Origin of the sequence: Pseudomonas sp. KB_15 (assembly GCF_052114525.1) — a bacterium.
In the GTDB taxonomy this organism is placed as follows: Bacteria; Pseudomonadota; Gammaproteobacteria; order Pseudomonadales; family Pseudomonadaceae; genus Aquipseudomonas.
The window spans coordinates 57,672-112,234 of the sequence record NZ_JBFREX010000001.1 but is presented as its reverse complement, the minus strand read 5'-3'; the positions used below and the strand labels follow the sequence as shown (position 1 = coordinate 112,234).

Annotated in this window: 56 protein-coding genes and 2 tRNA genes (2 of these 58 cut by a window edge); 28 read left to right on the top strand and 30 right to left on the bottom strand. The window is 59.4% G+C overall.

Annotated elements, in window-relative coordinates; genetic code table 11:
* From AB4Z35_RS00530 to rpoS, 8 genes are all read left to right on the top strand, one after another.
* Positions 1-911: the 3' portion of an S-(hydroxymethyl)glutathione dehydrogenase/class III alcohol dehydrogenase gene (locus AB4Z35_RS00530; protein WP_007996933.1), read on the top strand. It extends 202 nt beyond the left edge of the window; 911 of the gene's 1,113 nt are visible here — the last part of the coding sequence; the start codon falls outside the window, past its left edge; its stop codon occupies positions 909-911.
* Between the two features lie 8 nt (positions 912-919).
* The gene (fghA, locus tag AB4Z35_RS00525) at positions 920-1,765 is read left to right on the top strand and encodes an S-formylglutathione hydrolase (protein WP_442095662.1); all 846 of its coding nucleotides are present in this window, start codon (positions 920-922) and stop codon (positions 1,763-1,765) included.
* A gap of 43 nt (positions 1,766-1,808) precedes the next feature.
* Positions 1,809-2,282: a 2-C-methyl-D-erythritol 2,4-cyclodiphosphate synthase gene (gene ispF, locus AB4Z35_RS00520; RefSeq protein ID WP_442095661.1), complete on the top strand. Its 474-nt coding sequence runs from the start codon at positions 1,809-1,811 to the stop codon at positions 2,280-2,282.
* A complete protein-coding gene (gene truD / locus AB4Z35_RS00515; protein ID WP_442095660.1) occupies positions 2,279-3,337 on the top strand; it encodes a tRNA pseudouridine(13) synthase TruD in 1,059 nt (352 codons plus the stop codon). The genes ispF and truD overlap by 4 nt, the downstream gene beginning before the upstream one ends.
* Positions 3,325-4,074, top strand: a complete 750-nt coding sequence (surE, locus tag AB4Z35_RS00510; protein WP_007996928.1) for a 5'/3'-nucleotidase SurE — start codon at positions 3,325-3,327, stop codon at positions 4,072-4,074. The genes truD and surE overlap by 13 nt, the downstream gene beginning before the upstream one ends.
* Before the next feature lie 41 nt (positions 4,075-4,115).
* A complete protein-coding gene (locus tag AB4Z35_RS00505) occupies positions 4,116-4,751 on the top strand; it encodes a protein-L-isoaspartate(D-aspartate) O-methyltransferase (protein WP_177323574.1) in 636 nt (211 codons plus the stop codon).
* Between the two features lie 211 nt (positions 4,752-4,962).
* On the top strand, positions 4,963-5,820 hold the full coding sequence (locus AB4Z35_RS00500; RefSeq protein ID WP_442095659.1) for a peptidoglycan DD-metalloendopeptidase family protein: 858 nt from the start codon (positions 4,963-4,965) through the stop codon (positions 5,818-5,820).
* Positions 5,821-5,925: 105 nt separating this feature from the next.
* The gene (rpoS, locus tag AB4Z35_RS00495; RefSeq protein ID WP_108227903.1) at positions 5,926-6,933 is read left to right on the top strand and encodes an RNA polymerase sigma factor RpoS; all 1,008 of its coding nucleotides are present in this window, start codon (positions 5,926-5,928) and stop codon (positions 6,931-6,933) included.
* Positions 6,934-7,403: 470 nt separating this feature from the next.
* On the opposite strand, the gene fdxA is transcribed toward rpoS, so the two are convergent.
* Complete coding sequence (gene fdxA / locus AB4Z35_RS00490; RefSeq protein ID WP_108227902.1) at positions 7,404-7,727, bottom strand: ferredoxin FdxA; 324 nt, start codon at positions 7,725-7,727, stop codon at positions 7,404-7,406.
* A gap of 142 nt (positions 7,728-7,869) precedes the next feature.
* Positions 7,870-10,449 (bottom strand): DNA mismatch repair protein MutS, encoded by a 2,580-nt coding sequence (gene mutS / locus AB4Z35_RS00485; RefSeq protein WP_442095658.1) that lies wholly within the window; start codon positions 10,447-10,449, stop codon positions 7,870-7,872.
* A gap of 209 nt (positions 10,450-10,658) precedes the next feature.
* Here mutS and AB4Z35_RS00480 point away from each other — a divergent pair, with 209 nt between their 5' ends.
* The 5 genes from AB4Z35_RS00480 to recX all read left to right on the top strand — a co-directional run bounded on the left by AB4Z35_RS00480 (position 10,659) and on the right by recX (position 14,144).
* On the top strand, positions 10,659-11,393 hold the full coding sequence (locus AB4Z35_RS00480; protein ID WP_033052267.1) for a LexA family transcriptional regulator: 735 nt from the start codon (positions 10,659-10,661) through the stop codon (positions 11,391-11,393).
* Between the two features lie 173 nt (positions 11,394-11,566).
* Entirely contained in the window at positions 11,567-11,908 is a 342-nt protein-coding gene (locus tag AB4Z35_RS00475) for a phage holin family protein (RefSeq protein WP_108227900.1), read from the top strand.
* 117 nt (positions 11,909-12,025) lie between these two features.
* Positions 12,026-12,526 carry a CinA family protein gene (locus AB4Z35_RS00470; protein ID WP_007971146.1) on the top strand — a complete coding sequence of 167 codons (501 nt, stop codon included), beginning with the start codon at positions 12,026-12,028 and terminating at the stop codon, positions 12,524-12,526.
* 83 nt (positions 12,527-12,609) lie between these two features.
* The gene (gene recA / locus AB4Z35_RS00465) at positions 12,610-13,668 is read left to right on the top strand and encodes a recombinase RecA (protein ID WP_007996915.1); all 1,059 of its coding nucleotides are present in this window, start codon (positions 12,610-12,612) and stop codon (positions 13,666-13,668) included.
* An 8-nt stretch (positions 13,669-13,676) separates the two neighbouring features.
* Positions 13,677-14,144, top strand: coding sequence for a recombination regulator RecX (recX, locus tag AB4Z35_RS00460; RefSeq protein WP_007996914.1), 468 nt, complete (start codon positions 13,677-13,679; stop codon positions 14,142-14,144).
* A 45-nt stretch (positions 14,145-14,189) separates the two neighbouring features.
* Here the strand turns inward: recX and AB4Z35_RS00455 are convergent, their stop codons facing one another.
* Entirely contained in the window at positions 14,190-15,308 is a 1,119-nt protein-coding gene (locus AB4Z35_RS00455; protein WP_007996913.1) for a TIGR00730 family Rossman fold protein, read from the bottom strand.
* Between the two features lie 481 nt (positions 15,309-15,789).
* Here AB4Z35_RS00455 and AB4Z35_RS00450 point away from each other — a divergent pair, with 481 nt between their 5' ends.
* Positions 15,790-15,984, top strand: a complete 195-nt coding sequence (locus AB4Z35_RS00450; protein WP_007996911.1) for a hypothetical protein — start codon at positions 15,790-15,792, stop codon at positions 15,982-15,984.
* Here the strand turns inward: AB4Z35_RS00450 and AB4Z35_RS00445 are convergent, their stop codons facing one another.
* Positions 15,985-16,407: a quorum-sensing-regulated virulence factor family protein gene (locus AB4Z35_RS00445; protein ID WP_007990204.1), complete on the bottom strand. Its 423-nt coding sequence runs from the start codon at positions 16,405-16,407 to the stop codon at positions 15,985-15,987.
* Between the two features lie 188 nt (positions 16,408-16,595).
* Between AB4Z35_RS00445 and AB4Z35_RS00440 the strand changes: the two genes are divergently transcribed.
* The 3 genes from AB4Z35_RS00440 (at position 16,596) to AB4Z35_RS00430 (ending at position 18,660) form a co-directional block, all read left to right on the top strand.
* Positions 16,596-17,354, top strand: a complete 759-nt coding sequence (locus AB4Z35_RS00440; RefSeq protein WP_442095657.1) for a tRNA-uridine aminocarboxypropyltransferase — start codon at positions 16,596-16,598, stop codon at positions 17,352-17,354.
* Positions 17,355-17,571: 217 nt separating this feature from the next.
* Positions 17,572-18,222, top strand: a complete 651-nt coding sequence (erdR, locus tag AB4Z35_RS00435) for a response regulator transcription factor ErdR (protein ID WP_008054094.1) — start codon at positions 17,572-17,574, stop codon at positions 18,220-18,222.
* A gap of 75 nt (positions 18,223-18,297) precedes the next feature.
* On the top strand, positions 18,298-18,660 hold the full coding sequence (locus AB4Z35_RS00430; protein WP_007996906.1) for a diacylglycerol kinase: 363 nt from the start codon (positions 18,298-18,300) through the stop codon (positions 18,658-18,660).
* On the opposite strand, the gene AB4Z35_RS00425 is transcribed toward AB4Z35_RS00430, so the two are convergent.
* A complete protein-coding gene (locus AB4Z35_RS00425) occupies positions 18,657-19,583 on the bottom strand; it encodes a LysR family transcriptional regulator (protein WP_007996903.1) in 927 nt (308 codons plus the stop codon). The two genes, AB4Z35_RS00430 and AB4Z35_RS00425, sit on opposite strands and share 4 nt — an antisense overlap.
* Positions 19,584-19,730: 147 nt before the next feature.
* Between AB4Z35_RS00425 and fpr the strand changes: the two genes are divergently transcribed.
* A complete protein-coding gene (gene fpr / locus AB4Z35_RS00420) occupies positions 19,731-20,510 on the top strand; it encodes a ferredoxin-NADP reductase (protein ID WP_003443014.1) in 780 nt (259 codons plus the stop codon).
* A 175-nt stretch (positions 20,511-20,685) separates the two neighbouring features.
* Here fpr and tsaA read toward each other — a convergent pair whose 3' ends face one another.
* The 6 genes from tsaA to rimO form a co-directional block, all read right to left on the bottom strand.
* Complete coding sequence (gene tsaA, locus AB4Z35_RS00415; protein WP_442095656.1) at positions 20,686-21,384, bottom strand: tRNA (N6-threonylcarbamoyladenosine(37)-N6)-methyltransferase TrmO; 699 nt, start codon at positions 21,382-21,384, stop codon at positions 20,686-20,688.
* Between the two features lie 175 nt (positions 21,385-21,559).
* Positions 21,560-22,330 carry an SDR family oxidoreductase gene (locus AB4Z35_RS00410; protein WP_442095655.1) on the bottom strand — a complete coding sequence of 257 codons (771 nt, stop codon included), beginning with the start codon at positions 22,328-22,330 and terminating at the stop codon, positions 21,560-21,562.
* 286 nt (positions 22,331-22,616) lie between these two features.
* Positions 22,617-23,084, bottom strand: a complete 468-nt coding sequence (locus AB4Z35_RS00405; RefSeq protein WP_442095654.1) for a DUF1456 family protein — start codon at positions 23,082-23,084, stop codon at positions 22,617-22,619.
* A gap of 76 nt (positions 23,085-23,160) precedes the next feature.
* Positions 23,161-23,871: an rRNA pseudouridine synthase gene (locus AB4Z35_RS00400; protein ID WP_007992725.1), complete on the bottom strand. Its 711-nt coding sequence runs from the start codon at positions 23,869-23,871 to the stop codon at positions 23,161-23,163.
* A 122-nt stretch (positions 23,872-23,993) separates the two neighbouring features.
* Positions 23,994-24,467: an acetyltransferase gene (locus AB4Z35_RS00395; protein WP_442095653.1), complete on the bottom strand. Its 474-nt coding sequence runs from the start codon at positions 24,465-24,467 to the stop codon at positions 23,994-23,996.
* A 112-nt stretch (positions 24,468-24,579) separates the two neighbouring features.
* Complete coding sequence (gene rimO, locus AB4Z35_RS00390; RefSeq protein ID WP_442095652.1) at positions 24,580-25,917, bottom strand: 30S ribosomal protein S12 methylthiotransferase RimO; 1,338 nt, start codon at positions 25,915-25,917, stop codon at positions 24,580-24,582.
* Positions 25,918-26,210: 293 nt separating this feature from the next.
* Between rimO and AB4Z35_RS00385 the strand changes: the two genes are divergently transcribed.
* Complete coding sequence (locus AB4Z35_RS00385; RefSeq protein ID WP_442095651.1) at positions 26,211-28,112, top strand: potassium transporter Kup; 1,902 nt, start codon at positions 26,211-26,213, stop codon at positions 28,110-28,112.
* A 254-nt stretch (positions 28,113-28,366) separates the two neighbouring features.
* Here the strand turns inward: AB4Z35_RS00385 and AB4Z35_RS00380 are convergent, their stop codons facing one another.
* The 4 genes from AB4Z35_RS00380 to AB4Z35_RS00365 all read right to left on the bottom strand — a co-directional run bounded on the left by AB4Z35_RS00380 (position 28,367) and on the right by AB4Z35_RS00365 (position 32,969).
* Positions 28,367-29,662, bottom strand: a complete 1,296-nt coding sequence (locus tag AB4Z35_RS00380; protein ID WP_007996897.1) for a virulence factor family protein — start codon at positions 29,660-29,662, stop codon at positions 28,367-28,369.
* Positions 29,662-32,304 carry a bifunctional lysylphosphatidylglycerol flippase/synthetase MprF gene (mprF, locus tag AB4Z35_RS00375; protein WP_442095650.1) on the bottom strand — a complete coding sequence of 881 codons (2,643 nt, stop codon included), beginning with the start codon at positions 32,302-32,304 and terminating at the stop codon, positions 29,662-29,664. Before mprF ends, AB4Z35_RS00380 begins: the two co-directional genes overlap by 1 nt.
* Before the next feature lie 279 nt (positions 32,305-32,583).
* A tRNA-Met gene (locus AB4Z35_RS00370) sits at positions 32,584-32,660 on the bottom strand.
* A gap of 232 nt (positions 32,661-32,892) precedes the next feature.
* Positions 32,893-32,969 (bottom strand) — tRNA-Met (locus tag AB4Z35_RS00365).
* A 301-nt stretch (positions 32,970-33,270) separates the two neighbouring features.
* Here AB4Z35_RS00365 and dinB point away from each other — a divergent pair.
* Positions 33,271-34,332, top strand: coding sequence for a DNA polymerase IV (gene dinB, locus AB4Z35_RS00360; protein WP_442095649.1), 1,062 nt, complete (start codon positions 33,271-33,273; stop codon positions 34,330-34,332).
* Positions 34,333-34,451: 119 nt separating this feature from the next.
* Here dinB and AB4Z35_RS00355 read toward each other — a convergent pair whose 3' ends face one another.
* From AB4Z35_RS00355 to AB4Z35_RS00340, 4 genes are all read right to left on the bottom strand, one after another.
* Positions 34,452-35,405, bottom strand: coding sequence for a hypothetical protein (locus AB4Z35_RS00355; protein ID WP_442095648.1), 954 nt, complete (start codon positions 35,403-35,405; stop codon positions 34,452-34,454).
* Positions 35,406-35,424: 19 nt separating this feature from the next.
* Positions 35,425-37,140, bottom strand: coding sequence for a proline--tRNA ligase (locus AB4Z35_RS00350; protein ID WP_007996891.1), 1,716 nt, complete (start codon positions 37,138-37,140; stop codon positions 35,425-35,427).
* Between the two features lie 143 nt (positions 37,141-37,283).
* On the bottom strand, positions 37,284-38,843 hold the full coding sequence (locus AB4Z35_RS00345) for an AmpG family muropeptide MFS transporter (protein WP_442095647.1): 1,560 nt from the start codon (positions 38,841-38,843) through the stop codon (positions 37,284-37,286).
* A 44-nt stretch (positions 38,844-38,887) separates the two neighbouring features.
* Entirely contained in the window at positions 38,888-39,241 is a 354-nt protein-coding gene (locus tag AB4Z35_RS00340) for an MGMT family protein (protein WP_442095646.1), read from the bottom strand.
* A gap of 163 nt (positions 39,242-39,404) precedes the next feature.
* Between AB4Z35_RS00340 and AB4Z35_RS00335 the strand changes: the two genes are divergently transcribed.
* Positions 39,405-40,412 carry a DUF481 domain-containing protein gene (locus tag AB4Z35_RS00335; protein WP_442095645.1) on the top strand — a complete coding sequence of 336 codons (1,008 nt, stop codon included), beginning with the start codon at positions 39,405-39,407 and terminating at the stop codon, positions 40,410-40,412.
* Between the two features lie 148 nt (positions 40,413-40,560).
* Here the strand turns inward: AB4Z35_RS00335 and AB4Z35_RS00330 are convergent, their stop codons facing one another.
* Entirely contained in the window at positions 40,561-40,770 is a 210-nt protein-coding gene (locus AB4Z35_RS00330) for a cold-shock protein (RefSeq protein ID WP_002554837.1), read from the bottom strand.
* Positions 40,771-41,123: 353 nt separating this feature from the next.
* Here AB4Z35_RS00330 and dcd point away from each other — a divergent pair, with 353 nt between their 5' ends.
* Positions 41,124-41,690 (top strand): dCTP deaminase, encoded by a 567-nt coding sequence (dcd, locus tag AB4Z35_RS00325; RefSeq protein ID WP_007940589.1) that lies wholly within the window; start codon positions 41,124-41,126, stop codon positions 41,688-41,690.
* Positions 41,691-41,797: 107 nt separating this feature from the next.
* Positions 41,798-42,007: a hypothetical protein gene (locus AB4Z35_RS00320; RefSeq protein WP_442095644.1), complete on the top strand. Its 210-nt coding sequence runs from the start codon at positions 41,798-41,800 to the stop codon at positions 42,005-42,007.
* A gap of 145 nt (positions 42,008-42,152) precedes the next feature.
* On the opposite strand, the gene AB4Z35_RS00315 is transcribed toward AB4Z35_RS00320, so the two are convergent.
* The 6 genes from AB4Z35_RS00315 to AB4Z35_RS00290 all read right to left on the bottom strand — a co-directional run bounded on the left by AB4Z35_RS00315 (position 42,153) and on the right by AB4Z35_RS00290 (position 49,266).
* Complete coding sequence (locus AB4Z35_RS00315; protein ID WP_442095643.1) at positions 42,153-42,917, bottom strand: ABC transporter ATP-binding protein; 765 nt, start codon at positions 42,915-42,917, stop codon at positions 42,153-42,155.
* A gap of 13 nt (positions 42,918-42,930) precedes the next feature.
* Entirely contained in the window at positions 42,931-44,049 is a 1,119-nt protein-coding gene (locus tag AB4Z35_RS00310; protein ID WP_007996880.1) for a succinylglutamate desuccinylase/aspartoacylase family protein, read from the bottom strand.
* A 26-nt stretch (positions 44,050-44,075) separates the two neighbouring features.
* Complete coding sequence (locus AB4Z35_RS00305) at positions 44,076-44,786, bottom strand: ABC transporter permease (protein WP_046029299.1); 711 nt, start codon at positions 44,784-44,786, stop codon at positions 44,076-44,078.
* Positions 44,783-45,511, bottom strand: a complete 729-nt coding sequence (locus AB4Z35_RS00300) for an ABC transporter permease (RefSeq protein WP_007996876.1) — start codon at positions 45,509-45,511, stop codon at positions 44,783-44,785. The genes AB4Z35_RS00305 and AB4Z35_RS00300 overlap by 4 nt, the downstream gene beginning before the upstream one ends.
* Positions 45,512-45,567: 56 nt before the next feature.
* Positions 45,568-46,350 (bottom strand): transporter substrate-binding domain-containing protein, encoded by a 783-nt coding sequence (locus AB4Z35_RS00295; RefSeq protein ID WP_007996874.1) that lies wholly within the window; start codon positions 46,348-46,350, stop codon positions 45,568-45,570.
* A 465-nt stretch (positions 46,351-46,815) separates the two neighbouring features.
* Positions 46,816-49,266 (bottom strand): penicillin acylase family protein, encoded by a 2,451-nt coding sequence (locus AB4Z35_RS00290; protein WP_442095642.1) that lies wholly within the window; start codon positions 49,264-49,266, stop codon positions 46,816-46,818.
* Between the two features lie 194 nt (positions 49,267-49,460).
* On the opposite strand from AB4Z35_RS00290, the gene AB4Z35_RS00285 reads away from it, so the two are divergent.
* Positions 49,461-50,018, top strand: coding sequence for a cysteine hydrolase family protein (locus AB4Z35_RS00285; RefSeq protein ID WP_442095641.1), 558 nt, complete (start codon positions 49,461-49,463; stop codon positions 50,016-50,018).
* A gap of 238 nt (positions 50,019-50,256) precedes the next feature.
* On the opposite strand, the gene AB4Z35_RS00280 is transcribed toward AB4Z35_RS00285, so the two are convergent.
* From AB4Z35_RS00280 to AB4Z35_RS00265, 4 genes are all read right to left on the bottom strand, one after another.
* Positions 50,257-50,463, bottom strand: coding sequence for an SEC-C metal-binding domain-containing protein (locus AB4Z35_RS00280; protein ID WP_007955014.1), 207 nt, complete (start codon positions 50,461-50,463; stop codon positions 50,257-50,259).
* On the bottom strand, positions 50,460-50,954 hold the full coding sequence (locus AB4Z35_RS00275; protein ID WP_007996870.1) for an LEA type 2 family protein: 495 nt from the start codon (positions 50,952-50,954) through the stop codon (positions 50,460-50,462). Before AB4Z35_RS00275 ends, AB4Z35_RS00280 begins: the two co-directional genes overlap by 4 nt.
* A gap of 87 nt (positions 50,955-51,041) precedes the next feature.
* The gene (locus AB4Z35_RS00270) at positions 51,042-51,518 is read right to left on the bottom strand and encodes a YchJ family protein (RefSeq protein ID WP_442095640.1); all 477 of its coding nucleotides are present in this window, start codon (positions 51,516-51,518) and stop codon (positions 51,042-51,044) included.
* A gap of 4 nt (positions 51,519-51,522) precedes the next feature.
* On the bottom strand, positions 51,523-52,020 hold the full coding sequence (locus tag AB4Z35_RS00265; RefSeq protein ID WP_108227872.1) for a DUF6231 family protein: 498 nt from the start codon (positions 52,018-52,020) through the stop codon (positions 51,523-51,525).
* Positions 52,021-52,209: 189 nt separating this feature from the next.
* Between AB4Z35_RS00265 and AB4Z35_RS00260 the strand changes: the two genes are divergently transcribed.
* The 4 genes from AB4Z35_RS00260 to AB4Z35_RS00245 form a co-directional block, all read left to right on the top strand.
* Entirely contained in the window at positions 52,210-52,899 is a 690-nt protein-coding gene (locus AB4Z35_RS00260) for an OmpA family protein (protein WP_007996813.1), read from the top strand.
* A gap of 90 nt (positions 52,900-52,989) precedes the next feature.
* On the top strand, positions 52,990-53,700 hold the full coding sequence (locus AB4Z35_RS00255; protein ID WP_442095639.1) for an OmpA family protein: 711 nt from the start codon (positions 52,990-52,992) through the stop codon (positions 53,698-53,700).
* Positions 53,701-53,848: 148 nt separating this feature from the next.
* Positions 53,849-54,127 carry a DUF1145 domain-containing protein gene (locus AB4Z35_RS00250; RefSeq protein WP_007996809.1) on the top strand — a complete coding sequence of 93 codons (279 nt, stop codon included), beginning with the start codon at positions 53,849-53,851 and terminating at the stop codon, positions 54,125-54,127.
* A protein-coding gene (locus tag AB4Z35_RS00245; RefSeq protein ID WP_442095638.1) for a collagen-like protein crosses the window boundary here: on the top strand, positions 54,120-54,563 show its 5' portion. It continues 315 nt past the right edge of the window; the window shows 444 of its 759 coding nt (coding positions 1-444); its start codon is at positions 54,120-54,122; the stop codon falls past the right edge of the window. Before AB4Z35_RS00250 ends, AB4Z35_RS00245 begins: the two co-directional genes overlap by 8 nt.

The window sequence follows — 54,563 nt, the reverse complement described above, 5'->3', positions numbered from 1 at the left end:
TTGTTGAAGCGGTAGGCGAGGGCGTGACCTCTGTCGCGGTCGGCGACCATGTGATCCCGCTGTACACCCCGGAATGCCGTCAGTGCAAATTCTGCCTGTCTGGTAAAACCAACCTCTGCCAGGCGATTCGCGCGACCCAGGGCAAAGGTCTGATGCCGGACGGCACGACTCGTTTTTCCTACAAGGGTCAGCCGATTTTCCACTACATGGGCACTTCCACGTTTTCCGAGTACACCGTGCTTCCGGAAATCTCCGTGGCGAAAATCGACAAGCAAGCGCCACTGGAAAAAGTCTGCCTGCTGGGCTGTGGTGTCACCACCGGCATCGGCGCGGTGCTCAATACAGCCAAGGTGAAGCCGGGTGATACCGTGGCCATTTTCGGCCTCGGCGGCATTGGTTTGTCCGCTGTCATCGGCGCAGTGAAAGCCAAGGCTGCGCGGATCATCGCCATCGACATCAACCCGGCGAAATTCGAGATCGCCAAACAGCTGGGTGCAACCGACTGCGTGAACCCGAAAGACTTCGATCGCCCGATCCAGGAAGTCATCGTCGACATGACCGATGGCGGCGTCGATTTTTCCTTCGAGTGCATCGGCAACGTGCAACTGATGCGTGCGGCGCTGGAGTGCTGCCACAAGGGGTGGGGCGAGTCGGTCATCATCGGTGTTGCCGGTGCCGGCCAGGAGATCGCGACCCGTCCGTTCCAGTTGGTCACCGGCCGAGTCTGGCGTGGTTCGGCGTTCGGCGGCGTGCGTGGCCGTACCGAATTGCCGAGCTATGTGGAAATGGCCGAGACCGGCGAAATCCCTTTGGATACCTTCATCACCCACACCATGGGCCTGGAAGATATCAACAAGGCGTTTGACCTGATGCATGAAGGAAAAAGCATCCGTTCCGTCATTCATTTCTGAGGTCGGACATGAGCCTGGAAAACATCTCTTGCCAGAAAAGTTTTGGCGGCTGGCACAAGCGTTATCGCCATCGCTCGGAAGTGCTCGGCTGCGACATGGTGTTCGCCGTGTACCTGCCGCCGCAGGCGGAGCAGGGCGGCAAGCTGCCGGTGTTGTACTGGTTGTCCGGCCTGACCTGCACCGACGAGAACTTCATGCAAAAGGCCGGTGCCATGCGCATGGCCGCCGAGTTGGGGCTGATCATCGTCGCGCCGGACACCAGCCCTCGCGGTCCTGATGTGCCTGGCGATCCGGATGGCGCCTGGGACTTCGGCCTCGGCGCCGGGTTTTACCTGAATGCCACCCAGGAGCCGTGGTCGCGCCACTATCGGATGCATGACTATGTCGTGCAGGAATTGCCGGCATTGGTCGAAGCCCATTTCCCGGCCTCGGACAGACGCGGCATCAGCGGCCATTCCATGGGTGGCCACGGCGCGCTGGTCTGCGCTTTGCGCAATCCGGGGCGTTATCGGTCGGTATCGGCGTTCTCGCCAATCAACAATCCGATGGATTGCCCGTGGGGGCAGAAAGCCTTTTCCCGCTATCTGGGAGAAGACCGTTCGAAATGGCGCGAATGGGATGCCTGTGCGTTGATTGCCGAGGCTGATGAAAAGCTGCCGCTGTTGGTCGACCAGGGCGATCGCGACGATTTCCTCGCCAACCAGCTCAAGCCGGAAGCCTTGCAGCAGGCGGCCAAACTGGCCGGTCACCCGCTGAAGTTGCGCCTGCAGCCCGGCTATGACCACAGCTATTTCTTCATCGCCAGTTTCATCGATGAGCACTTGCGGCATCACGCGCATGCTCTGGTTGGCTAATGCAGGTAGAATCACGCCCTGACAAAAATCGGGGCGTTTTTTTATGCGTATTGGCCACGGCTATGATGTGCACCGTTTCGCTGAAGGCGATTTCATCACTCTGGGCGGTGTGCGCATTGCACACAGCTTCGGATTGCTCGCTCACTCTGACGGTGACGTCCTCTTGCACGCCTTGAGCGATGCCTTGCTCGGCGCCGCGGCGCTGGGCGACATCGGCAAGCATTTCCCGGATACCGACCCGCAATTCAAGGGCGCCGACAGCCGCGCGCTGTTGCGTCACGTCGTCGCACTGGTCCACGCCAAAGGCTGGAAAGTCGGCAACGTCGATAACACCATCGTCGCTCAGGCGCCGAAAATGGCCCCGCATGTCGAATCGATGCGCGCGCTGATTGCCGCGGATCTTCAAGTAGAGTTGGATCAAGTGAACGTGAAAGCTACCACCACCGAAAAGCTCGGCTTTGTCGGTCGCGAAGAAGGCATTGCCGTGCACTCCGTTGCCTTGTTGCTGCGCGCATGAACGAACTGCAATTGCTCGGCCCGCGGGCTTACGGTGAGACCCTCGGCACGGCGGTCCTGAAAGCGATCGCGGAAGATTTCCAGGTTGATGAAGTGCTCGACATCCCACTGAGTGGCGAAGGCGAACACCTGTGGATCTGGGTGGAAAAGCGCGGCCTGAATACTGAAGAAGCTGCGAGGCGGATTGCCAAGGCTGCGGGCGTGCCATTGCGCACTGTCAGTTATGCCGGGCTCAAGGACCGTCAGGCGTTGACTCGCCAGTGGTTCAGCGTGCAATTGCCGGGCAAGGCCGACCCTGATCTGTCAGCCGCGGAAAACGATACGCTGAAGATCCTCAAGACCGCCCGCCACAAGCGCAAACTGCAACGCGGTGCGCACTCGGCCAATGGTTTTACGTTGCGCCTGACTCAGTTCGCCGGCGACAAGTCTGCGCTTGAAGAGCGTCTGCAGCTGATCGCCAAGCAAGGCATCCCCAATTATTTCGGCGCTCAGCGTTTCGGCCATGACGGCGGTAACCTGGTCGATGCTCGCGCCTGGGCCGCGCGCAAGGCCTTGCCAGAGCAGCGCAACGTGCGCTCGCGACTGCTCTCCACGGCGCGCAGTTTTCTGTTCAATCAGGTGCTGGCCGCCCGTGTCGCCGATGGCACCTGGCAGCGTGCCCAGGTGGGTGATCTGCTGGCGTTCACCGACAGTCGCAGCTTTTTCCCGGCCGGTGAGGCTGAGTGCAGCGACCCGCGCCTGGCGATTCTCGATCTGCACCCGACCGGTCCGCAGTGGGGCGAAGGTGACTCGCCGGCCACGGGCGTTGTCCATGAACTGGAGCAGGCCATCGCCGCACGCGAAGCGGATTTGCGTGATTGGTTGATCAACGCCGGTATGAGCCACGAACGTCGCATCCTGCGGCTGCCCATTGGCGGGTTGACGTGGCATTATCCCGAGCCTGACATTCTGCAACTGGAATTCGTCCTGCCGGCCGGATGCTTCGCCACCGTATTGGTGCGTGAGCTTGTCGATCTGGTGCCGGTGGGGCAGACGGACAGCCCATGCGTATTCTGATTTCTAACGACGATGGGGTAACCGCACCCGGTCTCGCCGCGCTTTATGCTGCGCTGGCGGATTACACCGAATGCGTGGTTATCGCCCCGGACCAGGACAAAAGCGGCGCCAGCAGTTCGCTGACGCTCGACCGTCCGTTGCACCCGCAAACCCTGGCCAACGGCTTTATCAGCCTCAATGGCACGCCCACCGATTGCGTGCACCTGGGCCTCAATGGACTGCTGGAGCGCGAAGCGGACATGGTGGTTTCCGGGATCAACCTGGGCGCGAACCTGGGGGACGATGTCCTGTATTCCGGTACGGTGGCGGCGGCCCTTGAGGGGCGTTTCCTGAAACACCCCTCGTTTGCCTTTTCGCTGGTCTCACGCCAGGTAGAGAACCTTCCCACAGCTGCCTATTTCGCGCGCAAACTGGTCGAAGCCCACGCTGACCTGGATCTGCCACCGCGTACGGTACTGAACGTGAACATTCCCAATTTGCCGCTGGACCGTATCCGCGGTATCCAGTTGACTCGCCTGGGCCATCGCGCCCGTGCCGCGGCACCGATGAAAGTGGTGGATCCGCGGGGCAAGTCCGGTTACTGGATCGCGGCGGCCGGGGATGCCGAAGATGGTGGCCCGGGTACCGATTTCCATGCGGTGATGCAGGGGTATGTTTCGATCACGCCGTTGCAACTCGATCGCACGTTCAATGATGCCTTCAGAAGTCTGGACGGCTGGCTGGAGGGGCTGCGCTAATGACTCGCGAACAAGACGATATGCTGCGTCGCGGCATCGGCATGACCTCCCAGCGAACCCGGGAGCGGCTCATCCAGCGCCTGTACGAGGAAGGCATTTCCAACGCCAGGGTGCTGGAGGTCATTCGCCGGACCCCGCGCCACCTGTTCGTCGACGAAGCGCTGGCGCACCGTGCCTATGAAGACACCGCGCTGCCGATTGGTAATAACCAGACCATCTCCCAGCCTTATATGGTGGCGCGCATGAGCGAGCTGCTGCTGGAGGCCGGTCCCCTCGACAAGGTGCTGGAGATCGGCACCGGGTCGGGTTATCAGACGGCGGTGTTGTCGCAACTGGTCGAGCGTGTGTTCTCGGTCGAGCGCATCAAGGTTCTGCAGGATCGGGCAAAGGAACGTCTGGTCGAACTGAACCTGCGCAACGTGGTGTTCCGCTGGGGCGATGGCTGGGAAGGCTGGCCGGCACTGGCGCCGTACAACGGGATTATCGTCACTGCAGTGGCGACGGATGTGCCCCAGGCATTGCTTGATCAGTTGGCACCGGGAGGGCGAATGGTGATCCCGGTCGGGTCCGGCGAAGTCCAGCAATTGATGCTGATCATCCGCGAGGAACAAGGTTTTTCCAGGCATGTCCTGGGGGCTGTGCGCTTCGTGCCATTGCTCAACGGGCCACTGGCCTGAGCATTTGTTTCGGCGCGCTGAATTCTCTTCGATTGCCTTTGTCTTACAGCGGCATCGTTCGTTTGAACGGGATTCATCGTCAGACAGCAAACGTGTGCGCGACACCGATTCGCCGCATTAAAGGTAAAGCGTGCACGGCCCGTTATACTTGCGACAGTTCATGCCGGACTCCGGTATTTCACATTTTCAGCCACCACAAAGGGAGCGGCGGGTGAGTCTCACAGTCATAGCGCAGCGTATGGGTAAAACGAGCTTTCAGCGCCTGGTGACTGGCCTTGTCTTGAGCACCTTGCTGGTCGGTTGTTCCAGCAACAAATCCAGCGATGTACGTGTCGTGGACCGCAACAATGCCGCGGCCCAGCGTCCGGCCGTGACCACGGGACAATACGTCGTTCGTCCCAAGGACACCTTGTTCTCCATCGCCTTCCGTTACGGTTGGGACTACAAGGCCCTGGCGGCACGTAACAACATTGCTGCGCCTTACACCATCCATCCGGGTCAGACGATTCGCTTTGATGGTCGTAGCGATTCAACGTCGACGGCGGTGGTCAGTTCGTCCAGTTCAACGCCTTCGTCTTCGAGTAAAACCACGGTCATCCGTCGTTCGGCAAACGGTACGACCACCAGCACAACGACGGTTGTACCGTCCGTCGCGAACAAGCCTGCACCCGCTCCGTTGCCCCCTCCCGGGCCAGCCCCGACCGGCTGGGGATGGCCATCTGATGGCATTCTGATCGGGAAATTCTCTTCAAACGGTAGTTTGAATAAAGGAATTGATATCGCCGGAGATTTGGGACAGCCTGTTTTAGCTGCGTCTGATGGGACGGTGGTGTACGCCGGGAGTGGCTTAAGGGGCTACGGCGAATTAGTGATCATCAAGCACAGTGAAACCTACGTCAGTGCCTACGGACATAACCGCAGGCTGTTGGTTCGGGAGGGGCAGCAGGTCAAGGTCGGACAGACAATTGCCGAAATGGGGTCAACGGGTACAGACCGGGTGAAACTGCATTTTGAGATTCGCCGCCAAGGTAAACCTGTAGATCCGCTGCAATTCCTGCCACGTCGTTGATCGCTTACCAGCCTGTTCCGTTGCGTAGAGGGGACAGGCTCCAGCGTTGCCAGGGATCAAGGCGCCGCTTGGGCTTGAGGTCGAACTCACCAAAGGACTATAACAATGGCTCTCAGTAAAGAAGTGCCGGAGTTTGACATCGACGATGAGGTTCTCCTGATGGAGAGCAGCATCGATATGGATTCGATGTCGAATGATGAAGGGGCGGCTCCACCTTCCGTTCGTGCCAAATCCAAACACTCCACATCGTTGAAACAACACAAGTACATTGACTACACGCGGGCACTTGATGCCACGCAGCTGTATCTCAATGAAATTGGTTTCTCCCCCCTGCTGTCACCCGAAGAAGAAGTTCATTTTGCGCGCCTGTCGCAAAGTGGCGATCCGGCCGGGCGCAAGCGCATGATTGAAAGCAACCTGCGGCTGGTAGTGAAAATCGCCCGACGCTACGTCAATCGTGGGCTGTCGTTGCTGGACCTGATCGAAGAGGGCAACCTCGGCTTGATCCGGGCGGTGGAGAAGTTCGATCCGGAACGCGGTTTCCGCTTCTCGACCTACGCGACCTGGTGGATTCGCCAGACCATCGAACGCGCAATCATGAATCAGACCCGGACCATCCGGTTGCCGATCCATGTGGTCAAAGAGCTGAATGTGTACCTGCGGGCTGCGCGGGAGCTGACGCAAAAACTCGACCATGAACCCTCACCCGAAGAAATCGCCAACCTGCTGGAAAAGCCGGTAGGAGAGGTCAAGCGTATGCTCGGCCTTAACGAGCGGGTTTCTTCGGTCGACGTCTCGCTGGGTCCGGACTCGGATAAAACCCTGCTTGATACCCTGACTGACGACCGTCCAACCGATCCATGCGAACTGTTGCAGGACGACGACCTGTCCCAGAGCATCGATCAATGGCTCTCGGAACTGACCGACAAGCAACGCGAGGTGGTAGTACGCCGCTTCGGCCTGCGCGGTCATGAAAGCAGCACCCTTGAAGACGTAGGCCTGGAAATCGGCCTGACCCGGGAGCGGGTCAGACAGATTCAGGTGGAAGGCTTGAAGCGGTTGCGCGAGATCCTGGAAAAAAATGGTCTGTCGAGCGAGTCGCTGTTCCAGTAAGGCACTCACTGCGATGGCATAAAAAACCCCGACTGGCTCGGGGTTTTTTAATGCCTGGCCAGGAAGCCGAGTCCCCTCGGAATTTTGGTTCCGTACTGTAAGCCTGGGCTTACTCTTGCGTAAGTGTTCGTTATTTTTACACCCTGGCAGTCGTCCATGCTAAGCGCTTCGTGGCTTTATCTTTTTGATTTATATAACTATTTTTATTATTAATGGCGTGTGACAGTTGGAATTCGCGCCAAGGGGCGATTGATCCCGGAGGGGAAAACTCTAATATTCAGGTTGTGTCGACGGACAGGCACGTCCTTCAAGGATGAGGGATATGGATATCGCAGGACGCGATTCATCAGGACGATGAAAAGGAACACAGGGAATAGGGAAAAAATGTGGGCGGGTCAAACCGCCCCTTTTTTTGCCTGCAGAAAAGCAAAAAGGCCCTTGTGGGGCCTTTTTAGGGAACGCGGGGGTAATCAGCGTTCGAGGTGTTCGATCTTGCCTGTCTTGCCGTCCCATTCTGCGGAATCGGGCAAAGGGTCTTTACGTTCGGTGATGTTTGGCCAGATATCGGCCAGCTCTGCGTTCAGCTCGATGAAGTTCTCCATGCCGGCCGGAACCTCATCTTCGGAGAAGATTGCCACAGCAGGGCATTCAGGTTCGCACAGCGCGCAATCGATGCACTCATCCGGGTGGATCACCAGGAAATTCGGGCCTTCGTAAAAGCAGTCCACCGGACAGACTTCTACGCAGTCGGTGTACTTGCACTTGATGCAGTTGTCGGTGACGACGAAGGTCATTTCTAATTTTCTCCTCAGGCGCGGCTTGCTGCGCCCCTTCTCGTAGGGGTCGCCAGGTTCGGGAGCGATAGTCTGCTGGCCAGGCTATTAGCCAGCAGCATCCCAAACCGCGCGAGATTCTAACAGCTTGCAAGCCGCTGCGTTAGATCCGTGTCTTTAGTGTATAGAGCATTTCGAGAGCACGGCGCGGCGTCATGTCGTCCAGATCGAGCTTGGCCAGTTCATCCAGCACCGGATGCGGCAGGCTGGCAAACAGGTCGCTTTGCAGCGGCGCGGCCGGTTTACCTTTGGCCGGTGCAGGCGTCTCATGGGGCAGGGCAGTGTCCTCCAGGCGGCTCAAATGCTCGCGAGCACGCGTGATGACTTCGCTCGGCACGCCCGCCAGCTGCGCAACGGCCAGGCCATAACTCTGGCTGGCCGGCCCAGGCAGCACGTGGTGCAGGAACACGATGCGTTCATTGTGCTCGGTGGCATTGAGGTGCACGTTGGCCACCAGCGGCTGGGCTTCCGGCAGGACGGTCAGTTCAAAGTAATGGGTGGCGAACAGTGTGTAGGCGCGCAGATGCGCCAGGCGCTCGGCCGCCGCCCATGCCAGGGACAGACCGTCGAAGGTGCTGGTGCCGCGCCCGACTTCGTCCATCAGCACCAGGCTGCGCTCTGTGGCGTTGTGCAGGATGTTCGCGGTTTCGCTCATTTCCACCATGAAGGTCGAACGCCCGCCGGCCAGGTCATCGCTGGAGCCGATCCGGGTGAAGATGCGGTCGACCAGCGACAGTTCGCAACTGGCTGCCGGTACGAAGCTGCCGATGTGCGCCAGGAGCACGATCAAGGCGGTCTGACGCATGTAGGTGGATTTACCGCCCATGTTGGGACCGGTGATCACCAGCATGCGGGTGTTGTCGTCCAGGCTCAGGTCGTTGGCCACGAACGGCGTGGTCAGCACTTGTTCGACCACCGGGTGACGACCCTGGCTGATGCGCATGCACGGTTCGCTGACGAAGCGTGGGCAGTTCAGGTCGAGGTTCAGCGCACGTTCGGCCAGGTTGCTCAAGACGTCCAGCTCGGCCAGGGCGCCGGCTGTGTCCTGCAAGGGTGGCAGCTGGGCGATCAGGTCTTCGAGCAGTGCTTCGTACAGCATCTTCTCGCGGGCCAGGGCGCGGCTCTTGGCTGACAATGCCTTGTCTTCGAAGGCCTTGAGTTCCGGCGTAATGAAACGCTCGGCGCCTTTGAGCGTCTGACGGCGAACATAGTCGGCCGGTGCTGACTCCGCCTGCTTGCTTGGCAGCTCGATGAAGTAACCGTGGATGCGGTTGTAGCCGACCTTCAGGTGAGACAGGCCGGTGCGGGCCTTTTCCCGTGCCTCGAGGTCGATCAGGAATTGTCCGGCGTTTTCGCTGAGCGACTGCAGTTCGTCGAGTTCGCTGTCGTAACCGGTTTTCAGCACGCCGCCGTCACGAATGACCGCAGGCGGGTTGTCGATGATGGCTTTTTCCAGAAGTGCCGCCAGTTCCGGGTAGGTGCTGGTGATGGTGGCGAGTTGCTGGAGGTGCGGAGCTTCGAGCTCGGTCATTGCCACTTGCAGTTGCGGCAGTGCGCCGAGGGCATCACGCAAGCGGGCGAGGTCGCGTGGGCGGGCATTGCGCAGGCCGATCCGCGCAAGAATCCGCTCGATGTCGCCGATTTCCTTGAGCTGCGGTTGCAGTCTTTCGAAGCGATAGCCGTCGAGCAGGCAAGTGATCGAGGTCTGACGCGCCAACAGCACCGTCAAATCGCGCAACGGGCGATTCAGCCAGCGGGTCAGCAGGCGGCTGCCCATGGCGGTCTGGCAACGGTCCACCACCGATTGCAGGGTGTTGTCGCGGCCGCCGGCCAGGTTGGTGTCGAGCTCCAGGTTGCGACGGCTGGCGCCATCGAGCACTACAGTGTCGTCCAGGCGTTCATGGCGCAAGCTGCGCAAATGGGGCAGGGCGGTGCGCTGGGTTTCCTTGGCGTAGGCCAGCAGGCAACCCGCTGCGCCGATGGCCAGGGTCAGATTCTCACAGCCAAAGCCTTTGAGGTCCTGGGTCGAGAATTGCTGGCACAGGCTTTTGAGCGCCGAATCGCGTTCGAAATCCCACGGTGCACGGCGACGCACACCGCGGCGTTTTTCCGCCGGCAAATCCTTGGGCCAGTCATCCGGGATCAGCAGTTCCACCGGGTTGACCCGCTCCAGTTCCGCCAGCAGGTTTTCCCAACCCTTGATTTCCAGCACACTGAAGTTGCCACTGGTGATGTCCAGCACCGCCAGGCCGAACAGGCGCTCATCACCCAGAACAGCGGCGATCAGGTTGTCCCTGCGTTCATCGAGCAGCGCTTCGTCACTCACCGTTCCCGGCGTGATGATGCGCACGACCTGACGCTCCACAGGCCCTTTACTGGTAGCCGGATCGCCAACCTGCTCGCAGATCACCACCGATTCGCCCAGCTTCACCAGCTTTGCCAGGTAACCCTCGGCGGCATGGTAAGGAATCCCGCACATCGGAATCGCCTGGCCAGCCGACTGCCCGCGGGCGGTCAGGGTGATGTCCAGCAACTTGGCGGCCTTCTTTGCGTCTTCATAGAAGATCTCGTAGAAGTCGCCCATGCGGTAGAACATCAGCTGGTCCGGGTGCTGGTTTTTCAGGCGCCAGTACTGCTGCATCATCGGGGTGTGGGAGGACAGGTCGGAGACGGCTTTATTCATCGGATTGTCAGGAAGCTCGTTGAAAGAGGTGGGGCAAAAGCGGGGCAACGGCCGGGCTTTTCCGCGATGGGCGCAAGGTTACCATGGGCGGTCTACCCGACGCAGGCACCACGGCCGGGTGACACCTTTTACGATGCAAAAATCATGTTATGCACCGTTTATGCAAATCGGCATTGTCTTCTTCGAAAAGAGCAAGCACTATGCTGGCTATGCATAAACGCAACGTATCTACCGTATTAAGAGCATTGCTCGATCAGCACGGGATCTCCCCCACGGAGCTTCACCGTCGAACCGGCGTGCCTCAATCCACGCTCTCGCGCATTCTCAGCGGTAAGATCGTCGATCCTTCGGATAAACATATTTCGAAGATCGCCGAGTATTTCTCCGTGAGCACCGACCAGTTGCGTGGCCGCGCGGACGTCGCTTCTGCCGCCAATGCCGGGCGCGCTCCCGTGCATTCGGAACTCAAGGATATAAGTCTGTGGGACGACGATACCCCTGTCGATGACGACGAGGTGTCGGTTCCCTTTCTTCGCGAGGTTGAATTGGCTGCAGGATCGGGAAGATTCGTCATCGAAGAAAGCGAGCGCTCTAGCCTGCGCTTCGGCAAGCGAAGCCTGCGCCACAATGGCGTGCAGTTCGACCAGGCCAAATGCGTGACAGTGCGGGGCAACAGCATGTTGCCGGTACTGCGCGACGGTGCCACGGTCGGGGTCAATGCCGGCAAGTGTGGCATTGGCGATATCGTTGATGGCGACCTTTATGCAATCAATCACAACGGCCAATTGCGGGTGAAGCAGCTGTATCGCCTGCCGTCCGGGATTCGCTTGCGCAGTTTCAATCGTGACGAGCATCCGGACGAAGATTACACCTTTCAGGAGATCCAGGAGGAGCCGATTGTTATCCTCGGACATGTCTTCTGGTGGGGTATGTACGCCCGCTGACACCCCAGTGTTCATTTAAACCCGCTTCCCGAGCGGGTTTTTTTTCGTGTGCCGAAAGCATCGAACCGTCTTTTTGTATGCGTTAACGCATTGACTGAATATGCATAAATGCATAATCTTGCTGCCTGTCTATTCAAGAACGTGGCGTGACCGCTCACTCAAGGAGGCATGAAATGACCGCTGAGCAATATGCGTTGCTGGACATGCCTCTTTGGCTGGTCATCATCCTGCCAATACTCGGTGGCGTTACCGGTGAAATGTGGCGTGCCGATAAGGAGGGCGTTCGTGGCTGGTCCCTTATCCGGCGCCTGAGCTTGCGGTCTGGCTCCAGCATGATCTGCGGCGCCTCGGTCATCATGCTGCTGCACGCCGCCAATGTTTCCATTTGGGCGGCTTGTGCGGGAGGTTGTTTAGCGGCAATGGCCGGGACAGACGTCGTTTTAGGGTTGTATGAGCGTTGGGTGGCCAAGCGCATGGGGATCGATCATGTTCCGTCCGCTGATGTGGAAGATTGATTCCCCGGCAGGCCTTTTCCAGAGCCTCTGGTTCTTTACATTTTGATCGATCCTGTAACTTGCAAGTGCGGTCTGCTCGTGTACGGTTAACCCATCTCGCCCCATCAGGAGAAGACCGTGAAAGTAATCACCCAGCTCGCCGCTGACCTTGGCAGGCAATTGCAGATTCTCAATGCCCATGTTTCCACGGCCGAGTCCTGCACCGGAGGCGGGATCGCCGAGGCGATCACCCGTATTCCGGGCAGCTCGGCGTGGTTCGAGGCCGGTTACGTCACCTATTCCAATCTGCAGAAGAACCTGCAACTGGATGTTCCTGTGGAGTTGTTCACCACGGTGGGGGCGGTCAGTCGCGAGGTGGTCGAAGCGATGGCCAGGGGGGCGCAGGAGAAAAGTCGCGCGTATTTTTCCGTGGCGGTCAGTGGCGTAGCCGGGCCGGACGGTGGTTCGCCGAGCAAGCCAGTGGGGACGGTTTGGCTGGCCTGGGGCGTGGGCGAGCGAGTGTTCAGCGAGTTGCAACACTTCGCCGGTGACCGTGACGAGGTGCGCCGACAAACGGTGAAGGCCGCGCTAGAGGGGCTGTTGCGGTATGCCGCGGCAGAAATCTCAAATCAGGGGTAGGCGATCCGGAAACGCTGTGGAATAATACTGGCTACTTATACAGGTGTTGGCCGTCAGGCCTTATTGATTACGTGAGGACTTTAATGGACGACAACAAGAAGAAAGCCTTGGCTGCGGCCCTGGGTCAGATCGAACGTCAATTCGGCAAGGGTGCCGTAATGCGTATGGGCGATCAGGACCGTCAGGCGATCCCGGCCATCTCCACTGGCTCTCTGGGTCTGGATATCGCTCTCGGCATCGGCGGCCTGCCAAAAGGTCGTATTGTTGAAATCTACGGTCCTGAATCTTCCGGTAAAACCACACTGACACTGTCCGTGATCGCCCAGGCTCAAAAAGCCGGCGCGACCTGCGCATTCGTCGACGCCGAACACGCCCTCGACCCTGAGTACGCCGGCAAGCTGGGCGTCAACGTCGACGACCTGCTGGTTTCCCAGCCGGACACCGGCGAGCAGGCTCTGGAAATCACCGACATGCTGGTGCGTTCCAACGCGGTTGACGTGATCATCGTCGACTCCGTGGCTGCCCTGGTGCCAAAGGCTGAAATCGAAGGCGAAATGGGTGACATGCACGTGGGCCTGCAAGCCCGTCTGATGTCCCAGGCGCTGCGTAAAATCACCGGTAACATCAAGAACGCCAACTGCCTGGTGATCTTCATCAACCAGATCCGTATGAAAATCGGCGTGATGTTCGGCAGCCCGGAAACCACCACCGGTGGTAACGCACTGAAGTTCTACGCATCGGTTCGTCTGGACATCCGTCGTACTGGCGCGGTGAAGGAAGGTGATGAAGTCGTCGGTAGCGAAACCCGCGTCAAGGTTGTGAAGAACAAGGTGGCTTCGCCGTTCCGTCAGGCCGAGTTCCAGATTCTTTACGGCAAGGGCATCTACCTCAACGGTGAGATGATCGACCTGGGTGTTCTGCACGGTTTTGTTGAGAAGTCCGGTGCCTGGTATGCCTATGAAGGCACCAAGATCGGTCAGGGCAAGGCCAACTCGGCCAAGTTCCTGGCGGACAACCCGGAAGTCGCGGCAAAGCTGGAGAAGCAACTGCGTGACAAGCTCCTGTCCCCGGCATCCGTAGCAGACGCCAAAGCTTCTGCGGTCAAAGAGACCGAAGACGACCTGGCTGACGCCGATATCTGATCGAAGCGATGACCGCCGTACTCGATACACTCGTCGCGGTGCGGCGAACCGCAATGGACCTGCTCGCACGGCGCGAGCACGGTCGTGTCGAGCTGACGCGTAAACTGCGTCAGCGCGGCGCCCTCCCTGAAATGATCGAAACAGCACTCGACCGGTTGACGGAAGAGGGGTTGTTGTCCGAAACCCGTTACCTCGAAAGTTTCGTTTCCTACCGTGCCCGTTCCGGTTATGGCCCTTTACGCATTCGTGAAGAGTTGGGCCAGCGCGGCCTGCAGCGCACCGATATTGAACTCGCCCTGCGTGAGAGCGGTATTGACTGGCAGGAGCAACTGGTCGAGACCTGGCGGCGCAAGTTCTCCGGGCAATTGCCGGTAGACGCCCGGGAGAGAGCCAAGCAAGGCAGGTTCCTGGCGTATCGGGGATACTCCATGGAAATGATCAATCGCCTGTTCAGCGGTCGAGGGATGGACGATTGAACTGAAACGGCCCGCTATTTCGATAGCGGGCCGTTTTTTTATGCCTCACGTAACCTTTGACGGCTCCCGCGTGCGCTGTTGTACCTGGGGTTTTGATGGCGTCCAGTTTTCCGGCAGGTTGATGTAGTCCACAAGCTCGCGCAGACGGCCATGGTTGCGGGCGTTGAAGTTGAAGACCAGCCTCGCCAGATGGCTGAACTCGGCTTCGTCATGCTCTTCACCGCTGTAAGCGTGCTGATGGAAGTGATCGCTCAGACACAGGTCGGCGAAAGCTTCCTGCATGTATTCGAGTGCCTGGTCGTTGAGTGCGTGATTCATGCGAATGAGGAACTGATGCTTGAGCCAGCGACTGGAGTGGAAGTTGCTGTAGAACTGGTTGATGTGCTCTACCGCTTCTTCGACGTTGTAGACCAGTTTCACCAGCTTCATGTCGGTGGGCAGGATGTAGTGGTTTTCCTCCAGTTGCTGGTGAATGAAGTCCAGTGCGCCTTGCCAGAATTTGCCGCCCGGCGTGTCGAGCAGCACCACGGGCACCAATGGGCTTTTGCCGGTCTGGATCAGCGTCAGCACTTCCAGCGCCTCATCCAGCGTACCGAAGCCACCCGGGCACAGCACCAGGGCATCGGCTTCCTTGACGAAGAACAGCTTGCGAGTGAAGAAGAAGTGGAAGGGCAGCAGATTGGTCGTGCCATCGACAGTGGGGTTGGCATGCTGTTCGAAGGGCAGCGTGATGTTGAACCCAAGGCTGTGTGTCAGGCCGGCGCCCTCATGGGCGGCGGCCATGATACCGCCACCGGCGCCGGTAATGACCATCATGTCCGAGCGCGCCAGCGCGGCACCGAGCTCCCGGGCCATGCTGTAGAGCGGATGTTCCATGGAGGTGCGAGCCGAGCCGAACACGGTGACTTTGCGTCGCCCCTTGAATTGTTCGAGTACGCGGAAAGCCTGTTCCAGCTCACGCAGGGCTTGCAGGGTGATTTTGGCATTCCAGCGATTGTGGTCTTCCTGGGCCATGCGCAGCACGGTCAGGATCATGTCGCGGTAGATCGGGATGTTCGGGCTGTTGGGTGAAATCAGCTTGAGTTGTTCTTCGACCTTGTTGATGAGGTCATGGCCGCTTTCTTCAAAATGACGGCTCAGGAGGTCATTCGGTTGGTAAGGCATTCAACTTCTCCTTCTGCACAGAACCCTCGGCCCGACAACGTACATCGGTGCCACGACACTTCATGTGTCGCTGTCTGCCCAGGCCCATGCCTGGGCGATCTACTTGACCCGAAAGGTATCGGATCATCCAAACAGGCTCTGTTTTTCCCTTGGATGAAAGAAACAATCGCACAACACGACAAGCGACGGCCAGCCTCTTTCCAGCCCTGAAAAAGTGAACATGGATACCCTGAATCTAGACCTTCGCAGTAATTTTCGCTGACTTGATCATTGCGCCACAAAGTTTTTCCTGGCAACCGCTTATTGACGATTTGCAAGGTGCTTTCACCGCTCGTCTGAACGTACGTCGCATGTGCGGCACTCTGATTTACTAAGTTACAGGCGTCACACGACAACTTTGCGTCAACGGCAGGGCGCACGGTGCAAGCGGATTAAGGATTTATCGCTCAAACATGAGTGAAGTGCAGGGAGGCGGGAAACCATGGCCAGAGTCGTTCTGGAGATCGATACGCATCTGTATCGATTGCTGAAGTCATCGGCCGAGACCAATCATTTGAGTCTCGAAGAGGAGTGCTGCCGGCGTTTGCGTGGCGGCGAGCGTCGTTCGCATTACTTGCAGGCGCTGCTGGCAGAATTGCGCGCCGAAGATGAACAACGGCGCGCCAACTCCCGGTGATTACTTTTTCTTCTTGGCCGGTTGCAGGCAATCCGATTCCTGGAAGCTTGCGGAGCCGACCGGGCGGTTGGTCTTCACCTCGGTGAAGTCGTAACGCATGATCGCGCCCTTGGCCATCAGCTTGCGAAACCCTTCGTTTCTGCAGACAGAAGCTCCCAACTGGAAGTAGACCGCTTTCGGGTCTGCACGCATCTTGTCGGCGTGGCTGCTCTGCACGCTCAGATGGTTGATCAGCTGTTTACCTTCAACGGTGTAGCCTTGATCGAGTATGTCTTCGTTGATCGCTCGTGGAGTGCCGACGCTGCTCTGGGTAGCGACGTTTTGCAGCATTTTGTTCAGTTCCGTGTCTTTCAAGGACGCAGCCTGGGCGTTGAAGGACGACGCCAGCAAAATGGCCGCGGTAGGAACGATAAGGCGCAGCATGAAACTCTCCTGGTTCAGTGATGGGGGTTGGACCCGTCACGTGACTGTGCGTTCAGTGGCGGCGAATTATAGGGGAGGCGGGCTGGACGGTACAGGCTTGCGCCGGGCGGTCTGGTAAACTGCTGGCACTTTTTACCCTGTCGAGTGTTTTTCGTGTCGATTTCCGTTTCCTGTCGGCGTTGCCCGCGATGAGTCGTGCCTCCACGCGATTTGCAGTGAATGCTGTAGCCCGCTTGCGCGACCAGCGCGAGGAGGAGGGCATCAAGCCGATTCAGGCCCGAGGCTGGCGCGCCCCGCGTTGCCGTGACTGCCGGGTGATCGAGAGTCACTGCCTGTGCGCATGGCGTCCGCAGGTCGCTACCCGCTCCGGCGTGTGCCTGATCATGACCAACAAGGAAGTCTTCAAGCCAAGCAACACCGGTTGGCTGATCGCCGATGTGGTGCCTGACAACCATGCCTTCATCTGGTCCCGTACCGAGGTCGATCCGACGTTGCTGGCGCTGTTGTCCGACCCCCAATGGCAGCCTTACCTGGTGTTTCCGGGGGAGTACGTCGAGCCTGAGCGTGTGACAAACAGCGTGGATGTCGATGGCACGAAGCGCCCCTTGTTCATTCTGTTGGATGCGACCTGGACCGAAGCGCGGAAGATCTTTCGCAAGAGCCCCTATTTCGACCGATTGCCGATCCTCAGTTTATTGCCCGAAAAACTCTCCCGTTACCGATTGCGCCGATCAACCCGCAGCGAACATCTGTGTACGGCGGAGGTTGCCGCGCTGTGCCTCGACCTTGCGGGCGATGTAGCCGCAGCATCGGCGCTGGATGCCTATTTCGATGTGTTCAGCCAGCATTACCTCGACGCCAAACATCAGTTGGACATGAATGTTTCGACCCCGGCGCACGCCGAGTTGATGCCCTATGTTCAGTCGGCAAGCCCAGTGATGGACTGATTGTTGCCCATACTGCAATAAAGTGTACCGGCCACGCTGCTTGACCACCCCGGCTTCGCTGGGCATGCTTGGCGCCGATCAGGGTGCGGCCAGAGTTTGCAACGCGGTTTTTGCGTCGAGCGTGCCTTGTCAGTGCAGCTCCGTGGCCGTGCCTTGAGTTGCTTTGGCGAGGTCCGAATGCATCGGGCGCCCCATGAAAAACAGGATCATTTGAAAAATGGCCACATACGAAATCCTGATTGCCGATGACCACCCACTTTTTCGTAGTGCCTTGCATCAAGCGCTGACCCTGGGCCTTGGCCCGGATGTGCGCCTGGTGGAAGTGGCGAGCATCGCCGAACTGGAAGTCCGCCTGACGGAAAAGTCCGATTGGGATCTGGTACTGCTGGATCTGAACATGCCGGGGGCCTATGGTTTTTCCGGGCTGGTCCTGCTGCGCGGTCAGTACCCGCAGATTCCGGTGGTCATGGTCTCGGCCCAGGAAGAACCGACCATTATGGTCAAGTCACGTGAATTCGGCGCCAGTGGCTTCATTCCCAAGTCCAGCGACTTGAGTGTGATCCAGAAAGCCGTGCGTGCAGTCCTCGATGGTGACGTGTTCTGGCCGCCGCAGGCGTTCGAAGCGGTCAGCGTCTCCGATGAGGCCAAGGCGGCCAGCGAAGGCCTTGCCAGTCTGACGCCGCAGCAATTCCGGGTGCTGACCATGGTCTGCGAAGGTTTGCTGAACAAGCAGATCGCCTACGAATTGAGTGTTTCCGAGGCGACTATCAAGGCGCACGTCACCGCGATTTTCCGTAAGCTGAATGTGCGGACCCGGACCCAGGCCGCGCTGCTCTTGCAACAACTTGAGTCAATTTCCAGTCATTAAAGGCTGGCAACTTCACGCTTTTTTGACTTTGGTTGAACTAGCTTTCCCACTTCTTTTTTGTCAGTTGCCCACTCTATGTCACCTTTCAAAGGCCAGACCGGCCTGAAACGAATTCTCAATGCCTCCGGTTATTCGCTGGACGGCCTGCGCGCAGCCTTCACCGGAGAAGCCGCCTTTCGGCAATTGGTATTGCTCAACGTCATCCTGATTCCGTTGTCGTTCTTCCTGAATGTCAGCCGGGTCGAACGGGCGTTGTTGATCGCGGTATGCCTGTTGGCGCTAATTGTCGAGTTGCTCAACTCGGCAGTGGAAGCGGCCATCGACCGCATTTCCCTTGAACGGCACCCGTTGTCCAAGAATGCCAAGGACATGGGCAGTGCCGCCCAGTTCGTGGCATTGAGCATGATCGCCCTGGTGTGGGCGGTGATTCTGCTCTAAGCGATCGTCGGCAGCACGATCTCGTCGCTGCGCTGAACCCCGGCGGTGAAGGCGCGGCACAGATCGAGGAATTCGCGCATCGCCGATGTCTGATATTTCTGTTTATGCCAGATGAAATAAAACTGTCGCGCCAGATCCAGATCCGGCGTCTCGACAGGCACCAGACTGCCGCGACGGAATGCGTCGCGCAAAGCCAGTCTGGAAATGCAGCCAATCCCCAAACCTGATTCCACCGCGCGTTTGATCGCTTCGGTGTGCTCAAGCTCTAGCCGGATGTTTAAAGAAGTGCGGTGATGGCGCATGGCTTGATCGAAGGTCAACCGCGTGCCGGAGCCCTGCTCGCGCAAGATCCAGGCTTCGTGGCTCAACTCGTCCATGGTGGCCGTGCCGCGCTTGGCCAATGGGTGCTGAGGGGCGCAAAACACCACCAATTCGTCCTCGACCCAGCTTTGTACTTCGATGTCCGGGTGACTGCAGTCGCCTTCGATCAGACCCAGATCAATTTCATAGTGGGCCACTTGCTGCACGATATTGGCAGTGTTCTGTACGTGCAGCTTCACCTGGCTTTCCGGATGGCGCTGCATGAAGCCGCCGATCAGCAGGGTGGCCAGGTAATTGCCGATGGTCAGGGTCGCGCCCACGGCCAGTGAACCGAAACCGGACTTGCCGTTGAGCAGGTCTTCGATTTCCTTGGCCTGATCCAGCAGGGCGACAGCTTGCGGCAACAGTTGTTTACCGAGGGCGTTGAGGCTCAACCGTTTGCCGGCACGGTCGAACAGTTGGCAGCTGCACTGGCGCTCCAACTCGGTGATCGAGGTGCTCGCCGCCGATTGCGAGAGGTTGAGCAGGCCCGCAGCACGGGACACGCTTTCCTGCTGGGCGACGGCGACGAATACTTGAAGTTGACGGAGAGTAAATCGCATATCGATATAACCGATAACCCTTATCTTAATAATCCATTTAACAGATATTGTGTCTACCTTTAGAATGCGATGCAATTGCGCAGAGCTGGCTTTTTTGCAGAGCAGGCGCCGAACACGCGCAGACAAATCTCCAGGAGTCCCACGTACATGAGCAACATGAACCACGAGCGTGTCCTCAGTGTTCATCACTGGAACGACACTCTGTTCAGCTTCAAGTGCACCCGTGACCCGGGCCTGCGCTTCGAGAACGGTCAGTTCGTGATGATCGGCCTGCAACAGCCCAACGGCCGCCCGCTTATGCGTGCTTACTCGATTGCCAGCCCGAACTGGGAAGAGCATCTCGAGTTCTTCAGCATCAAGGTGCCTGATGGTCCGCTGACTTCGCAGTTGCAGCATCTGAAGGAAGGCGACGAGATCATCATCAGCAAGAAGCCTACGGGCACACTGGTGCTGGATGACTTGAAGCCTGGCAAACACTTGTACCTGCTCAGCACCGGTACCGGTCTGGCGCCGTTCATGAGCGTCATCCAGGATCCGGAAACCTACGAGCGTTTCGAAAAAGTGATCCTGTGCCACGGCGTGCGTTACGTCAACGAAGTCGCTTACCGCGAGTTCATCACCGAGCACTTGCCGCAGAACGAATTCTTCGGCGAAGCGCTGCGTGACAAATTGATCTACTACCCGACCGTGACCCGCGAGCCGTTCGAGAACGAAGGTCGCCTGACCGACCTGATGCGCAGCGGCAAGCTGTTCAGCGACATCGGTCTGCCACCGATCAACCCGCAGGACGACCGCGCCATGCTGTGCGGCAGCCCGAGCATGCTCGACGAGACCAGCGAAGTGCTGAACAGCTTCGGCCTGAAGGTTTCGCCGCGCATGCGCGAACCGGGTGATTACCTGATCGAGCGTGCATTCGTCGAGAAGTAAGCCGTATCAAACCTGTGGGAGCGAGCTTGCTCGCGATAGCGATGTAACTTTCAACGAAGATGTTGATTGATAGTCTGTCATCGCGAGCAAGCTCGCTCCCACATTGATTTTGCTTCGCTCATAAAAAGCCCGCGTTGCCTGTGAAGGCAGCGCGGGCTTTTTGTATTTTCGGCGTTCAGGTTTTCGCGGGAATGACTTCCAGGACGCGGATCAGCTCCGGTGTCGGGTAATGCCAACGCACATCCAGATCCCAGAACTGCGCACCGTATTCCCGCTCGGGTGCCGGTGTTTGGTAGGCCGGGCGTGGATCTTGTGCCAGGCATTGCTCGATCAGCTCAACCAAGGGCTCTTCAAGGCGCTGGGCATGCTTGTGAGCCTGTTGCAGCGCTGCATCCGCCCACTGCACCGGAATCAACAGCGGCGCGGCGCTGGCGATGCTGTTGGTGGCTGTATCGATGATGTCGGCGTAGGGCACGTAGGGTTTGATATCGAGAATCGGCGTGCCATCCAGCAGATCGATGCCCGAGATCCACAAGCGACCGGCTTCGACTTTGTCCAGTTTCACCACCGACTGCCCAATGCCATTGGGGCGGTGGGTGGCGCGGGTGGCGAACACGCCCATGGATTTGTTGCCGCCGAGGCGAGGAGGGCGGACCTTCAGGCGAGGCTTTTCCTCCAGGGCCTGGTGGAACAGGAACAGCAGCCACACGTGGCTGACCTGCTCCAGGCCCTGTACCGCGTCCCCTTGATCGAACGGTGCCACCAGTTCCAGCACCCCACGGGCGGCCGGAGCCAGTTGCGGCTGGCGCGGAATGGCGAACTTTTCCTTGAAGCAGGAGCGCACGAAGCCGATGGGGGAAACGCTGTAGGTCATGGTTTGAGGTCGAGGCGGGAAGAGGGTGGGCATGATAACCCGATCAACCATTGCTTAGGCGGTGCCTGTCATTCCGTCATCGCGGGCAAGCCCGCTCCCACAGGCTCACCTGTTCTGTGTCTACCACGCAACCCCTGTGGGAGCGAGCCTGCTCGCGATGGCCGCACCGCCGATTTCAGAGACTGAACCCACCATCCAGCGGAATGATATTCCCAGTCATATAGGCTCCCGCGGTACTCGCCAAACTGATCGCCAGCGCCGCCATCTCTTCCTCGCGGCCCCAGCGCTTCATTGGAATCAACGCCGTGTCCTGCGCCAGCGCCTGTTCATCATTGCCAATGTGCCGGGTCATCTTGCTCGGAAAACGCCCCGGGGCGATCACATTGACGTTGATGTGCTGGCTCACCAGTTCGCGCGCCAGAATCCTCGACAGTTGATGCAACGCAGCCTTGCTCGGCCCGTAGGCATACGCCTGTTCACCGAAGGATGAAATCCCGGCTACCGAACCAATGTTGATGATCCGCGCCGGATTCTGTGCCGAGCCGGCCTTGCGCAGCAGCGGCAGGAATTGCTGGATACAGTTGAACACCGACGTCACGTTGAGCTGCATGACTTTTTCCCAACCCTTCATCGGGTAGCTCTCCAGTGGAGCGCCCCAGGTGGTGCCGGCATTGTTCACCAGAATGTCCAGATGGGAGATCTGCTCGCCCAGGCGTGTGGCCAGTTGCAGGACGCCCTCTTCGGTGGCGAGGTTGGCTGCCATGGCGTGGCAGCGTCCAAGTGCTCCGAGTTCGTCAGCGGTTTGCTGGCAGGCCTCGGCGTCGCGGGCGCAGACGTACACGGTGGCACCCGCCTCGACGTAGGCCTTGGCGATCATCTTGCCGATACCACGGGTGCCGCCGGTCACCAGGGCGGTGCGACCTTGCAGGGAAAAGTACGGGTGCATGGCGAATCCTGAGAGCTGAGGTCTTTACACCCTAGCCGTCGGCCGCGGTCAGCGGAGCCACTATTTTCGAAGGGAATGAGGGGCCATTAGGCCTAATGCCGGTCAGTTAAACGGTAATGCGATCTGTAGCAGCTGCCGAGCCCGCGAGGCTGCGTTCGGCTGCATAGCAGTCGTGAGCCCAGCTGACGCGGCCTGCCTGACGTATCGCAATAACTGATTTTACGACTGCTTCGCAGCCGAACGCAGCCTCGCGGGCCCGGCAGCTGCTACAAAGGGTGTCGCTGCTTTACGCTCTCACTCGCAGAGTGAGGCCCTTGAGGAAATTGCGCAGCAGCTGGTCGCCGCACGGGCGGTAGTTGGTGTGGCCGAACTTGCGGAACAGTGCGCTCAGCTCAGGCTTGGACACCGGGAACTCGGCGGCCTTGAGGATCGCGTGCATGTCGTCTTCTTTCAGCTCGAACGCCACCCGCAGCTTTTTCAGGATGATGTTGTTGGTCACCGGCACTTCGATCGGCTGCGGCGGACGGCTTTCGTCCTTGCCGCGCTTGAAGATCACCAGGCCATCGAGGAAATGTGCCATGACTTCGTCCGGGCAGCGTACGAAGCCTTCTTCGTCTTCCTCTTTCTTGTCGAGGTACGTCACCAGGTCTGCCAGGGCCACGTCCTTGCCGCCGAGCTTGATGATCTCGATGACTTTCTTGTCGCTGATGTCGAGCATGTAGCGCACGCTGCGCAGTACGTCGTTATGGATCATGTGTGCAGTCCTGATAATTCAGCTATGGGCGCCGCCGAAAACAGCAGCGCCGAAAGGTGTGGTGGCGCGGGAAGCCTTAGAACTTCTCTTTGCCGGACAAGTAGCGCCATTGCCCCACGGGCACTTTGCCGATGGACACGCCGCCGATGCGGATGCGGCGGATGGCGACGACCTTCAGGCCGACGGCCTGGCACAGCTGGGCGATGATGCCCGGTTGCGGATTCTTCATGGCAAAGCGCAGGCGGTTTTCGTTCTGCCAGCTGGCCTTGACCGCCGGCAACTCCTTGCCCTTGTAGGTCAGGCCGTGGTTCAGGCGGTTCAGGCCGTGAGCCACCATCTCGCCTTCAACCTCGACCACATACTCTTGCTCGATCTTGCTGGAGTCGGCGGTGAGTTTGCGCAGGATTTTCCAGTCCTGGGTGAACACCAGCAGGCCGCTGGCGTTGGCCTGCAGGTCGGTGCTGGCGGTCAGGCGCAGGAAATGGCCACGCAACGGGCGCTTGCCGTAACGGTGTTCTTCGCTCAGGGTCTCGGCGCCGAGGGTGGCCATGGCGGTGTCTGCATCCATGCCGGCGGGCACATTGAGCAGCAGCGTCACCGGTTCCGGTGCGGTGGCCTTGGCTTCTGGATCAAGCTCGACTTTCTGGGTGTCGACCTTGAATTGCGGCTCGTCGATGACCACGCCGTCGACGGTGACCCAGCCGCCCTCGATGAACAGCTCAGCCTCCCGACGGGAACAGCCGACGAGTTCGATGAGGCGTTTGGAGAGACGAATCGGGTCAGTCATGTCAGGGCCGTAACAAAAAGGGGGTGGGCATTGTACCTGCCTGGCGCCGGTTAATCGCGGTTCCATTTACGCCGCGAGGCATTTTGTGGGAGCGGGCTTGCTCCCACAGTGGTTCTGTTGTGTCAGCCATTGCGTGTCAGTTGTTCTGGCTGGCGCAGGCGCATGTGCAGCAGCGGATATGGCTGGCCCATGCCATCGACTTCCGAACGACCGATCACCTCGAAGCCCTGCTTGAAGTAAAAGCCGAGGGCTTGCGGGTTTTGTTCGTTGACGTCCAGTTCGACGGCGTTCAGGTGTTCCAGGGCATAGCGCAACAATTTCTTGCCCAGGCCCTGGCCGCGATGGTCAGGGTCGATGAAGAGCATTTCGATCTTGCCTGCCGCGACGCCGGCGAACCCGGTGATGCGCTGGCTCGAATCCTTGGTGCAGATCAGCATCACTGCGTCGAGGTAGCGGGTCAGCACCAGGTTTTTCAGCAGTTCGATGTAGCTGTCTGGCAGAAAGTCGTGGGTGGCACGCACCGAGGCCTCCCAGACCCGGGTCAATTCTTCGAAGTCGCTGAGTTTCGGCGTGTGGATGACCGAATGCTGACGCATGCCCGTCTGCTCCTTCTGCAGTGGTTGACAGGAATCCTTTCAACCTCAAACGATAGCCGTAAAAAAGCCCCGCTTCTCGTCAAGAGAGCGGGGCTTTGCGTATTTTTTGCGTTTAGATCTGTTCAGCCCACAGATCGTATTCGTCGGCGTCGGTCACTTTGCACCAGGCCTTGTCGCCCGGCTTGAGGTTGCTGCCGTTGTCGATGAATACGTTGCCGTCGATTTCCGGGGCATCGAAGAAGCAGCGGCCCACTGCGCCTTGCTCGTCGACTTCATCGACCAGCACTTCGATCTCACGGCCGATGCGCATTTGCAGGCGCGCCGAGCTGATGGCCTGCTGGTGCGCCATGAAGCGCTCCCAACGGTCCTGCTTGACGTCGTCCGGGACGACTTCCAGGTCCAGGTCATTGGCCGGTGCGCCTTCTACCGGCGAGTACTGGAAGCAGCCAACGCGGTCGAGCTGGGCTTCGGTCAGCCAGTTCAGCAGGTACTGGAAATCTTCTTCGGTTTCGCCCGGGAAGCCGACAATGAAGGTCGAACGGATGATCAGGTCCGGGCAGATTTCGCGCCAGTTCTTGATCCGCGCCAGGGTCTTGTCTTCGAAGGCCGGGCGTTTCATCGACTTCAGCACTTTCGGGCTGGCGTGCTGGAACGGGATGTCCAGGTACGGCAGGATCTTGCCGGCGGCCATCAACGGGATCAGCTCGTCGACGTGCGGGTACGGGTAAACGTAGTGCAGGCGAACCCAGACGCCGAGGGTGCTCAGGGCTTCGCAGAGTTCGGTCATGCGGGTTTTCACCGGCGCGCCGTTCCAGAAACCGGTGCGGTATTTCACGTCGACACCATAGGCGCTGGTGTCCTGGGAGATCACCAACAGCTCTTTGACGCCGGACTTGACCAGGCGCTGGGCCTCGTCGAGCACGTCGCCCACCGGACGGCTGACCAGCTTGCCGCGCATCGACGGGATGATGCAGAAGCTGCAGCTGTGGTTGCAGCCTTCGGAAATCTTCAGGTAGGCGTAGTGGCGCGGGGTCAATTTGATGCCTTGCGGCGGCACCAGGTCGATCAGCGGGTTGTGGTCCTGGCGCGGCGGCACGACGTCGTGCACGGCGTTGACCACTTGCTCGTACTGCTGCGGACCGGTCACGGCCAGCACGCTCGGGTGTACGTTGCGAATGTTGCCTTCTTCGACGCCCATGCAGCCGGTCACGATGACCTTGCCGTTTTCCTTGATGGCTTCGCCGATCACTTCCAGGGACTCGGCCTTGGCCGAATCGATGAAGCCGCAAGTGTTGACTACCACGACGTCGGCGTCCTGGTAGGTGGACACCACGTCATAGCCTTCCATGCGCAGCTGGGTAAGGATGCGCTCGGAGTCGACCAGTGCTTTGGGGCAACCCAGGGATACGAAGCCAACCTTTGGATTGGCCGGCGCAGGAGTGGTGGACATGTCTAACCTCGGTGTTTTGTGACGCCGCTTGCCGGGCAGGGCAAAACCGACGGACGGGCGCTTGAACTGCGCCTCTGATCAAAAAGTGCGCAATTCTAGCGATGAGTCGCTCACTTGACCAGCTTTATGCAGGGAAATACGACGAGTGCTGCGCTATGCTTCGCGCCGTTACGCTTTACTGGGTTTTTACTGTCAACAAAACGTCTGTAACGTGAAGTAAAACAGCGCATGCTGCACGACAAAGCATAGTGCTTCTTTCAAAGAAGCCCGGGTCTGAGAAGTAGGAGTGGTGGATGGGTCAGGCAAGTAGTCAGGCTGCAGGTGCCGAGCATTCGGCGGTGAAGCCGATCGGCATGCTGGTCGCGGCAGTCGGGGTGGTTTATGGCGATATCGGCACCAGTCCGTTGTACACCCTCAAAGAAGTGTTTTCCGGAGGCTATGGCGTGCCGGTCAACCATGACGGGGTGCTGGGGATCCTGGCGCTGATCTTCTGGTCGCTGATCTGGGTCGTGTCGATCAAGTACATGATGTTTGTGCTGCGCGCCGACAACCAGGGCGAAGGCGGGATCATGGCCTTGACCGCACTGGCCCGGCGGGCGGCGGCGGGGCACGCCAAATTGCGCATGTTGCTGGTGGTCTGCGGACTGATCGGCGCGGCGTTGTTCTATGGCGACAGCATGATTACCCCGGCGATTTCCGTGCTGTCGGCGATTGAAGGCCTGGGGCTGGCCTTCGAAGGCATCGACCATTGGGTGGTGCCATTGTCACTGGTGGTGCTGGTCGCGCTGTTTCTGATTCAGAGTCACGGGACCGCGCGCATCGGCATTCTGTTCGGGCCGATCATGGTCACCTGGTTCCTTGTGCTGGGTGCATTGGGTGTCTATGGCATCAGCCAGCATCCGGAAGTTCTGCAAGCGATGAACCCGGTGTGGGGCGTACGCTTCTTCATGGTCCATCCGGGCATGGGCGTGTCGATTCTCGGCGCTGTGGTGCTGGCATTGACCGGTGCCGAGGCCCTTTACGCGGACATGGGTCACTTCGGTCGCAAGCCGATCGCTCGTGCCTGGTTTATTCTCGTGCTGCCGGCGCTGGTGCTGAACTATTTCGGTCAGGGTGCCTTGCTGCTGGGCGACCCGGAAGCGGCTCGTAACCCGTTCTACCTGCTGGCACCGAACTGGGCATTGATCCCGCTGGTCGGCCTGTCGACCCTGGCCACGGTGATTGCCTCGCAAGCGGTGATTTCCGGTGCGTTCTCCCTGACTCGTCAGGCCATCCAGCTCGGTTACATTCCGCGCATGCACATCCGGCACACCTCCAGCGCCGAACAGGGCCAGATCTACATCGGCGCGGTGAACTGGGCGCTGATGGTTGGCGTGGTGCTGTTGGTGCTGGGCTTCGAATCCTCCGGTGCCCTGGCCTCGGCCTACGGTGTGGCGGTGACCGGGACCATGCTGATGACCAGCATTCTGGTGTCCGCGGTGATTCTGTTGCTGTGGAAGTGGCCACCGGTCCTTGTGGTGCCGATCCTCTTGGGTTTCCTGCTGGTAGACGGTGTGTACTTCGCCGCCAACGTGCCGAAAATCATTCAGGGCGGTGCATTCCCGGTAATCGCCGGTTTCGCCTTGTTTGTGCTGATGACCACCTGGAAGCGCGGCAAGCAATTGCTGGTGGAGCGCATCGATGAAGGTGGGCTGCCACTGCCGATCTTCATCAGCAGCATCGCCGTGCAACCGCCGCATCGCGTGCAGGGCACGGCAGTGTTCCTCACCGCGCGACCGGACGCCGTGCCCCACGCGCTGTTGCACAACTTGTTGCATAACCAGGTACTGCACGAGCAAGTGGTGCTGCTGACGGTGGTCTACGAAGACATCCCGCGGGTGCCGCCATCACGACGGTTCGAGGTCGATGCCTACGGCGAAGGTTTCTTCCGGGTGATCCTGCATTTCGGCTTCATCGATGAGCCGGACGTGCCACAGGCGTTGAAGCTGTGTCATCTCGATGAGCTGAACTTCAGTCCGATGCGCACCACTTACTTCCTCAGTCGCGAGACGGTCATCGCCTCCAAGCTCGAAGGCATGTCGCGTTGGCGTGAGGCGCTGTTTGCGTTCATGTTGCAGAACGCCAATGGCAATTTGCGTTTCTTCAATCTGCCGCTGAACCGGGTGATTGAACTGGGTACTCAGGTGGAGATGTAAGCGACCCACAAAAAGCCCCCGTTGCCTTGCGGCAGCGGGGGCTTTTTTGTGGGCGGTCGCCGTTACTGGAGTCCATTGGATTTCCATGTGGGAGCGAGCCTGCTCGCGATTGCGATCTAGCAGGCGACTCCCGAGCTGAATGTCAGATCGTCATCGCGAGCAGGCTCGCTCCTACAGGGGATGTGTGGTGCACGCAAGAATGAAAAAGCCCCCGCTACCGTAAGGTAACGAGGGCTATTTTGCTGGCTGTCAGATCACTCTGTAGCAGCTGTTTCCTTCGGCTGGCGCTTCTCGATGATGTCCACCAGACGCTTGGCCAGCGCCGGGTAGTTCTCGTCGAAGTGGTGACCGCCGGGCAGTTTCATCGCTTCGCCTACCGCAGTCTTGTCGGTGCAGCCGCTTTCGTCGGTTTCCTCTTCACCGTAGATGCACACCACTTTGGCGGCTGGCAACCTGGCCATTTCCGGGCCGGTGGCGGCTTCCTTGCCGGCGTTACCGAGCCAGCCTTCGACTTCGATTTCAAAGCTGCCGGTACGGGCGAAGGCCAGCAGGATGATTGCGTCAACGCGATTCTGCTCCGACTCGGCCAGGCGGTTGTAGATCGCCGGCAGAACATCCGCGCCGAACGAGTAGCCGGTCAGGATGAAACGCTTGGTGCCCCATTTCTGCCGGTAGTGTTGCATCAGTTCAGCCAGGTCCAGCGCGCTTTGCTCCGGGCTCTTGTGCTGCCAGTAGTAGCGCAGGGTGTCGATGCCGACCACCGGGTAGCCGATCTTGGCCATCTCGCCCGCCACGTCGCGGTCGAGGTCGCGCCAGCCGCCGTCACCGGACAGGAACAGGGTCACAGTGTCCCTGGCCTGGCCCGCCGGCACTTCGACCACCGGGATCTGCAGGCCGCCAGCGGCTTTGTCGCCACCGACGAGGATCTTGCGCAGTTCGTTGTTCAACACTTGCGGCAGGTTGATGTCGTAGTCGCTGATGCTGGTTTCGGCATTGACCTGGTCGCGCACAAAACCGGCACTGGTGTCGTCCGGGTTGTCGTTCCAGGCTGCCAGCCAGTGGCCGTGGGCGGCGCTTTTCGGCAACAGGTGAGTGCAGCCACCCTTTTCCAGGGCCAGGTCGACCGAGACAGCGTAAGCCTTGTCATCCTTTTGCTCGGACAACCAGCGCCAGGCCAGCACGGCGCCCGGGCCGATGCCGCCGACCAGGGTCGCCGGGCCTTTGAGTTCTCGCAGACCTGATTGCAGGGCACGGCTTTGCAGCAGGCAGTCCTTGGGCAGGATCACCTGGACAATCTGCGCCGAGCCACTGCGGCTCAGGGTCATCAATTGCTTGTCGCTGAGTTTCTGGTCTTCGTTGACCGCCACCAGTACCTGGGCGCGTGGCGTGGTGCCGGGGATGACACGGGTCATCGCCGCACCATCGGCCGGGGTCAGCCATTCGAGGGTCGGTTCCGGTGCCGGGCGTTTCAGGTACCAGTACCCGCCACCGAGAATCAGGGCCACTATCACCAGTGTGCCCAATACATACCGCAAGGAGCGTTGAATCATCAGCGTTTCACCAATCCGGTCAAGCCGCCCGCGATCAGGGCAGCAGTGTCGGCCAGCGCAACCAGCGGATCGAGTCCGGCGGGCACGGCCATATAACGGGGTTCCCAATCAGGCTGGAACTTGTCTTTGAAGCGGCGCAAGCCCTGGAAGTTGTATAGCTGCTCACCACGGCGGAATACCATCGAGCCCAGGCGCTGGGTCAATGGCGCGCCGCGACGGGGTTGTAACCCCGACAACGGCACCATGCCCAGGCTGAAACGCGCGTACCCATGATTTTTATAATGTTGAATCAGGCCGACCATCATGAACTCCATGGTCAGCTTCGGGGCATCCGGGTGCGCGCGCATCAGGTCGAGGCTGGCCAGGTCATGACCGTAGGTCTCGAGCAAGTTGGCGAACGCCACCGGGCGCCCTTCGAAGCGAATCACCGCGATGCGGAAATACTTGAGGTAGTCATCGCTGAAGCGGCCCAGCGAAAAACCTTTCTCCCGGACATTCTTGCCGGTCAGCCAGGCATCGGAGATCACCTTGAGCTCATCCATCGGTGCGTGGCCCGGCTCAAAGATTTCCAGCGACAGGCCGTCACGGGTGCCACGGTTCCAGGTGTAGCGCAGGTCCTTCATCTCTTTGCCCTTGGCTTCGAGATCAAAACGCTTCAGGTCGACCCTGGCTTCTTCGCCGAGCTTGATCGCCGTCAGGCCGATGTCCATGTAGTACGGCAGGTTCTCTGCGCGCACTTGATAAAACACGGGACGGGCGTGGTGGATGTCGCACAGGTCGCGGAACTGCCAGATCATTTCCGCCCGTTGCTGGCCCGGGCCGATCGGGTCATACAGCGCCACCAGGCTGCGGCCGCGACGGGCGTACATCAGGAATGCTTCGTCATTGGGGTGAAACAGCAGCGCCTTGTCACCGGTCAGGGCCAGGCCGCCATCCGGTTGGGCCGATGCCATGAGGATCTTGCTGGCGCGTTCCAGTTCGTCGGGCGTCGGCAGGTGTATGACCGGGCGCGCAGTGCGCAGCAGCCAGGTCAGTGACACCACCACCAGCAGCACCGCGGCACCGAGCAGCGAGCGCAGGCCGCGAGGGGCGTCGGCGTCGAGGGTGAACTGCCACCAGAGTTGGTGGCTGTAGGGAACGTCCTGATAGGCGAACAGCAGCAGCCAGATCGACGCGCCGAGCACGCACAGGCTGGCGACCAGGTACAACGGCGAGAACGGCACTTCAGTCAGGCGGCTGGGGCGGTAGAACGAGCGGCGGAATACCCCGAGCAGGCTCGCCGTCAGCACCATCAGGCTGGCTTCTTCCCAGTCAAAACCCTTGAGCAGCGAGAGCAGGGCGCCGACCAGCAACAGAATGGTGGTCAGCATCCACGCGGCTGACAGCCGGCGACGCAGCCCCTGGGCCAGCAACAGGCACAGAACGCCGACCAGGCTGGCGCCAAAGTGCGAAGCATCGACCAGTCGATGGGGGATGAGAAAACCGATGTGCTCCAGGCGGGTATCGATTTCCGGGGTGGCGCCGGAGAACAGCAGGACAACGCCGGACAGGAATACCAGCACCGCCAGTATCGGAGCCGCCAGGCCTGAGGCCGCGCGCAATGTCTGGCGTGTCTGGAACAGACGCTGACCTTCGTTGATCAGCAGCAGCAGGCAGGCCACCAGCAACGGCAGGACCACGTAGATCAAGCGATAGAGCAGCAGGGCGGCCGCCAGTGGCGCGGCGCCAAGGGTGTCGGAAAACGCGGCCAGCAAAATCGCCTCGAACACCCCGACTCCGCCCGGCACATGGCTGAGCACGCCGGCGGCCAGAGCCAGCAGGTAAACCAATAGGAACGCACCGAAAGGCGGAGTTTCCGGCAGCAGCAGATAGAGCACGGTTGCGGCGGCGGCTACGTCCAGGGCGGTGATGATCAATTGCAGGAACGTCAGTCGAAGCCCGGGCAGGCGCAAGGTGCGGCGTCCGACCTTGACCAGCAGGTTGTCCGGGTAAGGCTGTTCCGGCAGTCGACGACGGTAGATGCCTAAGGCCAGCACCGAAAACAACACGAGCACGGCAGTCGCCACCACGCCCAGCAAGGTCTCGGAGAGCCCCAGCGCGGTGGACGCGGCAGACAGGTCGCTGAGCGTCGCCAGGGCGGCCAGTGGTGGCAGGGCGCAACCTAGCGAGAGGCTGGCGAACAGCGTCATGCGGGCGACTTCAGCCGCTCCCAGGCCATGACGGGCATAGAGGCGATAGCGGACCGAGCCGCCCGACAACATTGAAAGACCGATGGCATTGCCGATGGCAAAGGCCGTGAAACCGCCCAGTGCCAGCGTGCGCGGTGTCAGGCTCACTCCGGCATAGCGGCTGGCCGACCATTCGTAGCCGAGCAGAATGATGAAGCCCACCACGGTTGCGCCCAGTGCGCCCATCAAGGCAGGTTTCGGAACTTCGAGGATCGAGTCGTGCAGCGCGTAAAGGTCGAGTTCGCTCAACAGGTGGCGACAGGCAATCAGCGCGATCGCGAACAACAGCAGGGTGACCGCCAGGCCAATGGGTTGACGGTATTTGCTCAATCGATCAAGCAGACGCAGGCGCTCAGCCTTGATCGGTTGTGTCGCTGTGACAGTGTCTTGTGAATCAGACGAGTTGGCGCGCATCAATCACCTCTTGGATTGTGCGCGACAGGATGGGGGTATCCAGCCAAGTTACCAATCCCTGCAGAAAAAAATAATCACAAATATTAACGCCTATCACCCGGCAACAGGGACGGCGCGTTATCAGTCGTGAAGGCTTCAGCCTGCGATAGAGCATAGTCTGAACCCGGCGCATGGGAGACCCCCAAACGGCTTGCTACACAGTGACAGATCATTGTTGCGAAAGGACTTTTTCAACAGATACAAAAAAGGCCACTCTTTCGAGTAGCCTTTTTTGATGTTTGGTTGCGGGAGCCGGATTTGAACCGACGACCTTCGGGTTATGAGCCCGACGAGCTACCAGACTGCTCCATCCCGCGTCTGTGTGGCGGCATTCTATAGAGTAATGCCGGGGTGTCAACCGTTAATCCTGAAGCAGGTCAAATAAACGTTGAATCGCGGCAAACGGTCGCAGCGATGGTCTAAGTTTCGGAATCAGAACGATTTCCGCTTTCGGCGTCGCTGAGTGTCCAGGCCGTGTTCCTGCGTTCGGCGCTACAAAACGAGCGCCCACAAAAAAGGCCACTCTTTCGAGTAGCCTTTTTTGATGTTTGGTTGCGGGAGCCGGATTTGAACCGACGACCTTCGGGTTATGAGCCCGACGAGCTACCAGACTGCTCCATCCCGCGTCTGTGTGGCTGCATTCTATAGAGATACGCCGGGGTGTCAACCGTCAATTCCGATAAAACCTGTTTTGCTTCAATCGGTTAGCTTGCCGAGGGGCGGGTTGGTCAGCCTGTGAGGCAGGCGGGGCAAGGCCTGCGGCTCTATCGCGAATGTTTTTTCGATTGAAAAAATAAATTTACCAATGACATTTCCCACGAGTCGAAAAGAACATTCAGACTACTGGTGCTATATACAGGTGTCGGTGAGATACTGGATGTCCGTCACACCAATACGCCTTTTCCTTGCCATGAACACTGCTTTGCCATGACTCAGCGAAAGATCATCCACGTCGATTGTGACTGTTTCTACGCCGCCATTGAGATGCGCGACGACCCGCGCCTGGCCGGTAAGCCATTGGCGGTGGGCGGGTCGGCGGATCGGCGCGGGGTGATTGCCACGTGCAATTATGAGGCGCGAGCGTACGGGGTGCGTTCGGCGATGTCCTCCGGGCATGCCTTGAAACTGTGCCCGGACCTGACCATCGTCAAGCCACGCATGGATGCTTATAGAGAGGCGTCCAGGGAAATTCACACGATCTTTCGCGAATACACCGAGATCATTGAGCCGCTTTCGCTCGACGAGGCGTACCTCGATGTGTCGGACAGCGCACATTTCGGCGGCAGTGCAACGCGAATCGCTCAGGACATCCGGCGCCGGGTCTCCAACCAATTGCATATCACCGTGTCGGCGGGAGTGGCGCCAAACAAGTTTCTGGCCAAGATCGCCAGTGACTGGAAAAAGCCCAACGGCCTGTTTGTCATTACACCGGACCAGGTCGAGGACTTTGTCAGTGGCTTGCCGGTGAGCAAATTGCACGGGGTCGGCAAAGTCACCGCCGACAAGCTCGGCAAACTGGGTATCACCGATTGCCTGCAATTGCGCGAGTGGGACAAGTTGGCGTTGGTGCGAGAGTTCGGCAGCTTTGGCGAGCGACTCTGGAGCCTGGCCCGTGGGATTGATGATCGTGTGGTGCACAACGACAGTCGTCGTCAGTCGATCAGTGTCGAAAATACCTACGACGTGGATCTACCGGATCTGGTGAGTTGCCTGGATAAATTGCCCGAGTTGCTGGAAACCCTGGCCGGTCGCATGGCGCGAATCGACAGCAGTTATCGGCCTGGCAAGCCATTCGTCAAAGTGAAATTCCATGATTTTACCCAGACCACACTGGAGCAGGCCGGGGCAGGGCGGGATCTGGGGAGTTATCAGTTGATGTTGACCCAAGCCTTCAATCGCGGCGGTAAACCGGTGCGGTTGTTGGGCGTCGGCGTGCGGCTGGAAGACTTGCGGGGCGGGTTCGAGCAGATGGAGTTGTTTGAGCGGTAGTGGAAGATAGAGGTTTGGTGGTGAATGTCAGGCCGCCTTCGCGAGCAAGCCCGCTCCCGCATTAATCCAATGTGGGAGCGGGCTTGCTCCGGGCGGCGTTCCGACGAAGCTTTTAGCTTTCAGTTCAGCCCCGGATTCGCCACCAGTCGCTCGCCATTGCGGGCCAGCGACTTCAGAAACTCGGTCTGCAATTCGGGATCATTGCGCGTCAGTTCGATCAGGCTCTGTTCCAGTTCGCTGGCTTCTTCTTCAAGACCCAGCTCCGACAGGCGTTTGACCCGGTGGACCCACTGATTGACTTCGTCACCTTCGAGGTCGTCATAAATCAACCCATGGGCCTCATAGAGCTTGCTGCGCAAATTGCTGCTGATGGTCAGGGTGGAATCGTTGTGCACGTTCCCCTGGGCATCCTCAACACGGATCAGCAATCGGCTCAGATGATTGATGTCATGTTCGGCGAACGGGCTGTCCAACAGATTCAGGCGCAACACGCCGTTTTTGTCGGTGCTCAGTTCGAAGGTTTCCTTGCCGGCCTTGACCTCAACCGGGCGCTCGCTCCAGGGCAGGCTTGAGTACTCCGTGCGTTTGTCGCGCTGGACTTCACCAATACTGGCCAGGTTTTGCTGCGCACGGCCGTGGGACTGCACGTTCATGAACGGGTTGAGCCCGGCGAAACCGTAGCTCAGCCAGTCCTTGGTCACGCTGTCCGGCAGATTGCCGAGGGCGAACACGTTGACCACGTTGGCACCGATACCCGCCACCACGGCCACCGCGCCCAGCGGGATTTCGTAAATCTCCCGCCAGGGTTGGTACGGCGTATAGCGGTCGTAGTGACGCGTGACTTCGTACTCGGTGACTTCGAAAGTCTTCTGCTCGTGGATTTTCACCCGCCTTTGCGGCAGCTCAAGCACCTTGGGCTCACCGACATCGATTTGCAGGCTGTGATCGAGCAATTTACGCTCGATCCGTTCCTCTTGCTCGCTGCGTTGTGACATGTGGTTGGCACAGCCGCTGACCAGCAGGGTGCCGCACAAGGCGGCACCACCGAGGCCTAAGGTGTTTCGCTTGAACATGACGCCTCTATATCTGGTATCAGCGGCGGATGCGGGCCTGAAGGAACGACAGCACGTCGGCGACCGGCAGCGCTTGTGCGTCGGCCTCGGTACGGCTCTTGTATTCCAGATTGCCTTCGGCCAGGCCGCGATCGCTGACCACGATCCGGTGTGGAATGCCGATCAGCTCCATGTCCGCGAACTTGATGCCCGGACTGGTTTTCTTGTCGCGGTCATCGAGCAGCACTTCGAAGCCGGCAGCGGTGAGTTCCGCGTACAGCTTGTCGGTGGCTTCACGAACCTGTTCGGTTTCGTAGCGCAGCGGCACCAGGGCAATCTGGAAAGGCGCGAGGGTGTCGCTCCAGATGATTCCGTTTTCGTCGTTGTTCTGCTCGATGGCAGCCGCCACCACGCGAGACACACCGATGCCGTAGCAGCCCATTTCCAGGGTGACCGGCTTGCCGTTCTCGCCCAGCACTTCGCACTTCATCGCTTTGCTGTACTTGTTGCCCAGCTGGAAAATGTGCCCGACTTCGATGCCGCGCTTGATTTCCAGGGTGCCTTTGCCGTCCGGGCTCGGGTCGCCGGCCACGACGTTGCGCAGGTCGGCAACGGTCGGAACAGGCAGGTCGCGTTCCCAGTTCACGCCGAAGTAGTGTTTGTCGTCGATGTTGGCACCGATGCCGAAGTCGCTCATCAATTCGACCGAACGGTCGATAATGATCGGCAGCGGCAGGTTCAACGGGCCGAGGGAGCCGGCGCCGGCGCCAATGGCGTCGCGCAGTTCACTTTCCGAGGCCATGACCAGGGGGCTGGCAACGCCTGGCTGGTTGGCGGCCTTGATTTCGTTCAACTCATGGTCGCCACGGATGATCAGGGCAATCAGCTTGCCTTTCTCTTCTGCGTGCACCACGAGGGTCTTGATGGTTTTCTCGATCGGCAGATTGAAGCCTTCGACCAGTTGCGCAATGGTCTTGGCATTCGGGGTATCGACCAGACGCAGCTCTTCGGTCGGAGCGGCACGCGATGTTTCGCGCGGCACGGCTTCGGCTTTTTCGATGTTGGCGGCGTAGTCGGAGCCGTTGCTGAAAACGATATCGTCTTCGCCGGACTCGGCCAGTACGTGGAACTCGTGGGAACCGGCGCCGCCGATGGAGCCGTTGTCGGCTTCAACAGGACGGAACTTCAGGCCCAGACGGGTGAACACGTTGCAGTAGGCCTGGTGCATGCGGTCGTAGGTGACTTGCAGCGAAGGCTGGTCTGCGTGGAACGAGTAGGCGTCCTTCATGATGAATTCGCGGCCGCGCATCAAACCGAAGCGTGGGCGGATTTCATCACGGAATTTGGTCTGGATCTGGTACAGGTTGATCGGCAGCTGCTTGTAGCTGCTCAGTTCATTGCGCATCAGATCGGTGATGACTTCTTCGTGGGTCGGGCCGGCGCAGAAGTCGCGACCGTGGCGATCCTTGAAGCGCAGCAATTCAGGGCCGTACTCTTCCCAGCGCCCGGATTCCTGCCACAGCTCAGCCGGTTGCGTGCTCGGCATCAACACTTCGAGAGAGCCGGCGGCGTTCATTTCTTCACGAACGACGGCTTCGACTTTGCGCATTACCCGCAAGCCCATCGGCAGCCAGGTGTACAGGCCCGAGGCGAGTTTGCGGATCATGCCGGCGCGCAGCATCAGCTGGTGGCTGATCACGACCGCGTCGGAAGGCGTTTCTTTTTGTGTGGCGAGCAAAAATTGACTGGTGCGCATGGTTGGCCGTTATCGATTGCTGATGACGAGAAATGACGGAGCATTGTACGGGCGAGATCCGCTGGCGTACAGGCATGCGGTCGGTGGTGTGGCAGGAGGGCGCGATTCACACGGCCCTCCGCGATTTTTCCTGCGTTAAGAGCCTACGATTCTTCGGCGACCGGGGTCTGCACCGGTTCCGGTGTAGGTGTCGGACCTGCACGGCGGTTCTCCTGGAACCAGTGCAAGGCGATCAACAGCAGTGTAGGAACGCCCAGCAGGGCTGTGATCAGGAAGAAGTTGTGGTAACCGAACTTTTCCACCATGACCCCGGAGTAGCCGCCGATCAGGCGTGGCAGCAACAGCATGATCGAGCTGAGCAGGGCGTATTGGGTGGCGGAGAACTTGAGGTTGGTCAGGCTCGACAGGTAGGCCACGAAGGCCGAAGTCGCCAGGCCTGAACTGAAGTTGTCCAGGGAGATGGTCAGCACCAGCATGTTCAGGTTGGGGCCCATGTCGGCGAGCAGCAGGAACAGGATGTTGGTCGCAGCGGATGCCACGCCGCCGATGAACAGGATCGGCAGGATGCCGAAACGCACGATCAGCAGGCCGCCCATGCCGGCACCCACCAGGGTCATGATCAGGCCGAAAATCTTGCTGACGCTGGCGATCTGGTCTTTGGTGAAACCCTGGTCGATGTAGAACACGTTGGCCATCACGCCCATGACCGTATCGGACATCCGGTAGGTGGCGATCAGGCCGAGCAGCAGCAGCGCTTGCCAGCGGTATCGCAGGATGAAGTCGTTGACCGGTGTCAGCACTGGCGCCAGGCCGCGACGACCCATGGCCGAGAGGCACAGGGCGGTGAGGGTGGTGTAGAGAATCGCGCGCAGGAAGGCGCGGTCCTCCAGCAACAGGTCAAGCAGGCTCACGCCCTGGAACAGTACGCTGGCGAAGTCGGTGTTGTAGAACTGGGTGAACATGGCCGGCACGGACACCAGCAATATGATCAGCACGAACACCGAGGCCAGTTGATGCACGAAGCTGTAGCGCCCGGCCTGCAGTTGCGTGCGCAACGGCACGGGAGGTTCGCGCATGAACAGGGAGGTCAGCAGTGCCGGGACCATCAGCACTCCGAACAGGATGTAAGTGCCGGCCCAGGCCGAATGCTTGTAGTTGAAGCCGGTGGAGCCAAAGCCTTCGGCGAAGTACAGCGCGCCTGCAGTAGCCAGCAACGCAGCGACCCGGTAACCGGACATGTAGCTGGCGGCCAGTGCGGCCTGACGATTGTCTTCGGCGATTTCCAGTCGATAGGCGTCTACCGCAATATCTTGCGTCGCCGAGGCGAAAGCGACGACCACGGCGATGGCTATCAGCCAGGACAAATGCTTTTGCGGGTCGCAGAAGCCCATCCCGATCAGGCCAAGGATGACCAGTGCCTGAGACAATACGAGCCAGGATCGTCGTCGACCGAGTTTGCCGAGCAATGGCAGTCGCCATTGGTCGAGCAAGGGTGACCAGACCCATTTGAAGGCATACGCCAGGCCGATCAGGCTTGCATAGCCAATGGTTTCACGAGCGACGCCAGCTTCACGCAGCCAGACCGAAAGCGTCGAAAATACCAGCATGTAGGGCAGGCCGGCGGCGAAACCGAGCAGCAACAGCACGAGTGTCGAAGGGCTGGCATAAGCGGCGAGCGCGGCGCGCCAGGTTTTACGGGGCATGGGCTGGAGTCTGCCTCAAGAAATACGGAAACAAAGCGCGCACTCTAACCGCTGTGCTCTACCGGGCGCCAGCCATGGCGCTGAATATCAACACGATTATTCAGGATGCTGATTCCCTCCATGCGTAATCGTGCGCGCTGCTCATCACCCGAAGGGCTGCCCACCGGCAGGCTGATACGCCCGTTTGCTCCCAGAACACGGTGCCAGGGCAGCTTGCTGTCGCCCGGCAATTGGCTGAGCGTGCGGCCGACCCAGCGCGCGGCGCGACCCAGTCCGGCAAGCTCGGCCAGTTGGCCGTAGCTGACGACTTTGCCCTCGGGTATTTGTGCAAGTGTCAAATACAGCGCCGTGCGTCGGATTTGCGCTGCACTCTGGGGTTCATCGGTTGGATCGGTCACGTCCGTCAGTCCTGAAGAGGTTTGCTTTACCGTCTGTAGAGTAATTCCTGCACAGGCAGTTGAGAAATGAACTCAAGAGAAATAGTCGGGTCAGTCCTTGTCAGGGCCTTGTTCCTACGGATAATGCCGACTTTTTTCGCAAGCCTGAGCCCGTATTTTGCTTATGTTGTCCAGATCCCTGCTGTGTCTCGCCGTCCTTGGTACTTCCACTCCCTTGCTAGCCGATACCGTGTGGTTGAAGAACGGTGACAAGCTGAGTGGCAAGATCACGCTGTTCGATGGCGGCAAGCTGCTGATCCAGACCGAGTACGCCGGTGCGGTGACGATCGACTGGAAGCAGGTCAAGACCCTGGATAGCGATCAGGAGCTGCTGGTCAAGCAGGATGCCTACAGTGGCGAGAAAGCCAAGTCGCTGAAGGCGGCGGACGCTGGCAAGGTCACGCTGGCCAATGGCGAAGCACCGAAGACGGTCGAGCTGGCAAGCATTCAGCAGATTCTCAAGCCAAAACCGGTGGTCGAGGATCTGGTGTGGAAAGGCAACGTCGATATCGCACTGGATTATCAGCGGGCGGAAAACGACACCGATGACTACGACATCGATTTCAAGACCAGTGCGCGTCACGGTCGCTGGCGGCACACTGCTGAAGGTGAATACAACCGTGAGTTCCAGGACGACGTGGTGACCACGGACAACTGGCGGGCCGAGTACTCCATCGACCGATTCCTGACCGAGCAATGGTTCTGGCAGGGGCGCCTGGTCTACAAGCGCGACAAGGTCGAAGACCTTTCCCGGCAGCGCACCGTCGGTACCGGTCCCGGCTATCAGTTCTGGGATGACGAACTCGGGGCGTTCTCCCTGGGCTCGCTGGTCAACCGCACGGACTATGAATTCTCCGATGGCAGCAAGGACAATTTCTATGCCCTGGCCATGAAGTGGGATTACAACCGCTACCTGATCGGCAAGCGTGTCGAGTTCTTCACCAATGGTGAGGTCGGCAAGCCGCTGTCGGGTGTGGCCGACTACGCACTCGATGCCGAGATGGGGTTGCGCTACAAGGTGACTGACTGGGCTTCGCTGAACCTGAAGGCGGAGCGGGACATCATCAGTGGCGCCGACGACGCGGATCTGGACAAGACACGCTACACCGCCGGGTTTGGCGTGGCCTGGTAAGAACATCAAAAGATCGCCGCCTTCGGCAGCTCCTGCAAGGTAAACGCAGGAGCTGTCGAAGGCGGCGATCTTTTTTTGTGGGCAAAACACCCGCCCACAAAAAAGCCCCGCTGTTGAGGGCGGGGCTTTTTACTAAAGCAAGTACAAGTTAGATAACTTGAACTTCTTCAGCTTGCATGCCTTTCTGACCGCGGGTAGCGATGAAAGAAACCTGTTGGCCTTCTTTCAGGCTTTTGAAGCCGTCGGACTGGATAGCTTTGAAGTGAACGAACAGGTCGTCACCGGATTGTGGAGTGATGAAGCCGAAGCCTTTTTCATCGTTGAACCACTTAACGGTACCGGTTTGGCGATTAGACATGGTGTAACTCCTTGAACAAAGATAACTGCGACTCAGGAAGAACCCTGGCCGAGACTGAGTGCAAAGAGCAGGAAAAATTCTTGTAGATGGTTGGATCGAAATTCAACATATCGTGTAGAGATTCTCAGTGACACAAGCAGCACAGTGACGCCACCTTAACCCTTTTTCCGGGACGTGCCAATGCTTCTTGCGCAGGTTTCTCTGTTTTAAGGATCGGCGGTGTGACGGTTCGTCGCCAGCGCAGGTAATTCCTGCCTGTTCGGCGAGAATTGCACCGCGGACTTTGAACCCGGCGGCGCGCCCGGTAAGATGCCGGACAGAATTTTTCGACCCCGCTATTCAGGACACCCGCCATGAGCATCAAATCGGACAAGTGGATTCGCCGCATGGCGCAGGAACACGGCATGATCGAACCTTTCGTCGAGCGTCAGATGCGCGGCAGCGACGATAGCCGCGTGATCTCCTACGGCGTGTCGAGCTACGGCTACGATGTGCGTTGCACTAATCATTTCAAAGTGTTCACCAACATCAACTCGGCCATCGTCGACCCGAAAAACTTCGATGCCGGCAGCTTCGTCGACATCCACAGCGACGTGTGCATCATTCCACCGAACTCCTTCGCCCTGGCCAGCACCGTCGAATACTTCCGCATTCCGCGCAATGTATTGACCATTTGCCTGGGTAAAAGCACCTACGCGCGCTGCGGCATCATCGTCAACGTCACGCCGCTCGAGCCTGAGTGGGAAGGTCACGTGACCCTGGAGTTCTCCAACACCACCAATCTGCCGGCGAAAATCTACGCCAACGAAGGCGTGGCGCAGATGCTGTTCCTTGAGTCTGACGAAGAATGTGAAGTGTCCTACAAGGACCGTGGCGGCAAGTATCAGGGCCAGCGTGGCGTGACCCTGCCTCGTACCTGAGTCAACCGTCTGACAAATGCCGGGAATTACTGAGCGGGCGTACACTCTATGGGGTGTACTGTTCCGATCCGCGCAAGGCGGGTCGGGCCATCGCTCAGGAGTGCCGAATGAAGATCGATCCGCGAATCAGTGCCGAACTGGCAAGGCTTGAGCCCAATCAGGTTGGCGTTCTGGCCTGGTCCTTGTTGGCACATCCGCCCGTCAGCATGTCAGGAGGCATCCCCGGTCAGCCTGATCCCGATACCCCGAACGAAGAGCCGATGGAGCCTGGTGAACCCACTTTGCCGGATGAGCCACCGCCTGCGCCTGTTGTCTGATACTCCAGACGCGACCGATCAAATGTGTAGAAGCGAGCTTGTTCCGGGCGGCGATCCGACGAATACGGTCTGACATTCAACATGTGTGTTGTCTGACACACCGCGTTCGCGAGCAAGCCCGCTCCCACAGGTTTTTCTGTAGACGTTATTTCAGGTTGCCACTAAGGAACTGTTTCAACCGCTCGCTTTTCGGATTGCCCAGCACGTCTTCCGGCGCGCCTTCTTCCTCCACCAGGCCCTGGTGCAGAAACAGCACCTGGCTTGACACTTTGCGCGCAAAACTCATTTCGTGGGTCACCATGATCATGGTCCGGCCTTCTTCGGCCAGGCCCTGGATCACCTTGAGCACTTCACCCACCAGTTCCGGGTCCAGGGCCGAAGTCGGTTCGTCGAACAGCATGACTTCCGGCTCCATGGCCAGTGCGCGGGCAATCGCTACCCGTTGTTGCTGACCGCCGGACAGGAAGGCCGGGTATTGGTCCGCCACACGGGCGGCCAGCCCCACCTTGTCGAGGTAGCGCCGGGCGCGATCCTCGGCTTCTTTCCTGTCGCAGCCCAGCACCCGGCGCGGGGCCATGGTGATGTTTTCCAGCACCGTCATGTGGCTCCACAGGTTGAAGTGCTGGAACACCATGGCCAGGCGGGTGCGAATCCGCTGTAGTTCATTGGCGTCGGCCACGTGCATGCCGTGACGATCCTTGATCATGTGGATGTTCTGCCCGTCGAGGCTCATGGCGCCGTCGTTGGGTTGTTCCAGGAAGTTGATGCAACGCAGAAAGGTACTTTTACCCGAGCCGCTGGCGCCGATCAGGCTGATGACGTCGCCGGTCCTGGCCTTGAGCGAAACACCTTTGAGGACTTCATGGTCGCCATAGCTTTTATGCAGGCCTTCGATGGTCAATTTGTACATGGGGCGTACATCCTCAAGGCGAAAGTAGATAGCCGCTGCGATAGGCTTCGGTGCCCGCGACGTGGGCAATCACCATGCCGGCAGTGGCCATGCGGCGCAGCGAACGGGCGTACATCAACCCGGCGGCGGAGCAATGAACGGGGGTGACGCGATCGTTGACCGGATCAATTATCTCGGCGATCAGTTGCCCGGCTTCCAGGTACTGGCCCGGCAACGCGGTGAACACCAGTAGCCCGCCGACGGGCGTGGCCACCGGTTCTACACCGGCCAGCGGTGTCGCCGGATAGGGCAGGTCGGGCAGGGGCGCGGGTTCGCCGGCGATCGCGCCGAAATGGATCAGGTAATCGATCAGTGCCTGGCAATCGAGGCTGGCCAGCGGGTGGTTGACGTCGCCCTGTCCGCGCAGTTCGACGGTCACCGAAAAACTCCCCGGCGGAATGTCGAAGTGCTCGCCGAAGCGCTCTTTCAACTGCCACCAGAGCAGGGTGAAGCATTCGTCGAACGATTGGCCACCGGAATCGGTTGCCAGCAGGCTGGCCTCGGCGCCGATGTAGCGGCCCAGCGGTTCGACCTGCGGCCAGGCTTCAGGTGTTGTGTAGAGGTGTGTAACCGCTTCGAAATCGCAATGCAGGTCAAGCACCATGTCGGCGTCGCAGGCCAGCCGTTGCAAGGTCAGGCGCAGGGATTGCAATTGGGTGTCGGCGGTCTGCCGGGCCAGCGCATCGCGCAGGCTGCTGCGCACCAATTGCTGGTTGTGCTGCGGATCGTCACCGAGCTTGCCCTCGATCGCGTTGCCGACTTCTTCACTGAGGTCGACGAACCAGCGGTTGAAGTTCTGGCCGCTTTCCAGCTCGTAGCGGCCCAGCGGCACATCCATCAGTACCTGTTCCAGGCCTACCGGATTGGCGATGGGCACCAGCACGATTTCGCTGCGCAGGCGACCGGCGGCTTCCAGCTCCGCCAGGCGCTGCTTGAGGTGCCAGGCCACCAGCATGCCGGGCATTTCGTCGGCGTGCAGGGAGGCCTGGATGTAGATCTTGCCGTTGGCCGGTTGTGGGCCGAAGTGAAAACTGTGGATCTGTCGTGCGGTCCCCGGCAGCGGGGCCAGCAGGTCATGTTTCTGGTGGCGCATCTGTTGTTCCTGAAGCAGGTTGATACCTAGTGGGTCGGCCCGAGGAAGGCCAGCCATCGACGTTCGGCAAGGCGGAACAGGCCGACCAGCGCAAAAGTGACGGTCAGGTAGATCAGCGCGGCAATGCCGAACGACTGGAAGGTCAGGAAGGTCGCCGAGTTGGCGTCCCGCGCGACTTTCAGGATGTCCGGGATGGTCGCGGTGAAGGCCACGGTGGTCGAGTGCAGCATCAGAATCACTTCGTTGCTGTAGTACGGCAACGAGCGACGCAAGGCCGATGGCATGATCACGTAGGCATACAGCTTCCAGCCGGTCAGACCGTAAGCCTTGGCCGCTTCGACTTCACCGTGGTTCATGCTGCGAATTGCCCCGGCGAAGATCTCCGTGGTGTAGGCGCAGGTGTTCAGGGCGAAGGCCAGGATCGTGCAGTTCATTGCATCGCGAAAGAATGCGTCCAGTACTGGCTGGGCCCGAATGGCGGCCAGGCTGTAGATCCCTGTGTAACAGATCAATAACTGGATATAGAGCGGCGTGCCACGGAACAGGTAGGTATAGAACTGCACCGGCCAACGGATGTAGAAGTGCGGCGATACACGGGCGATGGACAGTGGGATCGACACGATAAAACCGAAGAAGATCGAAGCGCTGAGCAGCCACATGGTCATGGCCAGGCCGGTGATGTTGTTGCCGTCGCTATAGAGAAAGGGTTTCCAGTATTCCTGCAGGAGTTCGATCATCGTACAGCCTCCCGGGTCCCGGCGGAGTAACGACGTTCGAGCCAGCGCAGGATGACGTTGGATGCGCTGGTGATCACCAGGTAGATCAGCGCGGCAAGTACCAGGAAATAAAACAGCTGATAGCTGCTTTTACCGGCGTCCTGGGCAGCCTTGACCAGATCGGCCAGGCCAATGATCGACACCAGCGCGGTGGCCTTGAGCATCACCATCCAGTTGTTGCCGATACCCGGCAGGGCATAACGCATCATCTGTGGGAACACCACGATCCAGAAACGCTGGCCGCGCTTGAGGCCGTAGGCGGTGGCCGCTTCGACCTGCCCCCGCGGGACTGCGAGAATCGCGCCGCGGAAGGTTTCGGTGAAATACGCACCATAGATGAAGCCCAGGGTAATGACCCCGGCACTGAACGGGTTGATCTCGATGTATTCCCATTCCATGAAATCGGTAAATGATGTCAGCCAGGTTTGCAGGCTATAGAAAATCAGCAGCATCAGGACCAGGTCCGGAACGCCGCGAATGAGGGTGGTGTAGAGCTGGGCAGGCACGCGCATCAGTTTGGCTTTTGACAACTTGGCACTGGCGCCGAGCAGCCCGAGCAACACGGCCAGCAACAGCGACAACGCCGACAACTTGATCGTCATCCAGGTGCCTTGCATCAGCAGCGGACCGAAGCCCTTGAGGCTGAAGGCAGAGAGCCCAAGATTTTCCAGTAGGTTTTCGAACATAAATCAGCAACCTGATCGGATGAAAAAAGCGCCCATCGCGAGATGGGCGCCGGGCATTATTTGCCGCTGTACAGATTCAGATCGCCAAAGTGTTTCTTCTGAATGGTGGCGTAGGTGCCATCATCGTGTAACGCTTTGATACCTTTATCCAAAAGTGCTTTCAGCTCGGTGTTACCTTTCTTAATACCGACCGCTGTTTTGGCCGGCAGCAGTTCATTGTCGACCGGCTTGCTGACTTCGTAGTCGGCACCCTGTGGCGACTTCAGGAAGCCCAGTTCGGCTTGCAGCATGTCCTGGATCCCTGCATCGAGACGACCGGAAGTCAAGTCAGCGTAGACCTGATCCTGGTTGGCGTAGGCCTGGGTTTTTACGCCGGCCTTGTCCAGAATGGCTTTGGCATAGGCTTCCTGAATGGTGCCTTGTTCGTAGCCGACGGTTTTGCCCTTGAGGGACGCGACGTCTGCGGTCACGCCGGAACCTTTCTTGGACACGTAAGCGGTTGGGCCGGAAAACAGCTCGCTGGAGAAGTCGATGACTTTTTCACGGGCCGGGGTCACGGTCATCGACGAGATCACACCGTCGAATTTATTGGCTTTGAGGCCCGGAATCATGCCATCGAAGTCACTTTCGACCCACTTGCACTTGACCTTCAGCTCGGCGCAGATCGCGTTCCCCAGATCGATGTCGAAGCCTACCAGGCTGCCATCGGCCGCTTTTGACTCGAACGGTGCGTAGGAAGGGTCAACGCCGAAACGCAGTTCTTTGTACTCCTTCGCCATGGCGGAGCCAGCAGCCATGCACAACGCCAGTGCAGAAAGGGTCAGCAATGCTTTTTTCATTATTCAATCCCTAAGAACCAATATGAGCGCTTGTGGCGCAGAATTATTGTTACTGGAAAGCGTAAGACCTATTGAAAGTAGCAATTTCCGAACCAGAGTGCCGAACAAGCGTTTTAAAAGGTGCTTGGAGAATGGTCGGAGACAGATTTATGCACGAAAACGGGCGCAGGGAAATGGCCGCACTCATTCGGCTCAAAAAGAAAAAAATCCGGTATGAGAAGAGGTCCTGGCTGAGCAGATTTTACAGGGTCGTCAAACTATCGGCTTCGTCGACCGACTTGTCCTCGCGCCAGCGCAACATCCGCGGAATGAGGTTGGCGCGAGGTGAGAAGTTCTATCGGGATTTCGTGGGCGGATGAAATACCTCTGTGGGAGCGAGCTTGCTCGCGATAGCGGTATGTCAGTCATCCACAATGTTGACTGACATACCGCTATCGCGAGCAAGCTCGCTCCCACAGTGGAGGTTCATTTACCTGGAGTCAGCGTCAACCGTGCCTTGCCATAGGCGTTGTCGAAGTTCTGTGGCTGCATCGGCAGGCTCATGTACTGACCCTTGAGCCACGGTTCGATGCTGTTGAGGTAGTTCGGGCTGGCCGGGTTGCCGGACTGACCGGTGCCGTTTTGCGCCATCAGCGGTTCGGACTGGCCGAAGTCGACGATAAAGCGCATGGCTGGCGCCAGCGTGGTGTTGAAGTCCTGGCCCCAGGTGAAGGCAGCGGTGTTGAGCGTGGTGTGATCGCCACCGGCCGGCAGCGGACCGCGTACGGTCTGGCCGCTGGTGTTCTTCCATTCATAGCGATGCAGTTTGCCCCACTGCCAGGCTTTGTGATCACCGCCCAACTGGCTGTCGCCTGCGCTGATCGCTGCGGCAAGGCTGCGAGCGAGGATGGCCGGTTTGTCTTCTTTTTGCGCGGTGCGCACGTCATCCCAGAACGGGCTGTCCTCACGTCCCAGCAAGTGATCGGCCTGGGCCGCGTAGGACAACTTGCCGTCGGCGACAAAGGCCTTCCACGCCGGGCTGCTTTGCGGGCCCAGTTCATCGAGGAAGATCTGCCGGGTGCTTTCCTGCAGGAACAGTTCGTAGATTGCCGCATCGGCGGAGGTCGGGCTGAGCTTGCCGTCGAACGCCATCAAGCGGCTGTAGGCTTCGTGTGCCTTGGCGCGATCGGCCGCGGGCAAGGCGTCGATGGCTTGTTTGAGCGGCTGGGCCATGCCCGGCGCTTCGAACATTTTCTTCAGCTTGGCAGCGAAGGTAGTGGTCTGGTCGTATTGCATGGCGATCAGGCTGCGGCTGTCGTGTTTACCTGCGCCGGCCAGTTCGGCCAGGCGCTCGCCGCGCTCCGGAGCGGCCCAGGAATTGGACAACTGCATGCCGTAGCCATGGGGAATGACCCGCTGGTTGGCGGTGCCGAGCCAGCCTTGGGCCGGGTCCTGGTCGTACGGGTGCAGCATCGGGTCGGCATAACCGTCCCAATCGTAACGACCTTCCCAGCCCGGTGAGGGCAGCAGGCCTTCGCCTTCGCGGCGGTTCGGGTAACGACCGGTGACTTGCCAGCCGATGTGGCTCGCGTCGGCAAACACCAGGTTCAGTGCAATGGCGCGGATTTCGCGGCTGGCATCCGAGGCTTTCTCGACGCTCTGGGCGCGGGACAGGTCGAAGAACGCGTCCAGGGATTTGTCATCGGTGAAACTCGGCGTCTGCAAGGCCAGGCCGAAACCATTGGCCAGCGTGGTGCCCTGGGCGCTGTTGAGCAGCGGGCCATGGCGGGTTTCGTACACAGCTTCGCGAATCGGCCGCTGGCCTTTTACGAAGTAGGTTTCGTTACGCACGATCGCCGGTTGCCACTTCCCGGCGTTTTCGTAGGTGAGCCCGTTGCCCTGGCGTTTGATCTTCTCCAGGAACAGGTCCTGGTTGTCGCCCATCACGGACGTCATGCTCCACGCCACTTTGCCGTTGAAACCGCCAAGCACCATCGGCAGGCCCGCGATGGTCACGCCGGACGCCTGATACTTCGGCGCGCGAATCTGCACGTAACTGAACAACGAAGGCACGCCCAGCGGGCCGTGACTGTCACTGGCCAGCAGGCTCTTGCCGTTGCGGCTGCGTTGCGGGGCGATGGCCCAGTTGTTCGACGAGGTGGCGCCCAGCAGGTTCAGGTCCGACAGTTGCCCCGTGGATTTGCTGAGTTCAGCCAACCCCGGCACTTGCCCGTTGAGCTTGATGCCTTGCAGTTTTTCGCTTTCGGCGACCGGCAGTTTTTCGTCGGGAGCCGACGGCGTCAGCCATGCCAGTTTGTCGGTGGTGACGGTCTGGGCCAGTACCAGCGAGGAAATTTCTTCCGGCAGGTTGGTCGACTGGCTGAAGTTCAACAGGCAGAAAATCAGCGCCGAATCTTCCGGCTGCCAGTATTCAGGCTGGTAGCCGGTGGCCGCGAGGTCCGCCGGCAGCTTGTCGCGGTAGCGGAACAGGTAGGCGTTGACGCCCCGCGCATAGACTTCGAAGAAACGCTTGAGGCGCGGCGAAGAGGCCTTGTACAACTCGCCGGCACTTTTCTTCAGGTTGACCGCCCGCATGTAGCGGTCGGCATCCAGCAAGTCTGCACCGTGCATCTCGGCCAATCGGCCCTGGGCCAGCAGGCGCAGGGTGACCATCTGCGTGATGCGGTCGCTGGCATGCACGTAACCGAGGGTGAACAGCGCGTCGTGGAAGCTGTTGCTTTCGATCAGCGGCATGCCCATGGCATTGCGGCGCACCGAAACGTTCTGCGCCAGGCCCTTGAGCGGTTGCACGCCGGAGGTCGGCGGGAGGGTGTCCTGGGCGTTGAAGTTCTGACAACCGGTCAGGCTCAACACACCGGCCACTGCTGCGGCAACGCCGAACCGGGGTAGAAAATGAGTAAGGGCTGGCGAGGCCATGGCAAAGCTCCTGCGGGGGTAGAGGCGGCGGCGCGCAATAAAGGCGCTACGTTAGTGAGCAGGAGGTGGCCGTGCAAGCGGGGTACAAGGTTATTTCAGGATTTGTCTGATAAACCCAAAGAATCGCAGCCTTGCCGGTCGCAATGGGAGATGTTGAAGTGCGACACGGTCAACAATCCAGGAGAAAAGTCAGCATGGAGCTCAAGACAAACGCGGCACTGATCATCATCGATCAACAAAAAGGCATCCTGCATCCCAGGCTCGGCCGCAGGAATAACCCTCAGGCCGAAGCGCGCATGCTGGAATTGCTCGACCATTGGCGGCGCACCGCCAGGCCGGTGATCCATGTGCAGCACCTGTCCCGCTCAGTGGACTCGGTGTTCTGGCCGCAGCAGTCGGGGGTGGAGTTTCAGCAGCGGTTTCAGCCAATGGCCGGTGAACGCCTGATCCAGAAGCAGGTGCCGGATGCGTTTTGTTCAACGGGGCTGGAGGCGCAGTTGCGCGAGGCGGGGATCGGGCAATTGATCATCGTGGGCGTCGCGACCCACAACTCGGTGGAGTCCACGGCGCGCACCGCGGGCAACCTGGGGTTTGATACCTGGGTGGTCGAGGATGCGTGCTTTACCTTCGACAAGGCTGATTTTTTCGGCCATGCCCATAGCGCTGAAGAGGTGCATGCGATGTCGCTGGGGAATTTGCATGGCGAATATGCGACGGTGGTCAGCAGTGCGCAGATCCTGTCGGCCGACTAAGTATCTGTCCAATCACTGTGGGAGCGAGCTTGCTCCGGGCGGCGTTCCGACGATGGCGTCAGGTCTGTCGACCTCTATGTTGAATGTGATACTGCAATCGCGAGCAGGCTCGCTCCCACATGGGATCTGCATTCACAGGACCGTTGTCTGGCGCAGATCGAATGTAGGAGCGAGCCTGCTCCGGGCGGCGTTCCGACGATGGCGTTTCAACAGGCGAAATCGATGTCCGCCCGAAGCATCAGGCGCCGTGGCACTTCTTGAACTTCTTGCCGTTGCCGCATGGGCACGGATCGTTGCGGCCGACGTCTTTCAGGGCATTGCGCACCGGTTCCTGGTGAGCGTGGCCGCAGTTCGGACCGTGGACATGGCCGTGGTCGTGATCATGGTGGTGATGGTCATGATCGTGGTTGCAGTCAGGGCCGTGGACATGGGGTTGCTGGGTCATCGGTGTTGCTCCGGAATTAAATCGGCGGCGATTATCACGCCATTGCGCGCCAGGTGCACGTAGTGAGCGATGAATATACCGGTTTCCAGTTCACCTTCCAGACGATAGGGAATGGGCTGATCGGATTTTTTCAGCAGTTTGGCCATTTCACGGACCTTGGACCACAGGTTGGTGCGGATCGGCACCTTGAAGTAAGTGCTGTGCCTGGGGCCGATGGTGAACCAGTGTTCGTACTCGCCGTCGGCCAGCAGTATGTCACCCAGGTGAACGCGGTACTCCAGACTGCGCACGGTCAGGTCGCTGTCGTTGGGGTTGTCGATGCGAAAATGCAGGAGGAATTTCTGTTCCAGCAGTTTGGCGCTGACCACCTCGATCTTCACCAGATGGACCTCGGGGTCCGGCAAGTCGTCGTCGAACCACGATGCACAGCCACCGAGTCCGAGTGTCAGGAACAAAGTGAGTAGATAAAGTGCACCGCGCCGGATGATCATCGTAGTGTTTCTCCCTTGAGCCACAGTCTAGACCCAAAAGATCGCAGCCTTCGGCAGCTCCTGCGGGGTGGACAGGCATTCCATGTCCTAACTGCTGAAATACCCCGCACAACACTTCTTGAACTTCTGCCCACTCGCGCACGGACAGGCGTCATTGCGTCCGAGCTTGAGCGGCACGGTGGGGTCGATGAAATACCAGCGGCCGGTGTTTTGCACAAATGACGAACGCTCGCGGTGGCTGTGCTCGCCGTTGCTGTCGTGCCACCGCGCGATGAAGGTCACGAAAGCGTGTTCGGGCTGGCCGCCCAGCACTTCGGAGCTTTCCACCTCAAGCCCCAGCCACGTACTTTGCGAGCTCCAGTCGCTGATCGATTGACGATCCAGGCCGGCCTGTTGGGCGGGCAGGGTGGTGCTCACCAGATAGTCGACCAACCCCAGCACGTAGGCGCTGTAGCGCGAGCGCATCAAGGCTTCTGCGCATGGTGCCGGGTGCCCGGCATGGTAATGACCGCAGCAGGCATCGAGCAGGGTGCCGCTGCCGCAAGGGCAAATGGATGTACTCATTGCATTACCACCAGTATTTCCCGAAGTTTTCCGGATTGGCCCAGAAGCGCGAATTGAGCCAGTCGGGGACTTGTTTGTATTCAAGCAGATCGTAGGTAAACAGGGTCAAGACCTGTTCGTCCCGTTGAAAGCGTTCGCTGGCCTGCAGGGCCAGGGAGAAAAAGTCCGTTTCCTGCCAGCCACAGGCCGGCAGATCTGCCAGCACTGCTATACGGCTGGCATTGAGGTTGCGTATGCCACCCAGCAGGTTTTGGCCGTCGCGCTTGGGCAAATGCTCCAGGCAATCGACCACCAGGGCCAGGTCGAAACGGCGGGCCGCCAACTCGTCGGGCAATGGGCCGGGGGGCGCGAAAGCGACGCAACTGTCCGGGTGAGCGAGTTTGAAAGCCTCCAGCGCCGGGAACTCGCTGGCGCCGATCAACAACAGGCGCGCGGGGGCATATCGGTCAAGTAACGCGGCCAGTGCCTGCTGCGGCGTGCGTGAAGAAATACCTGCAATCATCAAAGATCCTCAATCAGATCTGCCAAGACTAGCCTGCCCGAACGTTCGGGCCTAGAGCGGCTTGGCGGTAAAAGCGCCAACCCGTCGTTAACGCGTGAATAAACAGCATGGCCTATTGCTGGCGGAGATTAAAACTCGGGTCTTTACTACCTGAATCGGTTCCAAGCCGATCCTTCAGGAGAAAACTAGATGAGCATAGTTCGGACAGCATTACCCTTGGTTCTGCTAACCAGTGTCTTGACTGGTTGCGCAGGTTTGCAGAAAACCGACTGGCCGACCTGTGCGGCGGTTGGTGGTGTCGTGGGCGCGGGCCTCGGTGCGACCGAAAGCTCGGCATGGGCAGGGTATGGTGCTCTGCTCGTCGGCGGTACGGCAGCGGCTTATTGCTGGGTTCACGGTGATGGCGACGAAGACGGCGATGGTGTACCGGATAGCCGCGACAAGTGCCCGGGCACGCCTAAAGGCGTTCATGTCGATGCCAACGGTTGCCCACCACCGGCACCTGTGGTCGAAGAGGCGGTTGTGGTCAAGGAAGAAACCATCGTCATCCGCGATGTTCACTTCCAGTTTGATAAAGCCACGCTTACCTCGTCCGACAAACAGGTACTCGACAAGATTGCCACTCGCCTGAAAGCCGAAGCCCCGACTGCTCGACTGACCGTAACCGGCCATACCGACAGTGTGGGCAGCGATTCCTACAACCAGAAACTGTCGGATAAACGCGCCCACTCGGTGGTTGAATACCTCATCGAGCAAGGCGTACCTCGCAGCAACTTCGTGTCGGTTGTCGGTGCCGGTGAAAGCCAGCCGGTTGCGGACAACAAAACCGCTGACGGTCGTGCACAGAACCGTCGTACGGAAATCAAAATCCAGCGTTAACCCCCCTCGCATCCGCGCCTTGTGCAGTCGCGGATGCGGGTCTTTACTCCTGTGTAACCGGTATTGGCCGGGGACACAGGAGCTTTCAACATGATAGTTCTCACAAGGACCGTCTTGCCGGTTCTGCTACTTGGCAGCCTCTTGACCGGCTGTGCGACCCACAGTGATGGCTCTGCCCCCCTCAATCAACGAACCTGGCCAGTTTGCAGCCTCATCGGCGGCCTGGTCGGTGGTGGCCTGGGCGCAATCGAAAGTGGCAGTTGGGCCGCGGGTGGGGCGGCGCTGGGTATCCTGTCCGGCGGCTTGATCTGCTATGCCCAGGATGGCGACGAAGACGGCGATGGCATTTTCGACCGACGTGACCGTTGCCCTGACACACCCGCCAATACCCGGGTCGATCACCACGGTTGCCCGGTGCCGCAGTATCCGGACAGCGTCAAGTCCGAGCCCGCGCAATCCGAAGTCATCACCTTGAGCGATGACGTGCTGTTTGCCTTCAATCAATCCGACCTGACCCCGACGGCGAAGAGTCAACTGGACGCGTTGATGAGCAAGTTCGAGGATGCCGATGTGGTCAGCATCAAGGTGGTCGGCCATACCGACAGCGTCGGTTCGGATGCCTATAACCAGAGCTTGTCGGAGCGGCGTGCCAGCAGCGTGGCGGAATACCTGTTGAGCCAGGGGGTGGCGCCGAACAAAGTCACCAGCGAAGGCAAGGGCAAGAGCCAGCCGATCGCCGACAACGAAACAGAACAAGGCCGTGCGAAAAATCGTCGCGTGGACCTGCATATAAACCGCTGAGCCAAGAGATAGAGCCGTCGGGCGACAGGTTTGATCGCTGTGACGGCCGTTCGGCGGCCATCATGAAGATTTTTCCATTGCCCTCTGGCTTATCCCGCGTGGAAGCCGTTACTGTGCGCGCAAACAATAATTCTTATCGGGGGAGCGTATGAAAGTCTTATGGGGGCTGGGGCGGTTGCTGACCCTGCTGTTCTGGTCGGTGGTGCTGGTCAATCTGCTCACGCCGTTCGTCTTTCCGCTGCACCTGTTGGTCAATCTGGCCGGTGGCCTGTTGGGGGGCATCCATCTTCTGGAGGCGTTGCTGTGCTATCGCAGCCTCCGGGGTCGCGCCCATCCCTGGCTTGACCGCCTGAAGATCATCATTTTCGGTGTGTTCCACCTGCAAACCATTCCAGCCCCCACCGCTTCGAAGGCTTCCCATGCGTAAACTCTGTCTGCTCGCCGCACTCATCAGCCCATTGGCCAGCGCACAGGTGGTGAGTGTCGAACCCAACTCGCTGATGCGCTTGCCCAACACCACCAGCACCCTGCAACTGGAACGCCTGGAAGTGGCCGATTACGGCACCTTGCTGATCCCCTCGAATGTGACCGAAGTTACCGTGGGTGAATTGCATCTGGGGCGTGAAGCACGCATTGCCATAGTGCCCGGGGAACAGGCGCTGGCGCTGAAGGTCCGTCGGGCCGATTTGTCCGAAGGCAGCCAGATCACCGCTCGTGGCGCACCCGGGACTTACCAGAAGGCCGCTCGATCCGGGCGCAACCTTGATTTGCAGATCAAGGCACTGAACGCACCGCAATTGATCGTTGATGCTCGCGGTGGTGCGGGTGCACCGGGATTTGTGGGTCTTGATGGGGCCAACGGC

What these genes read in the sequence shown, in the direction of transcription:
- AB4Z35_RS00305 (WP_046029299.1), bottom strand. Translation starts at nt 44,786, where the DNA reads ATGATCGAACTCCTGCAGGAATACTGGAAACCCTTTCTCTATAGCGAC.
- AB4Z35_RS00405 (WP_442095654.1), bottom strand. Translation starts at nt 23,084, where the DNA reads ATGATCCATAACGACGTACTGCGCAGCGTGCGCTACATGCTCGACATC.
- AB4Z35_RS00295 (WP_007996874.1), bottom strand. Translation starts at nt 46,350, where the DNA reads ATGAAAAAAGCATTGCTGACCCTTTCTGCACTGGCGTTGTGCATGGCT.
- AB4Z35_RS00280 (WP_007955014.1), bottom strand. Translation starts at nt 50,463, where the DNA reads ATGACCCAGCAACCCCATGTCCACGGCCCTGACTGCAACCACGATCAT.
- AB4Z35_RS00450 (WP_007996911.1), top strand. Translation starts at nt 15,790, where the DNA reads ATGGCCAGAGTCGTTCTGGAGATCGATACGCATCTGTATCGATTGCTG.
- ispF (WP_442095661.1), top strand. Translation starts at nt 1,809, where the DNA reads ATGCGTATTGGCCACGGCTATGATGTGCACCGTTTCGCTGAAGGCGAT.
- AB4Z35_RS00385 (WP_442095651.1), top strand. Translation starts at nt 26,211, where the DNA reads ATGGGTCAGGCAAGTAGTCAGGCTGCAGGTGCCGAGCATTCGGCGGTG.
- AB4Z35_RS00440 (WP_442095657.1), top strand. Translation starts at nt 16,596, where the DNA reads ATGAGTCGTGCCTCCACGCGATTTGCAGTGAATGCTGTAGCCCGCTTG.
- AB4Z35_RS00455 (WP_007996913.1), bottom strand. Translation starts at nt 15,308, where the DNA reads ATGCCTTACCAACCGAATGACCTCCTGAGCCGTCATTTTGAAGAAAGC.
- rpoS (WP_108227903.1), top strand. Translation starts at nt 5,926, where the DNA reads ATGGCTCTCAGTAAAGAAGTGCCGGAGTTTGACATCGACGATGAGGTT.
- tsaA (WP_442095656.1), bottom strand. Translation starts at nt 21,384, where the DNA reads ATGACCTACAGCGTTTCCCCCATCGGCTTCGTGCGCTCCTGCTTCAAG.
- AB4Z35_RS00380 (WP_007996897.1), bottom strand. Translation starts at nt 29,662, where the DNA reads ATGATTCAACGCTCCTTGCGGTATGTATTGGGCACACTGGTGATAGTG.
- AB4Z35_RS00335 (WP_442095645.1), top strand. Translation starts at nt 39,405, where the DNA reads ATGTTGTCCAGATCCCTGCTGTGTCTCGCCGTCCTTGGTACTTCCACT.
- AB4Z35_RS00290 (WP_442095642.1), bottom strand. Translation starts at nt 49,266, where the DNA reads ATGGCCTCGCCAGCCCTTACTCATTTTCTACCCCGGTTCGGCGTTGCC.
- AB4Z35_RS00505 (WP_177323574.1), top strand. Translation starts at nt 4,116, where the DNA reads ATGACCTCCCAGCGAACCCGGGAGCGGCTCATCCAGCGCCTGTACGAG.
- mutS (WP_442095658.1), bottom strand. Translation starts at nt 10,449, where the DNA reads ATGAATAAAGCCGTCTCCGACCTGTCCTCCCACACCCCGATGATGCAG.
- AB4Z35_RS00310 (WP_007996880.1), bottom strand. Translation starts at nt 44,049, where the DNA reads ATGCGCCACCAGAAACATGACCTGCTGGCCCCGCTGCCGGGGACCGCA.
- AB4Z35_RS00345 (WP_442095647.1), bottom strand. Translation starts at nt 38,843, where the DNA reads ATGCCCCGTAAAACCTGGCGCGCCGCGCTCGCCGCTTATGCCAGCCCT.
- AB4Z35_RS00425 (WP_007996903.1), bottom strand. Translation starts at nt 19,583, where the DNA reads ATGCGATTTACTCTCCGTCAACTTCAAGTATTCGTCGCCGTCGCCCAG.
- rimO (WP_442095652.1), bottom strand. Translation starts at nt 25,917, where the DNA reads ATGTCCACCACTCCTGCGCCGGCCAATCCAAAGGTTGGCTTCGTATCC.
- mprF (WP_442095650.1), bottom strand. Translation starts at nt 32,304, where the DNA reads ATGCGCGCCAACTCGTCTGATTCACAAGACACTGTCACAGCGACACAA.
- AB4Z35_RS00400 (WP_007992725.1), bottom strand. Translation starts at nt 23,871, where the DNA reads ATGACTGACCCGATTCGTCTCTCCAAACGCCTCATCGAACTCGTCGGC.
- AB4Z35_RS00330 (WP_002554837.1), bottom strand. Translation starts at nt 40,770, where the DNA reads ATGTCTAATCGCCAAACCGGTACCGTTAAGTGGTTCAACGATGAAAAA.
- AB4Z35_RS00350 (WP_007996891.1), bottom strand. Translation starts at nt 37,140, where the DNA reads ATGCGCACCAGTCAATTTTTGCTCGCCACACAAAAAGAAACGCCTTCC.
- recA (WP_007996915.1), top strand. Translation starts at nt 12,610, where the DNA reads ATGGACGACAACAAGAAGAAAGCCTTGGCTGCGGCCCTGGGTCAGATC.
- fpr (WP_003443014.1), top strand. Translation starts at nt 19,731, where the DNA reads ATGAGCAACATGAACCACGAGCGTGTCCTCAGTGTTCATCACTGGAAC.
- fdxA (WP_108227902.1), bottom strand. Translation starts at nt 7,727, where the DNA reads ATGACCTTCGTCGTCACCGACAACTGCATCAAGTGCAAGTACACCGAC.
- AB4Z35_RS00430 (WP_007996906.1), top strand. Translation starts at nt 18,298, where the DNA reads ATGTCACCTTTCAAAGGCCAGACCGGCCTGAAACGAATTCTCAATGCC.
- AB4Z35_RS00475 (WP_108227900.1), top strand. Translation starts at nt 11,567, where the DNA reads ATGACCGCTGAGCAATATGCGTTGCTGGACATGCCTCTTTGGCTGGTC.
- AB4Z35_RS00480 (WP_033052267.1), top strand. Translation starts at nt 10,659, where the DNA reads ATGCATAAACGCAACGTATCTACCGTATTAAGAGCATTGCTCGATCAG.
- AB4Z35_RS00300 (WP_007996876.1), bottom strand. Translation starts at nt 45,511, where the DNA reads ATGTTCGAAAACCTACTGGAAAATCTTGGGCTCTCTGCCTTCAGCCTC.
- AB4Z35_RS00265 (WP_108227872.1), bottom strand. Translation starts at nt 52,020, where the DNA reads ATGATTGCAGGTATTTCTTCACGCACGCCGCAGCAGGCACTGGCCGCG.
- AB4Z35_RS00320 (WP_442095644.1), top strand. Translation starts at nt 41,798, where the DNA reads ATGAAGATCGATCCGCGAATCAGTGCCGAACTGGCAAGGCTTGAGCCC.
- AB4Z35_RS00355 (WP_442095648.1), bottom strand. Translation starts at nt 35,405, where the DNA reads ATGTTCAAGCGAAACACCTTAGGCCTCGGTGGTGCCGCCTTGTGCGGC.
- dinB (WP_442095649.1), top strand. Translation starts at nt 33,271, where the DNA reads ATGACTCAGCGAAAGATCATCCACGTCGATTGTGACTGTTTCTACGCC.
- recX (WP_007996914.1), top strand. Translation starts at nt 13,677, where the DNA reads ATGACCGCCGTACTCGATACACTCGTCGCGGTGCGGCGAACCGCAATG.
- surE (WP_007996928.1), top strand. Translation starts at nt 3,325, where the DNA reads ATGCGTATTCTGATTTCTAACGACGATGGGGTAACCGCACCCGGTCTC.
- AB4Z35_RS00285 (WP_442095641.1), top strand. Translation starts at nt 49,461, where the DNA reads ATGGAGCTCAAGACAAACGCGGCACTGATCATCATCGATCAACAAAAA.
- truD (WP_442095660.1), top strand. Translation starts at nt 2,279, where the DNA reads ATGAACGAACTGCAATTGCTCGGCCCGCGGGCTTACGGTGAGACCCTC.
- AB4Z35_RS00410 (WP_442095655.1), bottom strand. Translation starts at nt 22,330, where the DNA reads ATGCACCCGTACTTTTCCCTGCAAGGTCGCACCGCCCTGGTGACCGGC.
- AB4Z35_RS00270 (WP_442095640.1), bottom strand. Translation starts at nt 51,518, where the DNA reads ATGAGTACATCCATTTGCCCTTGCGGCAGCGGCACCCTGCTCGATGCC.
- dcd (WP_007940589.1), top strand. Translation starts at nt 41,124, where the DNA reads ATGAGCATCAAATCGGACAAGTGGATTCGCCGCATGGCGCAGGAACAC.
- AB4Z35_RS00275 (WP_007996870.1), bottom strand. Translation starts at nt 50,954, where the DNA reads ATGATCATCCGGCGCGGTGCACTTTATCTACTCACTTTGTTCCTGACA.
- AB4Z35_RS00395 (WP_442095653.1), bottom strand. Translation starts at nt 24,467, where the DNA reads ATGCGTCAGCATTCGGTCATCCACACGCCGAAACTCAGCGACTTCGAA.
- AB4Z35_RS00260 (WP_007996813.1), top strand. Translation starts at nt 52,210, where the DNA reads ATGAGCATAGTTCGGACAGCATTACCCTTGGTTCTGCTAACCAGTGTC.
- erdR (WP_008054094.1), top strand. Translation starts at nt 17,572, where the DNA reads ATGGCCACATACGAAATCCTGATTGCCGATGACCACCCACTTTTTCGT.
- AB4Z35_RS00445 (WP_007990204.1), bottom strand. Translation starts at nt 16,407, where the DNA reads ATGCTGCGCCTTATCGTTCCTACCGCGGCCATTTTGCTGGCGTCGTCC.
- AB4Z35_RS00255 (WP_442095639.1), top strand. Translation starts at nt 52,990, where the DNA reads ATGATAGTTCTCACAAGGACCGTCTTGCCGGTTCTGCTACTTGGCAGC.
- fghA (WP_442095662.1), top strand. Translation starts at nt 920, where the DNA reads ATGAGCCTGGAAAACATCTCTTGCCAGAAAAGTTTTGGCGGCTGGCAC.
- AB4Z35_RS00250 (WP_007996809.1), top strand. Translation starts at nt 53,849, where the DNA reads ATGAAAGTCTTATGGGGGCTGGGGCGGTTGCTGACCCTGCTGTTCTGG.
- AB4Z35_RS00315 (WP_442095643.1), bottom strand. Translation starts at nt 42,917, where the DNA reads ATGTACAAATTGACCATCGAAGGCCTGCATAAAAGCTATGGCGACCAT.